Below are 57,671 nucleotides of genomic sequence, written 5' to 3' on the forward strand. Positions count from 1 at the left end.
GGTGCTCTCGACATGAGCCATAACCGGCAGGCCCACCTCGTGCGCAGCCTTGCACGCCGCCGCGGCAACCTCGACCGGCATGCGCAGCACGCCCGGCTCACCTACTTCGGTCGCGTCGAACACGCCGCCCGTCACGAACAGCTTGATGACGTCGGCACCGCGCGCATACAAGTCACGCACTTGTTCGGCCGCCTCATCGGGGGTATCGGCGACCTGCGCGAACAGCCCCGCACCGTGACCGCCCGGCACCGTGACACCCGTTCCCGGCGCCACCAGACGCGGACCCTGATACTTGCCGGCGTCGATAGCGTTGCGCACGGCAATATCGGCAAACAGCGGGTCACCCGCACCGCGCACCGTGGTCACGCCGCTTGCCAACTGCTGCTGGGCGCTGCCCTTAAGAATATGGCGCACGATGGCGCGCCCCACGGGATTATCGAGCTTCTTCATCAGCGCGCCCGCATCGCCGGCCGAGACAGGCTTGCCCGAGCCGCACAGGTGCACATGCATATTGATGAGGCCGGGCATGAGGTACGCGCCGGCCAGGTCGATGACCTCGGCACCTGCAGGCGCCTGCGCCACAGCACTCGGCCCCACCCACGTGATGACACCGCGCTCAACGGCCACGGCCATATCGGGTTGCGGCTCCATATGCTCCGAGCCATCCAGGACGGTCGCATTGATAAACAACGTGGAACGATCGGCAGACGCCATATCGAGCTCCTCCCTCACGAGCAACTTGAACATTTGTCCATTATCACCCAGTGCGGCAGGGTTGCTGCGGACATATCGGTTAACGGAGAAAGGATGAGACACGGAGAACGGAATGCATTGCAGTCCCATCCCAGCGACATCCGGGAAATGTCTAGATCTGTAACAGGTAGACCGGGTTTTAGCAGCCAGATGTTACAGATCGAGATCTTTCGGCACCGCGTCCAACCTTTGTCTCAATCTGTAACAAGTAGACAGGTTTTCGGCCTCTAGATGTTACAGATCGAGATATTTTAGCGGCAGCCAACCTTCTGTCTCGATCTGTAACAGTTGCGAGGCCAAACGGCCCCTTGTTGTTACAGATCGAGACAAACTCGGCAGAAACAACCACATTCGCGTCAGTTGCACCCCTTAGCACCCATACCACTGACGCTTCCATCCCTCAGCCAAATCGGCCCGCTGCGAAATACCCGCCAGCCTCATCTTTTCAGCCAGCTTCCCTGGGTTCTTGAGCTCATCAAACGTAAACCGAAGCACCTTATGCCCGAGCATTGTCAGATGAGATTCCCGCTGACGCTCTGCCACGAATGGGTCAACCGACTCCCGACCCTCGCCGCTCTGCAAGGTGTACTTCCCCTTTCCGTCGAGCTCGCCGATGACACACGTCCCGTCCTCGAGCCGCCAAAAATAGTCGACGCGAAACACCTGGCTCGGATCGAGCGGGTCGCGAAACTCCACCTGCAGCTCCGGAACCGGAAAGCCGTACGCAATAAAGAATGCTCGGAACCGAGACTCACCGCCGTTTTCAGACAGCCCGTCCGCATACGACGCAATCACCTGTGCCCTGCGATACCCTCGCCTGCCCTCGCAATCGGCGCGGAGGCGCTCGCACAAATCCCCACGTGATACGCCTTTCGCCCGCAGTGCAGAATCGGCAATCGCCAACCCGTAGGAGAACGGCGCACGCAGTAGGCAATCCTCCACCGTGCGCCAAAACGACGTCACCCGCACGCCGTCGACTTGCTCAAGCGCACCCGCCGCCTGCGGACGCAACAGCCGGCATCCTGCACTCAACGTCACCGAACAACCCGTCTTAACAAGAAAACGCGACCCAAGCAGATCATTCGGCACCTCCAGACCCCACAAAAGCGCCGCGTCATAGCCCCAAAACGCCCAATCGGGATGAAACTCTGCAAGCCCTTTGATGGTACGCAGCGTTCGCTCCGCCGGCGTCAGTACACCCCAATCATGTTGAAAGCAGAACAAATACGGCTCGGGTTCCGCGATATCGTCGGTTCCAACATGACGCCGCAGCCACATGAGCTCGGCATTGTCATGCGTTGCGAGCAGCGCACCTTGCTCGGTCGCCTCCGTGAGTCGCGCGAGCATCCTATTCCGCGCCAACGTGTTGCGAGTCGTATGCTTGTGCTTGAAAACGGTATTAGACACTTCCATCACCACCACATCGGACAAATGGACCATCGTCACCGTTGCCTCCGCCGACAAACGTTTCGACCTGTAACAGGAAGACCGATTTTTGGACTGTAGATGTTACAGATTGAGACATTCCCCCCAGCCAGGTGCCAAACGTCTCGATCTGTAACAGTAAGACGTTCTCCAGGCCCCCTAAGCGTTACAGATTTAGACAAACCAGCGGTGCCCAAGCGTTCGTCTCGATCTGTAACAGATAGACTGGTTTTTGTCCCCAAACGTTACAGATCGAGACAAAAAGGCAAAAGGCAAGGCAGGCGACAACCACCCATCCCCTACTCCCACTCTTGCTCGTAGATATTGAGCGACTTTACGTACCGCCCCTGGGCGCCCATGATGTCGCGGACCAGACGCAAGAAGAAGCTGATGCACGAGGTGTCAAAGCCGTCCTGCAGATCCTCGGGATGCACCGCACCCGGCCCGTCGACCGCCGTGTCGTTCAGGCGCGCGATGTCATATAAGTAGAGCTGTCCCGCTGTAAGCCAGACATCGTCGACACAGGCGAGGCGCACCGCAATCGCGCCGTCGTTCCAATGCTCCTTTTGCACGATATGCGGGTCGTAGACATCAAAGCGACGATCGGTGCGTGTGTCCTTCAGCGCGACCATGCCGGACGCAGGATCCTTGTCCAAAATGCCAAAGCGAGAGAAGTACTGCGTGCCGCGCACCTGCTTAAGTCGCCCAAGCGAGGCAGGAGAAATTGACGCTGGCGGCTCATCCACATATAGCTCGAGCAGCGTCTTGCCATGGCGATAGGGGCGCTCAAACAGCAGCCAATCGGTAAACGCCATGTTGTAGGCCATGATTTCGTTTTGAGAAGGTTCCTCGCAATAGCTGAGCCACGGATCGACGATAATCTCGAACTGCTCGCGCGCCGGCTCCAGAAACTGAAACTTCCGCAGCATCCAAAAATGGGCCATGTCGGCAATATCGTTGCCGACGGCTTCAGCCAGCTCTGCTCGGTCAAAAACTTGGTCAGTCATGGCATCCTCCTCAAACTGATGGACCTCAATTTGAGCTTACGAGGAGGGTGGGCAGCCACTGTCAGCGCAGGCAAAATAGGCCTTTTGTTGCAAACCAGATGCTGACCAAACACTTGACGAAAAGCTTGACCGAATGAGCGCACCGCAAAGAAACCGCAGGTAGACATAGACAGCCAACACGACCTTTTGAGCCAGATGCCCGCAGCCACCACAGAAACAACAGGTGACCACAGCCAAAGAAGTCGACAAATGAACACCCATACGTCGACAAACGAGCAAATCGCTCGCAAAGAGTGTCCCCAACGACTAGACAAAAATGACCAGTCATTGGGGACGTTCTTAAATGACTACTTTACAGCTTCAGCGCCTCGGCGACTTCGGCTGCGCAGGCCAGGGCATCGGCCATGGCACTCACCACGAGCGAGCTGCCGTTGCGGGCATCACCCGCCACATACACCGGCGCGGCATCCGCGGCGACACCCTCCGTGCGAGCCGCGAGATGCGAGCCCTCAGCAGCCATCACCGGCAGCGGACGACCAGCGGTGGCAACAGGCACGCTCACCGCATCGAACACGCCGTGCTCCGGACCCGTAAAGCCGCAGGCGATGAGCACCAGCTGCGCCGGCACCTCGTGCTCGGAGCCCGCGATGCGCTCGGGCTTTCCCGCCGACCAGTCCAGATCGACCACGCGCAGGCCCGCGGCCGCACCCTTCTTGTCCAGCAGCACCTCGAGCGTATCCACGCCCCAGGCACGCATCTCACCACCCATCGCAGCGATAGCCTCCTGCTGGCCGTAGTCGGTCTTCTTAACGTTGGGCCACTGCGGCCAGGGGTTGCTCGCCGCGCGCTTATCGGGCGCAGCCGGCAAGAACTCAAACTGGCGCACGCTGCGCGCACCCTGGCGCACCGCGGTACCCACGCAGTCGTTGCCGGTATCGCCGCCGCCAATGACCACGACGTCCAGGCCGCGCGCGTTCACCGCGGACTCGCTACCATCGAGCACCGAGACGGTCGAAGCCGTCAGGTAGTCCACCGCGTACACCACGCCCGGAGCGTCAATGTTCGCAGCCGAAAGCCCGCGCGGGGCACGGGCACCAGCAGCCACCACGACAGCGTCAAAGCCATCGAGCTTGGCTGCCACCGCAGGGTCCGTCACATCGGCGCCCAGCTCAAACACAATGCCCAGGTCACGCATGAACGCCACGCGACGCTCGACCACGGACTTCTCGAGCTTCATGTTGGGAATGCCGTACATGAGCAGACCGCCCGGGCGGTCGTCGCGCTCAAACACCGTCACGCGGGCGCCACGACGTGCAAGCTCCCATGCCGCCACCAGACCAGCAGGACCGGAGCCCACCACGGCAACCGCGGGTGCGCCCTCCCCTGCCGGCTCAAAGCGACGCGGACCGCCATTTGCCCACTCATGGTCGCTGATTGCACGCTCGTTGTCATGGATCGTCGTGGGCTGGCCGTCGACCGAACCCAGGTTGCACGCGGCCTCGCACAGCGCCGGGCACACACGGCTCGTAAACTCGGGCATGGGCGATGTGAGCGACAGGCGCTCGGCAGCCTCGTCCCAGCGGCCGCGGTACACCAGCTCATTCCACTCGGGAATCAGGTTGTGCAGCGGGCAGCCGCTCGGGCGTGCCTTGCCAAAGCTCGCGCCCATCTGGCAAAACGCCACGCCGCACATCATGCAGCGGCTCGCCTGGGCGCGACGTGCATCGTCATCGAGCTCCACGTACAGCGGATCAAAATCATGGCTGCGCTCCTCCACAGGGCGCAGCTCGTGGGTCACGCGATCGATATCAAGAAAAGCACCGGGCTTACCCATGGCACTTACGCCTCCTTCTTGGTCGAAGCAACAGAGCTGGTAGCGGCCACGGGCGCAGCACCCGCAGCACCGCCCGCAACATCAAAGCGGGCAACATCAGCAGCGTCGGCGCGACCGGTCACGATGTCAAACGCCAACTCCTCGCCCTGCGCATACGTCTTGCCCACGGCCTCGGCAGCAGCGACAATCGCCAGCACGCGCTCGTACTCGGTCGGAATGACCTTCACAAAGTGCTTGCCCATCGAGTCGAAGCTGTAGAGCAGCTTAATGCCGCGCGGGCTCTGCGTCGCGTCCACGTGCTCCTGGATGAGCGCGCGAATCTGCGCCAGCTCGCCGGCCGTCGGGGCCTTGAGCTCAACGCTCTCGTGGTTCACGCGGGCATCGAGCGTGCCGTACTGGTCAAAGACATAGGCCACGCCGCCCGTCATACCGGCGGCGAAGTTCTGCCCGACCTCACCCAGGATAAGCGCCAGACCGCCCGTCATGTACTCGCAGCCGTGGTTGCCGCAACCCTCGACCACCACGGTGGCACCGGAGTTGCGTACGCCAAAGCGCTGGCCGGCCAGGCCGTTGATGAAGCCACGGCCGCTCGTGGCGCCAAAGAACGCAACGTTGCCCACGATGATGTTTTCGTCGAACTTATAGGTCGCATGCGGGTTGGGGCGCACCGACACCTCGCCGCCCGAAAGGCCCTTGCCAAAGTAGTCGTTGGCGTCGCCGCACACGTTGAGCGTAATGCCGCGCGGCAGGAAGGCGCCAAAGCTCTGACCGGCCGATCCATCGCAATCGATGGTGATGGAGCCGGCGGGCAGGCCCTCGGGATGTGCCTTGGTCACCGCGTTACCCAGGATGGTGCCCACGCAACGGTTGACGTTGGCGATGTCGGCATGGAAGCGAATCGGACGCAGGTGCGCACGGGCATCGGCCGTATAGGGCACGAACAACGTGGAGTCGAGCGTCTTGTCGAGCTCGCTGTCGGCAGCCATCTGCGGCAGGAAGTGGCGACCGTCGGCACCCGGGATATGGGCACCGAACTCGCAGGTCGCGCTCGCCAGCACGGGCGACAGATCGAGCAGGTTGGCCTTGCGGTTGCCCGGGACCTCGATCTGGCGCAAGCACTCGGGGTGGCCGACCATCTCGTCGACGGTGCGGAAGCCCAGGCTCGCCATGACCTCGCGCAGCTGCTCGGCAACAAAGAGCATAAAGTGCTCAACGTGTTCGGGCTTGCCGCGAAAGCCATGACGCAGTCGGCAGTTTTGCGTGGCGATGCCGGCCGGGCAGGTATCCTGCTGACAGTCGCGCTGCATGAGGCAGCCCATGGAGATGAGCGGCATGGTCGCGAAGCCAAACTCCTCGGCACCCAGCAGGCAGGCGACGGCAACATCGGTGCCGTCCATGAGCTTGCCGTCGGCCTCGAGCACCACGCGTGAGCGCAGGCCGTTTTGCAGCAGCGTCTGCTGGGCCTCGGCAAGGCCAAGTTCCAGCGGCAGGCCGGCGTGCCAGATAGAGTCGCGCGCCGCGGCACCCGAGCCGCCATTGTGACCGCTGATCAAGATCTTGTCGGCAGCACCCTTGGCCACACCGGTGGCGATGGTGCCGACGCCGGCCTCGCTGACCAGCTTGACCGACACGCGTGCGCCGGGGTTGGCGTTCTTAAGATCGAAGATCAGCTCTGCCAGATCCTCGATAGAGTAAATGTCGTGGTGAGGCGGAGGCGAGATCAGGCCGATGCCGGGTGTGGACTGACGGACCTCGGCGATCCAGGGGTAGACCTTCTTGCCGGGCAGGTGGCCACCCTCGCCAGGTTTGGCGCCCTGAGCCATCTTGATCTGAATCTCGAAGGCGCTGCAAAGATAGCGGCTCGTCACGCCAAAGCGCGCGCTTGCCACCTGTTTGATGGCGGAGTTCTTGGAGTCGCCGTTGGCTAGCGGGGTCTCGCGACGCGGGTCCTCGCCGCCCTCGCCGGAGTTGGAACGGCCGTGCAGGCGGTTCATGGCGATGGCCATGCACTCGTGTGCCTCTTTGCTGATGGAACCGTACGACATGGCGCCGGTGTTAAAGCGACGGACGATGTTGAGCGCGGGCTCCACCTCGTCGAGCGAAACCGGCGTGCGGCCGCTGGCATTAAAGTCGAGCAAGTCGCGCAGGCGCACGGCACGGCCGGTGCGGTGCAGGCGAGCGCTGTACTCCTTAAAGGTGTCGTAGCTGTCCTCACGGCAGGCGGTCTGCAGCAGGTAGACGGTCTGGGGGTCGATGAGGTGTTCCTCGCCGCCGAGCGGGCGCCACTTGGTCAGACCCAGCGTGGGCAGCTGATCGGGAGCCGGGCTCTTAAGGATAGCAAGCGCAGCGTCGTAGCGCTCATTCTGCTCGCGCTCGACGTCCTCGACGCCCATACCGCCCACACGGCTCACCGTGCCGGCGAAGTACGCGTTGACGAACTCCGGCGTAAAGCCCACGGCCTCGAAGATCTGCGCCGAATGGTAGCTCTGCACCGTGGAGATGCCCATCTTGGACATGATGGAGACGATGCCCGCCGTCGCGGCCTTGTTGTAGTTGGCGATGCCCTGCTCGGCCGTCACGTCCAGGTCGCCGTGTGCCGCCAGATCGCGGATGCACGCATGTGCGTTGTACGGATAGATGCCGCTCGCGGAGTAGCCCACCAGTGCCGCAAAGTCGTGCGGAGACACGGCGTCTCCGCTCTCCACCACGATGTCGGCAAAGGTACGCACGCCGGCGCGGATCAGGTGGTTATGCACGCAGCCCACAGCGAGCAGCGACGGCACGGGCACCTCGCCCGCAGCGGCACGATCGCTCAACACCACGATGTTCACGCCATCGCGGACCGCAGCCTCAACGTCCTCGGCAAGCTGCTTGAGCGCAGCCTGCAGCGCGCCCTCGCCTGCATCGCGGCGGTAGACGGCACGGAAACGGCGGGTCTTAAAGCCCACGCGGTCGATGGCGCAGATGCGGTCAAACTCTTCCTCGCTCAGCAGCGGACGCTCCAAGCGCACCAGCTGGCAGGCTGTACGGGAGTCCTCGAGCAGGTTGCCGTGGTTGCCCAGGTAGAGCGTGGTCGAAGTGACCATATGCTCGCGAAGGGCGTCGATGGGCGGATTCGTGACCTGAGCGAACAGCTGATAGAAGTAGTCAAAGAACGAACGCGTCTTCTTGGACAGGCAGGCCAGCGGTGCGTCGATGCCCATCGAGGCGAGCGGGGCCTTGCCCTGCTGGGCCATGGGACGCACGACCTCGTCGACGTCATCCCAGTGGTAGCCGAGCTTGGCCATGCGCACAGCGGCGGGCACCTCGGCATCCTCGGCGGACGCGGGCGCGGCGGGCTCATCGAGCGCGTCGACGGTCAGCGTCTCCTCGGCAATCCAATCACGGTAGGGCTTTTCCTTGGCATAGCGGGCGCGCAGCTCGTCGTTGTAGATCACGCGGCCGCGGGCAAAATCGACCTCGAGCATCTGGCCCGGTCCCAGGCAACCGCTCGTCAGGATGTTCTCGGGGCGTACCTCGATGGTGCCCACTTCGCTTGCCAGCATAAAGCGACCATCGCGCGTCACGTAGTAGCGGGCGGGGCGCAAGCCGTTGCGGTCGAGGGCGGCGCCCAGCGTGCGACCGTCGGTAAAGGCGATGGCCGCCGGGCCGTCCCAGGGCTCCATGAGCATGGACTGGTAAGCGTCGTAGGCGCGGCGCTCCTCACTCAGGCTATCGTTGTGGTCCCACGGCTCGGGCAGCAACATGGACGCGGCACGCGTGAGCGGGCGACCGTTCATGACCAAGAATTCGAGCACGTTGTCCAGAATCGCGGAGTCGGAACCCTCGCGGTTGATGATGGGCATCACGCGCTCAAGATCGTGCTGCAGCACGGGGCTGTACAGGTTGGGTTCGCGGGCGCGGATCCAGTTGACGTTGCCCTTGAGGGTGTTGATCTCGCCGTTATGGATGATAAAGCGGTTGGGGTGCGCGCGCTCCCAACTGGGCGTGGTGTTGGTGGAGTAGCGCGAGTGGACGAGCGCTACGGCCGTCTTGACGGCGGCGTCGTTGAGGTCGATGAAGAAGCGGCGCATCTGCGTGGCGACCAGCATGCCCTTGTACACGATGGTACGCGAGCTCATGGAGCACACGTAGAAGATCTTGTCGCGCAGGGCAAACTCGGCATCGGCCTTCTTTTCGATGGTGCGGCGGCACACGTACAGGCGACGCTCAAAGGCATCGCCGGCGGGCGTGTCGTCCGGACGGCCCAGGAAGGCCTGCAGGATAGTGGGCATGCAGGCGCGGGCCGTCTCGCCCAGGTCATGCGGGTCGACCGGCACCTCGCGCCAAAAGAGCAGCGGCACGCCGGCCTCGGCGCAGCCCTCCTCAAACACGCGACGGGCATCCTCTACGCCCTTGTCGTCCTGCGGGAAGAACAGCATGGCCACGCCATAGTCGCCCTCTGCCGGCAGAATCTGGCCGCACTTTTGGGCCTCTTTACGGAAAAAGTGATGCGGAACCTGGAACAAGATGCCAGCGCCGTCGCCGGTGTTCTTCTCGAGTCCCGTGCCGCCGCGGTGCTCCAAGTTGACCAGAATGGACAGCGCATCGTCCAGAATCTGGTGATGGCGCTCGCCGTTGATATCGGCAAGCGCGCCGATGCCACATGCATCGTGGTCGAATTCGGGGCGATAAAGGCCCTGCTGCTGAGCGGAATCTGCCTGCATCGCGATCCTCCCCTAGATATTTAGACAGTCAGTTGAATAGGCATACTAGGAGCATCGCCGGCCCGTTGTGTTTCCCGCCCGTTTCGAAACAATCGCGTAACGCACACCGACCATCAACGTCTTGCTATCAAACATGTACGTCAGCCCCCAAACATGTCGAAATTTGACATCTTTGGAGGCTGACGTACACGTTTTAGTGCAGGGACAGCCGGCACATATGCATCTGGCCCCTTTGAATCATTCTGGAAACAAGGGCCATGCGGACTTTTGCATGATGGGGCTCGACACAGCAGGCCTCAAGGGCGGCAACAAGACGCCCAAGTTCGGCCTGTAAGCTCACCGCTTCAAACATCTCAATCTGTAACAGGAAGAGCGGATTTTGGCGCCTAGATGTTACAGATTGAGATTTTCTGCGGAGCGGTTTTGGTTTGTCTCGATCTGTAACACGAAGGGCCGGTTTTGGCGGCCAGCTGTTACAAATCGAGATTTTCCATAGGACCATTTCTTCCTGTCTCGATCTGTAACACCTAGGCCCAATTTCCATCCCTAGTTGTTACAGATCGAGACATTTCGGCAGCCCCCCTTCACCATCCCATTCAAATAGAACAATTTTGTTAGGCTTGGTTAACTTTTAAGCTTAAAACGGGTATCCTTTGCGGCGTCAAGCAAACGGCACGCACACCGTGCCAGATCAAGGAGGCCCCTATGGCGCACCGAGCAGACCGACAGACAATGCAACTTGTCCTTATCCGTCACGGAGAATCCGAGTGGAACAAACTCAACCTGTTCACCGGCTGGACCGATGTCGAGCTCACCGACACGGGCCGCGAAGAAGCCGCAGCAGGCGGTCGCGCCCTCAAAGAAGCCGGTTTCGACTTTGACGTCTGCTACACCTCGCGTCTCAAGCGCGCAATTCACACCCTCGATATCGTGCTCGGCCAAATGGATCGCGAGTGGCTGCCCGTCATCAAATCCTGGAAGCTCAACGAGCGCCACTACGGTGCGTTGCAGGGTCTCAACAAGGCCGATGCCGCCGCGGAGCACGGCGACGAACAGGTGCTCATCTGGCGCCGCTCCTTCGATATCTGCCCGCCGGCACTCGAGCCGGACGACGCGCGCGACCCCCACACCCAGGAGCAATACCGCGACATCGCGCCCGATCAGCTACCCTATACCGAGTGCCTCAAGGACACGATCGCCCGCGCCTGGCCCTATTTCGAAGACGAGATTCGCCCCCAGATGCTCGCCGGCAAGCGCGTACTCATCGCCGCGCACGGCAACTCCCTGCGCTCACTCGTCATGAAGCTCGAGCACCTCATGCCCGAGGAGATCCTCAAGGTCAACATCCCCACCGGCGTGCCGCTCGTCTACACCTTCGACACCGATTTCAACGTCCTCGACAAGCGCTACATCGGCGACCCGGCGACCATCGCCGCCAAGATCGACGCCGTGGCCAATCAGGGCAAAGCACACAAGTAGCCCCAACCCAAAACCGACGCGTGGCGCCGCACGGCCCAGATGCGACGTCACGCCGCCCATACACAGGAGCGCACCATGCTCAACCATCTCAAACAACACTTTGGTTCCCGGCGCACCGGCGGTCACGGAGGCCTAGACATTGCGCGGCATATCGGCCCCGGGCTGCTCGTGACCGTCGGCTTTATCGACCCGGGCAACTGGGCCTCCAATATGGCCGCGGGCTCGCAGTTTGGCTACGCGCTGCTGTGGATCGTCACGCTGTCCACGATTATGCTCATTGTGCTGCAGCACAACGCGGCGCACCTGGGTATCGCCACGGGCGCCTGCCTTGCCGAGGCCACGACACGTTACCTCCCCCGCTTCGTTGGACGCACGGTACTCGCCAGTGCCTATCTCGCGACCGTCGTCACCGCCATGGCCGAAGTCCTGGGTGGCGCGATTGCCCTTCAAATGCTCTTTGGGCTGCCCGTGCGCGCGGGCTGCGTCATCGTGGCGGCAGTATCGATGGCGATGCTCATGACGAGCTCCTACAAGCGCGCCGAACGCTGGATCATCGCCTTCGTGGGTGTGGTGGGACTCTCGTTTTTAGCAGAGCTCGCGCTGGTCAAAGTCGACTGGCCGCAAGCAACCGCAAGCTGGATCACGCCTAGTATGCCCACTGGCTCTGCCGCGATTATCGTGAGTGTCCTGGGTGCGGTCGTTATGCCACACAACCTTTTTCTGCACTCCGAGGTCATCCAATCCATGCACTTCGAAGGCCAAGGCGAGCAAGTTATCGAAGAACGTCTGCACTACGAGCTCTTCGACACGCTCTTTTCGATGGGCGTGGGCTGGGCAATCAACTCGGCCATGGTCATCCTGGCCGCAACGACCTTCTTTGCGCACGGCATGGTCGTAGACGACCTCGCCGTCGCAGCGGCCACGCTCTCCCCCATCTTGGGCCCGGCGAGCTCGACCATCTTTGCCGTGGCGCTGCTGTTCGCGGGACTATCGAGCAGCGTGACAGCGGGCATGGCGGCGGGGACCATCACTGCGGGCATGTTCGACGAGGAATACGATATCCACGACCGACATTCCTCGATCGGGGTGGCGGCCTGTTTCGTCGGCGCAGTGACGGCGTGCCTGGTCGTCCCAAATCCTTTTGAAGGTCTCATCTGGAGTCAGGCACTGCTGTCGCTTCAGCTACCGATTACGGTCTTTGTGCTCATACGGCTCACCAGTTCACCCCGCGTCATGGGCAAATACGCCAATTCGCGTCCACTCAACGCGCTGCTCGTAGGGATCGGTGCCATCGTGACGATTCTCGATGTCGTGTTGTTGACAGGGATGTAATGGGGCGGGGCACCTACTCAGGCAAACGTCTCGATCTGTAACATCTAGACCCGCTTTCGATGTCTAGATGTTACAGATTGAGATCTTCTGCCGGACGGTTTTGGTTTGTCTCGATATGTAACAAGTGGGCCCAATTTCCACCGTTAGATGTTACAGATTGAGACAAAAGGTCGGTCGGACTCACAACAGACAGGATCGGTCAACAGCAACCGTGATCCCTTGGGGGCGGAGGAAAAGGGCCCCGGCCGAGAATTCGACCGAGGCCCTTGGACAGAGCTATGTTCGGCTTTCGCCGTGTGTCTGCGAGCTACTCCTCGACGAGCTCAAACTGATCGGGACCGACGCCGCACACCGGGCACACATAATCCTCGGGCAGCTCGGGCGTATCGACCTCAACCTCGTAACCGCAAACGACGCACACGAACTTATACGTCTTCTTCTCCTCAGCCATGATCTTCTCCTCTCAAACGCGACTGGTGATGTACTTCATTTATCAGTATAGATTCTCAATAATATAATGCAAGTATTTTTAAAACATTTCTAGCCTTGATACGAGGACGCCTTCGGAGGCGTCTTGCCCTTCAGGACCTTATGGTAGTAATCGTAGGTGAGCGGCGTCTCGTCACTCAAGCGCTCGGCATCCTCGACCTCGCCGATAAACAGTAGATGCGTGCCAACATCCACAGTGTCGATCAAATGGCAGCTAAACAGGGCCGCCGCGTGCTCGGGCACATAGGGCATGCCCAGAGCCGTCTCGCGGGTCTCGTATTTGGCAAACTTGTCATAATCGCTGCTGGTGCGGAACCCAAAGTTACCGATGTAGAGCATGTCGGCGGTCTGATCGATCACGGTCAGCGCGAACGCTTTGGCCGATGCGATGACGCCCGAGGTGACATTGTCCTTGTTCACGGCAACCGAAATGCGCGGCGGCATGGACGTCACCTGCACCGCAGTGTTGATGACGCAGCCGGCGCGCAGCCCGTCTGCCGCGGCGCTCACCACGTACAGACCGCTCGGCATGGTAAAGAACGCAGTTTTGTCCATAACAATCACTCCCCTAACCCGGGTTGGAACCTCATGAATGTATGTACCCACAAAAAAGGCGGCACCCATAACGGACGCCGCCTTTGAGACATATGTGTCAGAACAGTAAGAAAGATGAGACGCCCGCAGTTGCGGTGAAATAGGGACTGAATAGCCCCTCAAACAGGCAAAACAGTCCGTATTCCACCGCAACTTATACAGAGTGCCTAGCGGTTGCGTTCCTTGAGGGCGCGGTCGATCTCGCGTTGGACATCACGCTTGGCCATGTCCTCGCGCTTGTCGTAGAGCTTCTTGCCGCGACCCAGACCCAGCAGCAGCTTTACGCGGCCGTCGGTATTAAAGTAGAGCTCCAACGGCACCAACGCATAGCCGCGGTTGCGCAGCTTGCCGTCGAGAAAATCAATCTCCTTGCGATGCAGCAGCAGACGGCGCCGACGGTCGGGATCGCGATTCCACACGCCACCATGGCTATAAGGGTGGATATGCAGGCCGACGAGCCAGCACTCCCCGCCACGAATCAGCGCGAAGGTATCGGTAATCTGGCACGCGCGCTCGCGAATCGACTTGACCTCGGTACCGCTCAGCTCAATGCCGCACTCAAACGTCTCATCGATAAAGTACTCGTGATGTGCCGAGCGATTTTTGGAAATGAGCTTGCGTTCACGCTTACTGGGCATCGCCGGCCTCCTTGGCGCCATCGGAACCCTTGCCCGTAGCTTCGCGCTTAGCCTTGCGCTCGGCGTTGAGCTCGGCGTCGCTCTCGCGCACCAGTTTGATAATCGCCGCGCAGGCCTCCTCGCCCACCAAGTCGCGAGCATGTACCGTCAGGCGCGTCGCCTCCTGCTTGTCGCCGTCACTTGCAGCATCGGTCGCGCACATAATCAGGCAGATGGCAATCTCGGCCGAAGGCGAGGTCGGCACGCCCTGCAGGGCGAGCTCACCCATCACATGGTCGTCACTCTCGTCCGCGGCATCCGGATAGGCGGTGTGGATCTTGTTGAGCAGGCGCGTCGTATGCGCATCATTGGGCGCCAGGCGCAGCGCCAGACGCGCGCAGCCCACGGCAGCCGAAATGTTCTCGGTCTCGGGCTCCAAGAAGTACTGACCCAAGTTGGTGTAGGCGCGTGCGGCGCACTTACCGTCGCTCGCGCGCTCCAGCACCGAGAACGAGAGCGATGCCCACTCCTGTTTGTCCTCGAGTGCACGGAACAGCTCGGCCAGGTCCAGGCGATAGTTGCAGTTCATGGGATCCCAACGCACGGCCTGCATCAGAGCATTCCGAGCACTCACATAATCCTGCTGGCGGATGTAGGCAAACGCCATGTCGGAGTACAGGCGGTCAAAGGGAACCTCGACCTGCACCAGCTCGCGCGGATCCTTCTCCACGCGGCGATAGGCCAGGCGCTCAAACTTGCTGTCGAAGCTAAAGTACTGGCGCTTCTCCTCCGTCTTGCACTCAGCGTCGATATACTCCTCGGCGAGCTCCACCAGACGCTCCAGCAGCGGCGTCGCCGTAGCCAGGTCTCCCTGCGCCAGATAGTTCTCGGCATACGTGATGTCTTCCAAGCTGATAGGCAGGTCCATGACAACTCCTCGGTCCGGGCGGCAGACTCAACGCGCGCCTTAAATATCGGTCAATACACAAAACCCGGGTCTCTTACGAGGCCCGGGCGTTCAATTTTGGTAGCCCGTACCAGATTCGAACTGGTGATCTCCGCCTTGAGAGGGCGGCGTCCTAAACCGCTAGACGAACGGGCCATATGTAGCAAATGCAATGGCTGGGATGGAGGGAGTCGAACCCCCATTGACGGAACCAGAATCCGCTGTCCTGCCATTAGACGACATCCCAATGACTGCATCGCTGCGCTCGGCTGTGCCTTTGCGCAAGAAAGAAATATACGGGAAGTCCGGCCGTGACGCAAGCCCCAATTTTGACTTTTTTGAAATTCAGTCAAATACGGCCGACACGTGAAGGACCTGTGAAGCGCCAGCGACACGTACGGCGCCAAAGCCCGTAAAACATCCCGCATCTACCGCTGGTAGATTACAACAATGCAGCACTCACGGCTGATGGCACAATCGAACCGTCATCATTGCACGGATATCGAGGCGCCATGGACGAAGAGCTTGATTACCTATGGGAGACCCTGGGCCTCGAGATCACTGCTGACCTTTGGCCCGAACGGGACAAAATCCATCCCACTCTGCGCCCCGCCATCACGGTGATGCAGGCAAAATACCGCCGTGCATCCTTTTTGATCATGCGGATGTCATGGCACGCGGGACTCCCCGACCTTAAGCGAATCCAGGCAAGCCTCGTCGAGCTGTCCGGTATGCCGACTGTCATATCCGAGGCGCACCTGGAGCAGCGCCAGCGCGAGCGACTGCAACAGCAGCGGATTCCCTTTATCTGCCCCGGCGTTCAGGCATATCTGCCCTTTATGGACGAGGAGTACTGGAGCGGCAAGCCCAACAAGCACGTAAAGGTCTACGATCCGCACGAATGGGCGCAGCTGGAGGACTGACTGGGGCAAGCCTGCCGGCGGAAAGTGCGTCCCAGATTTCAAGCTCAAACTGGTCCCCACTTTCCCATCGAGCCCTCAACCGGAAACCGTATCCCGTAATCGAAGCTCAAAACGGGTCGCGCTTTCCGCAGCCGCTACAGCAACGCCTCGACCCAAGCCGATTCCCTAAAGCCGGGAATCGCAAAGTCGTCGCCCACCAACAGCGGACGCTTGACCAGCATGCCGTCGGTCGCCAGCAGCTCGTAGCACTCCCGATCCGTCATGCCCGCATCTAGACGCGCCTTCAGGCCCAGCTCTCGATATTTCATGCCCGACGAATTAAAGAAGCGCCGCACCGGCAGTCCCGAACGAGCAATCCAGGTCGCAAGCTCATCAGCCGTGGGATTGTCCAAAACGATATCGCGGTCGATATACTCAACCCCGTATTCGTCCAGCCATGCCTTGGCCTTCTTACAGGTCGAGCACTTGGGATATTCAATAAACAGTACGGTCATGGGAATCCTCCGAATATAGATCGGCCAACGCAGGCACACGCCACACGAGGCGCCTTCGCATGATGGGCCAATTGTAGCCCACGGGTCACACGCTAAACGAACCGTACCCCGAATCCGCGTTTGATGAACGGCAGCAGCTCCATTGCCTCGGGCGTGATATGACCCGCAACGTTCATGCGCTCGTCACCGGGAAGATCGACCCGCGCAATCTCAAGCTCGCCTTCGTAGCGCCCATAGCCGCTATTGCTCACAGCGATCGACCCCGTCTTTCGTGACAGGCCGGCACCGGCATCCATCGGCACGGAATCCGGCTTAAGCGTCGTACGCGACTCCTGAGACCTAAAGATGAGGACGCTCGAGTCGGGCCGGTCATGATGAATCTGTCCGCGCACATAGGCATAACCGGGCTCAAGCTCGCATTGCAAGTCCACGTATCCGGCGGAAACTTGAGCAAACTGCGCCCAGCCCGCATCGGAAAGATCGGGGTCGCCGACCAACACAATGTCGCAATCGGCGCCATGTGCAAGCTCAAGCATGTTGAGGGCAACCTTAGACGCGCGACCGCGCTGCGCCTCAACCGTCGGCAGTCCCTCGAATACCGGCCCGCGAACGTTAGCATCACCCGGCACAAAAGCCATGATTTCGAATCCAAGCGCCGCAAGACGAAGATTCACCCGAGCAATGTCCTCCAGAGCTAAACCGGTATAAGGCTTGGGGTAAAAATTGTGGCAGGCGGCAAAACGAGTCACATCGGCACCGGCCTCACGCCACGATGCGATTTCATCAGAACTCACCGTCGATGCATTGACCACAATGCGAAATACACCGGACAGCTCCGCGACCCGCTGGGCGCTAAAGCCATAGTCCAAACGAAGGTATTCCAACCCCAGATCGCGCAGGTCCTCGATACGCTCAAGCCCGAGCAAATCGCACGTGCGCGGTCCCACATCGGCAATGAGCGCAATGCCGTGGGCGGAAAGCAGCGACAGTACATGACGGACCTTATCGGCATACGCCGCTCCCCCATCCTCGGGAATATGCAGCGAGGTGAACGCATAGCGTGCACCCGCCGCGGCGCCACGCTCAATCGTCCGCTCAATATCCTGCAGAGGGCTGGAAAGATAAATCGAAATACCCGTTTTCACGCTTCAACGCTCCTTTAAAAAAGGCCGGCGGAGCAGTTAGCCCCGCCGGCACAACCATAGCATCAAGAAATCTGCCGCGCGCCGCGAGCTCTGAGCAACACGGCTCGCGATATCAAACTACTCGCCAAAGAACTCGTTGATCTTCTGCTCGTCGACGCCAAAGAACCACGTCAGGACAAAGCCGGCGGCATAGGCAAGCAGCATAGCGGCAACGTAGCCGAGCTGCTGGCCAGGAACGACGATCAGCAGGCCAAACAGACCGGAAACGCCCTGAGAAACCGTGCCGATGTGAAGCAGCGCCGCGAGCGCGCCACCAAATCCGGCACCCAGGCAGGCCGTCACAAACGGACGAACGAGCGGCAGCGTAACAGCATACATCAGAGGCTCGCCCACACCCAGGATTCCAACGGGAATGGACTCTGCGACGTACTTCTTGAGCTTGGCGTTCTTGGTCTTAAAGTACAGCGCCAAACCGGCACCGACCTGGCCGCCGCCAGCCATCATAAGGATGGGAAGCAGGTAATTGATACCCTTGGTAGCGCCGTCGGGATCGTTGAGCATAGCGTGGATCGGCGTGAGCGCCTGATGCAGGCCGACGGACACCAGCGGCAAGAAGCCTGCCGACAGGATATAGCCGCCCAGGACGCCCAGCTTCTCGAAGATAAAGGTCAAAACGCTAAAGATGGCAGTCGTCAGCCATGCGCCAACCGGCTGGATGACGAGCATCAGAGCAAAGGCACCGATGATGAGCACCAGCAGCGGGGACAGGAACGTGTCGAGTGCGTTGGGCATAACCTTGCGAATCTGACGCTCCATCCAGGCAAAAAATGCACCAGCGATAAGAGCCGCGATCATGCCGCCCGCTGCGGGGTTGTACTGCGCATTGGTGAGCGGCAGCAAAATGGCAGTGGCAGGATCAGCCGCGCCAGGCGCAAGCAGGGGCATGGCACTGTTGGCGATACACATCATGCCGGCGATGCCGCCCAGCGCAGCGGATCCACCAAACTCACGTGCCGCGTTATAGCCCACCAAGATGGGCAGATAGGCAAACAGGGCCCAGCCCATGGAACGAATGCCCTGGTACCACCACTCGCCCGCAAGCGCGCCTGCCGTCGAGACGTTAATGACGTTGCAGATACCGTTGATGAGGCCAGCCGCAATGATGCCGGGAAGCAGGGCGACGAAGACATTGGAAATCTTCTTGAGGAAGGCCTGAACCGGCTTGGACTCGTACTTTGCCTTCTGCGCGGCCTTGTTTGTGGCCGCAGCGTCAACCACGCTCTCGTCAGCAACGCCTTTCGCAAGGCCGGTGAGCTTGGAGAACTCCTCGAGCACCTTATTCACCTTGCCCGGACCCAGCACGATCTGCATCGTGTCGTCCTCGACCAAGCCCATCACGCCGTCGAGTGCCTTAATACCCTCCGTGTCGACGTTGCCCGTGTCTTTGACGGTCACGCGCAGGCGCGTCATGCACGCCGCGTTTGCCAACACGTTGTCTTTGCCGCCCAAAAGGTCCAGCAGCTTTTGAGCCAGCTCTTTGTTCGTCATAACTCCTCCTTGTATTGGGTATCTCGTCTGGATGTCATATCAGCTCACGCCGCGCACCTATTGGGCATCGGCATTGCTCTTCTCATGGCCACTCACCGCAGCACGGACATGGCCTCTCGCTCGCTCAAGAGCTACCGCAGCCTGCTCGGCATCACAGCCCAGCAGTACCGAGACAATAGCGGTTTTTACGTGGCCGCCGGCATCTGCAAGCGCCTGAATAGCGCGCTCGCGCGTGCAGCCGGTCGCCTCCATCACGATGTTCTGGCCGCGCACCACCAACTTCTCGTTCGTCTGCTGCACATCGACCATCAGGTTTTGGTATACCTTGCCGATCTTGACCATGGCACCGGTCGAAATCATGTTGAGAATGAGCTTTTGAACCGTTCCCGCCTTGAGCCTCGTTGAGCCGGTCAGCACCTCGGGACCGGGCACGGGTTCAATGGCAAGATCTGCGCTCTCCCCGATCTTCGACCCTTGGTTGCAGGCAATTGCAATGGTCTTGCACCCAGTTGCCTTGGCGTACACAAGGCCGCCCACCACATAGGGAGTACGACCGCTTGCCGCCAGGCCAACGACAAGATCCCTGTCCGAGAGTCCACGCTCCCGCAGGTCGCTCGCGCCAAGCTCCTCGCTGTCTTCGGCACCTTCGACAGCCTTGATAAACGCCGTCTCGCCTCCGGCAATGAGCCCGACAATCAGATCGGGTGACACGCCAAACGTGGGCGGACACTCCGAAGCGTCGAGTACACCCAGACGACCGCTGGTGCCTGCGCCCATGTAAAAGACGCGCCCGCCGCGCTCGAGTGCCTCAGCAGCCCAGTCGATTGCTGTGGCAACCTGGGGCAACACCTTCGTGACCGACTGGACGGCACGAAGATCCTCATCGTTCATCGTCGTGACGATTTGCAGCGATGTCATCGTATCGAGGTCCATTGAACTTTGATTACGCTGTTCGGTCGTGAATTTTGTTAAATCGAGCATTTCATTCACCTCATCTTTCCTGTTTCTCGATGTAGTTTTGCTTAATGACATGCGTCGCCCGTTCGTAGTCGCTGGCAACGTAAGCAGCGTACAGGGCATCGACAACCATAAGCTGGGCCATACGCGAAGCCATGGCACCGCTGCGGACCAAGGGTTCACTCGCAGCGACGCCGAGCACGGCATCGGCCACGGTGGCAAGCTTGGATGATCCATCTACTTTGGTAACGGCCACAACGGGACAGTTGTGACGTTGAGCCTCGGCGGTGCAGTCCAGCACCTCTTGCGTCAAGCCCGAGTAGCTAAAGGCGATTGCCATATCGCCCTCATGCATGTTCTTGGCACACAAGAGCTGATCATGCCAGTCGTCGTACAGATGGCACTCCTTGTCGACACGCATGAGCTTTTGCGCCAGATCGTGCGCGACCAAACGAGAGGCACCGATACCGAACAGATTGACCGCGCGTGCCCGCTTAAGATAGGCCGCACATCGCTCCAAGACGGTGTAATCGAGCGTTCGCGCCGTCGCTTCGATCGTGCACACGTTGCTTTTCATCACCTTCCCCACGATACGTTCGACGCTGTCATCCATGGAGATGTCCTCGAGGGCTACGTCTTTCTTGTCACCTAAGAGCGCCAGCTCGGCAATCAGTTCGCGCTGGAACTCCTTGTAGCCCGCAAAACCCAAACGCTTGCAAAAGCGCAAAATGCTCGAGGGCGAGGAGAACGTGGCATCGGCAAGACCGCGGACGGACAGCCCGACCACCTCGTGCGGATGAGCGCTCACATATGCGATGACATTGCGTTCCGCCGGGCTCGCGCTGAGCTCACGCTCGCGAAGCCGCAAAAGCAATCCGTTTGCCATCTCAAACACCTCCGTTGAGAAGAATTAAAGACCAACGAACGATTCGTACCGGATACAAACAGCTTTTACGGTACATTGTGCCGCATCGTGGCGCACAAAGGACGAGCGTTCTACCGCTCGCCCCTCAAATCCGACCGCTCGGAAATACGCGCGACACAAAATAATTCAACAAGGTCGCATGATCAGAAACGGGTTTGTTACCGGCTAGCGCCTCGCATGGGCGCCGATGGGGCGCGTCTCGTGGTGCACCCATGCGGAGACCAGCAATACCAACAGCATCGCGGTGACATAGCCCGCAGCATCGAATCCTAAATCGATAACGTCGAAATGCCTGCCGGGAACAAAGATCTTATGTACCTGATCGCCAACGGAGCAGACGGCGCAAAAGAGCAACACGGGCACGCAACGGGAGCAAACGCTCCACGGACGCCTGGAAAAGCAAACCACGGCCACCGAGGCGAACAATCCGACGAAGAAAAACTCTACGGTATGGGCAACGCGACGGACGTTCGTGCCCACCCACATGCGAATGGAAGCAAGTCGGCCAGACCGGACATTCGAGGCAGCCGAATCGATGCCCCCGGTCATCCCGTTCTCGGTCTGAGCTTCACCCGTGGCATCGGCAGCCTGAACGCCCGTAGCCTGACCCTCCACCACGCGCGCGGTGGACTCGCTCAGCAACGACGTCTCCACCGCATTTTGCTCCGTCAGCACCCAGATGCCCGCCAGCGTTGCAGCGAACAGAATGATCGCGGTCCATCCGATTATTTGTTTTACGCGCGCCAAGGGCCTACCTCCTTTTTTGAATATCAGCGAGTGTAGCCCCAAATGACATCGTCACCGTATCAAAATTTGAATCGCAACAGGAAGCGACAAAGCGACGCAAACCCCTACCCCGCCTCGCGCATCCAGCGATCGAACGTCCCCACGCACACGCCCAGGCACTTTGCTGCCTGGCTGCGGGTAATATCGCCCGCCTCATAGCTATCGCGCACCAGCTCAAACTGAGGAGGGCACGGCTTGCGAGGTCGACCGAAACGGACCCCTCGCGCCCGCGCCGCTGCAATTCCCTCCGCTTGGCGCCGATGGATATTCTCGCGCTCCACCTGCGCCACGTAGCTCAGCAGTTGCAGCACAATATCGGCAATCAGGGTATTAGTCACATCCGGCGTGCCGCTTGCCCTGGCGCGCGTGTCAAGCAATGGCATGTCCAACACCACAATGGCAACCCCGAGCTCCTTGGTAATGCGACGCCATTCCTCAAGAATCTCGGAGTAATTACGACCAAGTCGGTCGATAGAAAGCACCACCAGCACGTCCCCGTCTCCCAGGACGTGCAGCAGCTCGCGATAGCGCGGTCGATCGAAGTCCTTGCCGCTCGCATGGTCGGCATAAATATTCGCCGAGCCCACGCCATAGGCGCCCAGCGCATCCAGCTGCCGATTAAGATTCTGATCGCGCGAACTCACCCGCGCATAACCATACACCGTCGCCATCTCATCCCCGCTTTCTTGTAAACCTGCCAAAAAGGGACAGGTTTATTTTGGTAGGTTTTACCTCTCGAATAGCAGGTAAGCGGGCGGCCGAGCAGACGGCAAGGTAGCCATGATCCAAATGCGGAGGGCGGCCCCGAAAGACCGCCCTCCGCTCTCCCGCCATGAGTCGAGATTTGGCTAATGGATAAGCTTAAAGTCCAAGTGCCCACGCGTGGTTTTGACGCGCGAGACCTCGATAATCACGCGCTGACCCAGTTCATAGCGAGTCCCCGTGTCGGCACCTGCGAGCGTGAGCGCATCCTCGTCGAACTCGAACCACTCGTTGCCCAGGCTCTTGATCGAAACCAAGCCTTCGACCTGCGTCAGGTCCAAGCGCACAAAGAGGCCCATGCTGCTAACCCACGAGACGGTTCCGGCATAGCGCTCGCCCAGACGGTCCTCATAGTACTGGGCAATCTTGATCTTTTGCGTCGCATGGCTAGCGGCATCTGCCGCGCGCTCGGCATCGCTGCATGCGCGGCAGATCTGCGGCAGAATGCGCGGCAGCGACTCGCGCCCCTTGCCGATCAGCCGCGGCGTACGGACCAGGGCGTCCTTGCCGCCGAGCTGCTCATAGGCCAACTGCAGTTTGAGCACGCGGTGCACCACCAGATCGGGGTAGCGACGGATGGGACTCGTAAAGTGACAGTAGCACGGCGCGGCGAGCGCAAAGTGGCCCTCGTTGCGCGGCTTGTACAGTGCGCGCTGCATACTGCGCAGAAGCAGCGTGTTGACGAGCGGTGCGTTGGCCGTACCGGCGGCAGCATCAACTGCAGCCTGTAGCTCATCGGGACTCCCCAGGGCGATACCGGCAGCACGGCGATCGTCGATGATGCCTAGCTGCGCCAGCGCAACTGCGGCACCGTGCAGGCTATCGGGGCTCGGATCCTCATGCACGCGATAGCAGGCCTCGATATCACGGTCTGCCAGCCACTCTGCAACGCACTCGTTGGCGAGTAGCATGGCTTCCTCGATAAGCGACGTGGCACACGAACGCTCGCGCGCCACAATCTGCACGGGTACTCCGTCCTCATCCAATAGAGCGCGAATCTCGGCCGTGTCAAAATCGACTGAGCCGCGGGCACGACGAATACGACGGCGAAGTTCGGCGAGTTCGTTGGCGGCGACAAGGAAATCGCCGAGGTCGACGTTATAGCCGCGAGCAGTTTCCTCGCACGCAAGACCGCGCTCAAGCGCCTCCTCGCGCGAGGCCTCAGCAGCCGCAACATCCTCAGCGGCGCCTTCCAGCACCGAATACTCAACCGCGCCGGCACGCACCAGCAGCGCCTCGGCGCCGTCATAGTCCATACGCACACGCGAGCGAATCACGCTGGGGTAAGGATCGTAATGCCGCACGCGACCCTGCGCATCGAGCTCAATGTCAACGGTAAACGCAAGACGGTCCTCGTCAGGGCGAAGCGAGCATAGGTCACAGGACAGGCGTTCGGGCAGCATGGGAAGCACGCGATCGGCCAGATACACCGATGTCGTACGATGGCGAGCCTCAAGATCGATATGCCCGTCCCAAGCCACATAGTGAGAAACGTCAGCGATATGCACACCCAGCTTGTAGCCACCCTCGGGCGTGCGCTCAAGCGAAATGGCATCGTCAAAGTCGCGCGCGTCGACCGGGTCGATCGTGATGACAAAGCGGTCGCGCAGATCGCGGCGGAGCGGGTCCTTAAGCGCCGCGGACACATCGAGCGAAAGCCCCTCGGCCTCGTCCAGCGCGGCCTCGGGATAGCTATCGGTATAGCCGTAACGCGCCATCACGTATTGAACGCCCAAATCGGGCGCGTCATCTCCGCCAATGCGGCGTTCGATCGTCACGGTGCCCGATTCCAGGCGCGTCGGGTAGGTCAAAATGCGCGCGACAACGGCATCACCCGGGTGGACGCCCAGACGATCCGCCGAGGTATCCTCGGGCAGAATGAAGAAGTCGGCCTTCAGGCGCGAATCGAGCGGCTCGATCACACCGAGCGGACCAGCGGTCTGGTACGTACCCACCACGCTTATGGCTGCGCGCTCAACCACGCCTTCGATCACGGCGCGCCGCTCACCGTGCGGGCTGTTCTTAATGCTCACGGCAACGGTATCGCCATCCATGATCTCGCGCTTACCGCGGCCCATAACCTTGTAGTCGCCGCTCTCGGTTATGACATAGGCGCCATGCTCATGGAGCTGCACGCGCCCGGTCAGGCTCGGACGGCGTTCGCTGCGCACCGGCCCACGCTTATTGCGAGCACCGCGCTTATGCTTGTTATTGCGCCCCATGGCGCCTCCTTGCTATCGATGACGAACTCCAAAGAGTCTACCCAAATGATTCGCTTTCCTGCCGTCCCCTAGAGATCAAAAAACGGGCCGCCCCATAAGAGACGACCCGTTGGAAGGGATGAATTCCAGACATGCCTACACGCGCAGGTAGCGGCGCATGGCTATGGCAGAACCAAAGAGACCGATAATCACGCCGACCAGAATCAGCGCAGCATAGGTCACCAGGTAGTACTGCATCGGCAGGGCAAACGACATCCAGCCGATGCTCTCCTGCAAACGCGGAATCATCAGATTGCGCAGCAGCTCCAGAACGCCGATGGAAAGCAGCGAGCCCAAAATGGCCTGCAGTACGCCCTCGGTGATAAACGGACCACGAATGAAGCCGTTGCTGGCGCCGACCAGACGCATAATCGCAATCTCACGACGACGCGCCGTGATGGACAGGCGAATCGTGTTGTTGATGAAGATGAATGCGATAAAGGTCAGAAGGCCAACGAGCACCACGGCGGCGATGCGAATGTAGTTGGTCACCTGGAACAGGCGGCTCACTTCCTCCTGGCCATACAGTACGCTCGCGTTGACGTCGCCGTCGTCCGCGATCTTTTGGAAGTCGGCATTCTTCTTGAGCTTCTTGGCCGTGCTCTCGACCTGAGACGGATCGTCCATCTCAATCGCAAACGAAGCCGGCAGCGGGTTCTGGCCATCGAGCGCGCTCATGGTGGCGTCGGCGTTGCCCGACATCTTGCTCGTATACTCGGCCAGCGCGTCGTCCTTGTCCTTATAGGTCACGGACTTGACGTTATTCCATGTCTTAAGCTCGGCCTCAAAAGCCTGAACATCAGCCTGATCGGCGTCATCGCTAATGAACGCGTTGATGACAACCTGATCCTCGACGGTGCCGATCACGGAGTTCAGCATCGCGGAGCCCATGATGAACAGGCCGATGATAAACAGCGAAAGGAAGATCGTGATGACGGCGCCGAGCGAGGTAGTCCAGTTACGGAAGAAGTGGCTGATTGCCTCTTTGAAGGAGTAGCCCACGTTAGTTGGTGCCATAGTTGCCGTAACCTCCCCTCTCCTGGTCGCGGATAACGTGGCCGCCCTCGAGGGCGATCACGCGACGGTGCATGCTATCGACCATCTCGCGGTCGTGCGTGGCGACGATCACGGTGGTGCCGGTGCGGTTAATACGCTCGAGCAGCTTCATGATGCCCAGCGAGATCGCCGGGTCGAGGTTACCCGTGGGCTCGTCGCAGATCAGCAGCGGCGGACGGTTGACCATAGCGCGGGCGACGGCAACGCGCTGCTGCTCGCCACCGGAAAGCTGGTCGGGCAGCGAGTCCATCTGATCGGCCAGACCGACCAGACGCAGCACCTCGGGCACCTGGCTGCGAATGACGCCCTTGGGCTTGCCGATGCACTGCAGGGCAAACGCCACGTTTTCGTAGGCGGTCTTTTGCGGCAGAAGCTTAAAGTCCTGGAACACAGCGCCAATCTGGCGGCGCAGGAACGGAACCTTGCGGTTCTTGATCTTCATGAGGTCCTGACCGGCAACCAGGATGCGACCGCTCGTCGGCTTGACGTCGCGGTTGAGCGTCGACAGCAGCGTGGTCTTACCCGAGCCGGAGTGACCGACCAGGAAGACGAACTCGCCCGGATAGATCTCGATGTTGATGTCGTCGAGTGCAGGCTTGTTGGGCTGTGCCGGATAGATCTTGGTGACATGCTCCATAAGGATGACGGGCTCGACACCGGCCTGCTTGGCCATCTTCTTGCGGCTGGCCTGCGGATCGATGGGCGCAAACACCGACGTAAAATCGGGGTTGTTGAGCGCGTTATCGAGGCTTGCGACCTCGGCGGCCTGATCGCTCTCGACCACCGGGGCAGCAGGCTGCGTGGGATCGGGAATAGCGGCAAAGAGACCGGACTGCGCAGGCTGAGGAACCGGCGTCGCAGGGGCCATGGGGTCGGGAATGCCGGCCATGGTAGGCTGCGGCGTGGCGGCGCCAGCCTGAGGCTGCTCCACGCGAGCGGTCACGGCCTGAACGGGCTCAAAACCCGCCGTGCCGGAAAGCGCGACATCGCTGGTGGGATTGTAGGCAAAGGGATCGGATGCCGGCTGTGCCTGATCTGCCGGCTGAGCGGGGGCCTGAGCAACAGGCTGGCCCTCTGAATCCGGAGTGGCGAAACGGCTGCCCTGGACGCCTGTCTGCGTCTTGGGGGCATCATCGCCCGCACCGGAGGTACGGAAGTGGTTACCCACTGGTGCTCCTTATCGTCGTGCGTTTAAACTACATGAGCGCTTTGTATTTTAGCAGCATTAGCTTTGCTGCACATAAGAAGCATGGCGGGGTTTGGGTCTCACCGGCCGGGCGCAGGGTTACCTCCCAAATCGTCCTCGCGCATGGCCGGCATTTGTCCTGCTCCTGCGGAGCTGCGGACAAACGCCGGCCTGCGCTGCGGAAAGATTTGGGAGGTAACCCTGCGCCCGGCCTGCGGCTACTATGGGGCCGACGCACCAACTTGAGATGCTGCGCATACAAAGTTGGAAGGGTCTGAATTGCACTTTGTTGGGATGGGCCCGTTTCCCCATGGGAACTTTGCTTGGCAGGACTCTAATTTAAATTCAGCATAAACAGGGGCGCCCTCTTTGAGGACGCCCCTGTTCTGGCTTGTTTGCGGTTGTCGAAGCGATGCTTTGCCTCGTCTTGCCCTAGGCCAAGAACTCCTTGGTGGTCGCCACGATGTTGGCGGCGTCCAGGCCGTACTTGTGCAGGAGCTCGGCACCCGGGCCAGACTCGCCGAAGGTGTCGTTGACGCCGATCTTCTTGAGCGGCGTCGGGCACTGCTCGCACAGGACGTCGGCAACGGCGCTGCCCAGGCCACCGATCACGGAGTGCTCCTCGACGGTCACGACGTGGCCGGTCTTGGTGGCGCTCTTGACGATCAGATCGGCATCGATGGGCTTGATGGTGTGCATGTTGATGACCTCGGCGTCGATGCCCTCGGCAACGAGCTGCTCGGCGGCCTCGAGAGCCTCGCCGACCATCAGGCCGCAGGCGATGATGGTCACATCGGCGCCCTCGCGCATGACAATGCCCTTACCCAACTCGAACTTGTAGGTCTCGGGGTCGTTGATAACCGGCGAGGCCAAACGGGCGAAGCGCATGTACACCGGACCGTCGCACTCGTAGGCGGCGCGCGTCACGGCGCGGGCCTCCACGTCGTCGGCGGGAACAATTACGGTCATGCCGGGGATGACGCGCATGAGGGCGATATCCTCGCAGCACTGGTGCGTGGCGCCGTCCTCGCCCACCGAGATGCCGGCGTGCGTGGCACCGATCTTAACGTTGAGGTGCGGGTAGCCGATGGAGTTGCGGACCTGCTCAAAGGCGCGACCGGCAGCGAACATGGCAAAGGTACTCGCGAAGGCAACACGACCAGTGGTCGCGATACCGGCGGCGACGCCCATCAGGTTGCTCTCGGCGATACCCACGTCGAAGAAGCGGTCGGGGCAAGCGGCCTTAAACTTACCGGTCTGCGTGGCGGCGGCCAGGTCGGCGTCGAGGACCACAAAGTCATCGTGCTCGTTGGCGAGCTCGACGAGGGCCTCGCCGTAGCTTACACGCGTGGCGATTTTCTTGACGTCTGCCATCCTAGAGCTCCTCTCCGGCGGCCGTGAGCTCTGCCATGGCCTGCTCAAACTGTTCATCGTTGGGGGCCTTGCCGTGCCAACCAACCTGGTTCTCCATAAAGGACACGCCCTTGCCCTTTGTGGTCTCGGCGATAATGGCGGTCGGCTGCCCCTTGGTGGCGCGAGCCTCGGCAAAGGCGGCGCGGATCTGGTCGAAGTCGTTGCCGTCGGCGAGCTCAACCACGTGGAACTTGAACGCGCGGAACTTGTCGGCGAGCGGCATGGGGTCGTTGACCTCCTCGACGGGACCGTCAATCTGAAGGCCGTTGTGGTCGACGATCACGCAGAGGTTATCGAGATGCTGGTTGCCGGCAAACATGGCGGCCTCCCAGACCTGGCCCTCCTCGCTCTCGCCATCACCCAGCAGGGCGTACGTGCGATAAGTATCGCCCCAGTGCTTGGCGGCAACGGCCATGCCCACGGCGGCGGAAATGCCCTGGCCGAGCGAGCCGGTGGACATGTCGACGCCCGGGGTGTCGTTCATGTTGGGGTGACCCTGCAGGTGGCTGCCGATGTGGCGCAGCGTCTCAAGATCCTCCTTGGGGAAGAACCCGCGCTCGGCGAGCACGGCGTACAGGCCCGGAGCGCAATGGCCCTTGGAGAGCACAAAACGGTCGCGATCGGCCTTGCGGGGATCGGACGGGTCGACGTTCATTTCCTCAAAGTACAGATAGGTCATGATGTCGGCAGCACCGAGCGAACCGCCCGGATGGCCGGACTTGGCAGCGTGCACGCCGGTGACGATGCCCTTCCTTACCTCGTTGGCAACCTTTTTGAGCTCTTCGTCGCTCATTGTGCCTTCCTTTCATCCTCTTTAGACAAGATGCGCACGGCACCGAAGGTAATCCCAACACAGCCGCAATGCACGTACGTCATTCATTATGCTGGAAACTGATGGCTTTACCAGAGTTTTTATCATTATTTGAACAATTTAGCAGGCAGAACCGCTGATGAAACGGTTTATCAATGTGAACGTCTTTTGGATGGAACGCGGTCGCCCCTACGCGCTAATGTCCTTGAATCCCTCGCCGAAGGCTTCCGTAACGTCAGCGACCGTCACAATGGCGTGAGGATCGCGCTCGCGCACGATCGTCTTAAGGGTATTGAGCTCTCGACGGCTCACGATGACCATGATCACCGGCTTCTCGGCACCCGAATACATGCCAGTCGCCTTAAACTTGGTACAACCACGACCCAGGCCATACATAATATCGGCAGCGATATCAGGGAACTTGTCCGAGATGATGAGTACCATACGACGCTTGTTGCCGCCATCGACCACGGCATCGATCACGTAGCCGCTAATGACCATCGAAAGGCCTGCATATAGTGCATTTTCGATTGAAAAGACCGGAGCCGACAGCGCACATACGGCAACATCGATCGCCATGACGGTCGAGCCCACGGGCAGCGAGGTATTACGCGAGATGATTTGGCCAATCGTGTCCGAGCCGCCGGTGTTGGCGCCGGCGCGCAGCACCATGCCATAACCGATGCCCGTGATGATGCCGCCCCACATAGCGGGCAGCATCAGATCGGCATGTGCCAGCGGCGCCACAAACGGAGCGAACAGGTCGGTGAAAAAGCCCAGCAGCACAAAGCCTGTCGCCGTCTGCACCACGTAGAACATGCCGCCCTCGCGCATAACGACCAGCAGCAGCAAGGCGTTCATCACGATCGTCTGAATACCAACGGGAAGCGATAGACCGCGCGATGCGCCGACCGCCTGGATAATGGTGGCAAGGCCCGTAACGCCACCGGCAGCAAGGCCGTTAGGAATCAAAAACAGGTCGGTCGCAATAGCGGCCAGAGCGCACCCCAACATAATCTGGGGCAGGTCGTGAAAGAAGTTCATCGAAAGAATGCGCTTAATGTCCAGACGATATGCCATGCTGCCTCCCTCAAAAAAGCGCACCCCATCGGATGCGCTTTGAACTTCTTCTTGTATTCGATTCTACCGATTCGCCGGACAAAAACCACCCCTGCGCAGGGTTTATTCCGAATACAAACCCGTCCAACCGTTGGGCTTAGCATCGGCTTGAAGCCGCCCGATGTTTTAGATCTCCGAGCCTTCTACATCGGCGTTGCCGGTAGTCCAACGGTGATAGCCAATCACAAACGGATCCAAATCGCCATCGTCAAGAACGGCCTCGACGTTGCTGGTCTCCACACCCGAGCGCAGATCCTTGACCATCTGGTACGGGTAGAGCACGTAGCTGCGAATCTGGTTGCCAAAACCGATCGTGGTTTTGGGTCCGCGAATCTCATCGAGCGCCTCGGCGCGCTTCTCGAGCTCAATCTCGTACAGGCGAGCCTTGAGGATCTGCATGCACGCGGCCTTGTTCTGGATCTGGCTGCGCTCGTTTTGGCAGGTAACCACAATGCCACTGGGAAAATGCGTCACGCGCACGGCGGAGTCGGTGGTGTTAACGCCCTGACCGCCCGGGCCGCTCGCGTGGTACACGTCCACGCGGATGTCATCGGGACTGATCTCGATGTCGATATCATCGGGTAGCACGGGGATGACCTCGACGCCAGCGAACGTGGTCTGGCGGCGCTTCTTGTCGTCGGTGGGGCTAATTCGTACCAGGCGGTGCACACCGGCCTCGGCGCGCAGCATGCCAAATGCGTCCTTGCCCTCGACGGTAAAGGTCGCGCGGTCGATGCCGATGACCTCAGCAGCGGGGCAGTCGTTAATCGTGACCTTCCAGCCGCGACGCTGGCAGTACTTCATGTACATCTTAAAGAGCATGAAGGTCCAGTCCTGGGCCTCCAGACCACCCTGTCCGGGCTTGATGGTCACAATGGCATCGCCGTGATCGAACTCACCGGTAAACCAGCTCGAAAGCTCAAGCTCATCGATGGCACGGGCCAGGCGCTCAGCCGTGGCTGTAGCCTCCTCGCGAAGGGCGGCGGCATCGGGGTCATCCCCCATCTCCTCGGCAAGCTCCAGCGCGGCGCGGGCATCGGAAAGCTCGCCGCGCGCGTTGTCCACGGCGGCGATATCTTCCTTGGTGCGCGCGATTTCCTCCATGGTGGCACGGGCGGCGTCGGCATCATCCCAAAAGCCGGGGGCCACGCTTTTGGCCTCGAGCTCGGTCACGCGCGTGCGCTTTTCGTCCAAGTGGAGATACGACTCGACCTCGCCGAGCCGGTCCGCAAACGCGTCCAGCTCGGCGGGCGTTACCTCTAAAGCCTCAGCCATTAACGATTCCTGCCGTGGCAGTACTTAAACTTCTTGCCGCTACCGCAGGGGCACGGGTCGTTGCGGCCCACGTTGACGTACGGATCGTCGCTCTCGGACTTGCGATAGGTGGTCACCTTGCCACCGTTGTTGACGGCAGCCGGACCACCCTGGACAGCCGTGCGGGCCTGCACCTGCGCCTGCTTGCGCAGCACCGAGTCGCCGTTGTCGCCATCGACCTCGGCAGGACCGGAGAAGCGCGCACCCTCGAGCGTGGGCTCTTCCTTGTGCTCCACGGCACGCGGGGCAGCCTTGATCTCGATGCGCAGAACCGTGCGCAGGTAATCCTCGTACATGGTGTCGACGAGGATCTGGAACGCGCCGTAGGCCTCAGTCTTGTACTCGACCAGCGGGTCGCGCTGGCCAAAGCCGCGCAGGCCAATGCCGGTCTTGAGGTAGTCCATCTCCTGCAGGTAGTTCATCCAGCGGGTATCGATGACGCGCAGCATGACCTGGGTGTTGAGCTCGCGCATCAGGTCCTCGCCCAAGCGCTCGGCCTTCATGTTGTAGCACTTCTCTACGTAAGCCAGGACATCGGCAGCCAGGGCCTCATAATCCTCGTCGGGGAACTTGGGCGTATCGATGTGGCCGGTGAGCTCCACAACCCACTTGCGCAGGCCCTCCAGGTCGCGCTCGCCATCGTGACTGTCCTTGGTGCAGAACTCCTGCACGCAGCGGTAGACGGTATCGTGCATGACCTCGGTGATGTGGTCGGTCAGATCCTTGCCGTCCAGAATCTTATTGCGCTCGGCGTAGATGACCTGGCGCTGCTTGTTCATGACGTCGTCGTACTCAAGGACGCTCTTACGCATGGAGAAGTTGATGCTCTCGACCTTGTGCTGGGCGCTCTCGACGGCCTTGGAGATGATCTTGTGCTGGATGGGCATGTCGTCGCCCATGTCGGCCGTGACCATCATCTTGGAGACGCGGTCCATCTTGTCGCCGCCGAACAGGCGCATGAGGTCGTCCTCGAGCGACAGGTAGAACTGGGTCTCGCCCGGATCGCCCTGACGGCCGGAACGGCCACGCAGCTGGTTGTCGATGCGGCGGGACTCATGGCGCTCGGTGCCGATAACGGTCAGGCCGCCGGCGGCAAGCACGCGCTCGCGCTCGGCCTTGCAGGTCTCCTTGGCTTCGGCGTTAAACTGCTCGAGCTGCTCGGGCGTCACGTCCTCCATGGTCAGGCCCTCGTACTCCAGGCGCTCGCGCACCAGCTCGTCGGGGTTGCCGCCCAGCAGGATGTCGGTACCACGACCGGCCATGTTGGTGGCGATGGTCACAGCGCCGTAGCGTCCGGCCTGGGCAACGATATGAGCCTCGCGCTCGTGATGTTTAGCGTTGAGGACCTCGTGCGCGATACCGCGCTTGGTAAGGGCGGCGGACAGCTTCTCGGAGCTCTCGATGGAGACGGTGCCCACCAGGACCGGCTGGCCCTTGGCGTGACGCTGCTCGACATCGTCGGCGACGGCATTGTACTTGGCCTGGATGGTGCGGTACACCAGGTCCTCGTGGTCCACGCGCTGCACAGGCTTGTTGGAGGGGATGACCTCGACGGGCAGCTTGTAGATCTCGCGGAACTCGGCATCCTCGGTAAGTGCCGTACCGGTCATGCCGGAGAGCTTGTCATACAGACGGAAGTAGTTCTGCAGGGTGATGGTGGCCAGCGTCTGGTTCTCCTCGCGTACGAGCACGCCCTCTTTGGCCTCGATGGCCTGGTGCAGGCCCTCGGAGTAACGGCGGCCTTCCATAATGCGGCCGGTGAACTCGTCGACGATCTTGACCTCGCCGTTGGTGACCACGTACTGCTTGTCGCGGTGGAACATGTACTGGGCCTTCAGCGCCTGCTGCAGGTGGTTGACCAGCTGGCCGGAGAGATCGGCATAGATGTCATCGATACCCAGGCGGCGCTCGATCTTCTTAAGGCCGCGCTCGGTGGCGGCAATGGTGTGCTTGGCCTCGTCCATGACATAGTCGCCCGTGGGCTCGACGTCCTCGGTGGCGGTGAGCATGTCGTGCGACACGTCCTCGCCGCGCTCAAGGCCACGCACGGCACGCGCGAAGTCCTTGTAGGTACTGGCGGACTTGGTGCCAGCGCCCGAGATGATCAGCGGGGTGCGGGCCTCATCGATCAGGATGGAGTCAACCTCGTCGACGATGGCGTAGTTGTGGCCGCGCTGCACGCGCTGCTCGGGACGGGTAACCATGTTGTCGCGCAGGTAATCAAAGCCGAACTCGGAGTTGGTGCCGTAGGTGACGTCGGCCTGGTAGGCCGGGCGCTTGAGCTCGAGTGGCATGTTGTTCTGGAGCAGACCGACGGTCATGCCCAGGTACTTATAGATGCGGCCCATCCACTCGGAGTCGCGCTTGGCAAGGTAATCATTGACAGTAACGACGTGCACGCCCTTGCCGGCAATAGCGTTGAGATAGCCAGCCAACGTGGAGACGAGGGTCTTACCTTCGCCGGTCTTCATCTCGGCGATGTGGCCCTCGTGCAGTGCCATGGCGCCAATGAGCTGCACGTCAAAGTGGCGCATACCCATGGTGCGCTTGGAAGCCTCACGCACGGTGGCAAAGGCCTCGGGGAGCATGTCGTCAAGCGACTCGCCGTTGGCGTAACGCTCGCGGAACTTATCGGTCTGGCCGCGGAGTTCCTCCTCGGTCATCTTCTCAAACTGGGGCTCAAGACCGTTGATCTGGTCGACGATCTTGTAGTAGCGCTTAAGGTCCTTATCGGATCCAAAGGACAGCAGCTTTGACATGAATCCCATGTGGTTTTCCTTTTTGGCCATCGCCCACGCCGTGCAGCTGCGGGCGAGTTAAACACAGATGATTGTACTTTAGCCAAACAAGGCGCGGCCTATGCGGTCGACCTCGACCGCCACGTAATAACTATGACCAACCTGCCACAATGGGACAGGTTTATTTTGGCAAGTTTTATCTGAGCAAACGCCGCCTCTCTGCCATGTGGTGCCACGAGGACAGGTTAGCTTGCACCAATAAAAAGAAAAGGGCCGCGCACCCAAATGGATGCACGGCCCTCATGCCATGAATGCGAGTGATTCCGCGGCGAGCTATTTACTCAGCAGCCTCGGTGGTCTCGGCCTCGGCAGCGGCCTCCTCGACGGGAGCCTCTGCGGGAGCCTCGGCGGCCTGCTTGGCAGCCTCCTCGGCAAACTTAGCGGCACGCTTAGCCTTCTCGGCAGCCTTAGCCTCAGCGGCGGCCTTGCGAGCGGCCTCGGCCTCAGCAGCCTTGGCGGCCTTGGCAGCCTTGGCCTCCTCAGCCTTCTTGAGCTGGGCGGCAGCGGCGCCACCGAACTTGTCGGCGAAGCGCTGGACGCGTCCACCGGTGTCGACGAACTTCTGCTGGCCGGTGTAGAACGGGTGGCACTCGTTGCAAAGCTCAACCTTCATCTCGGACACGGTAGCGTGCGTCTTGAAGGTGTTGCCGCAGGAGCACGTCACCGTGCACTCGACATACTGGGGATGGATACCCTGCTTCATGGTAGGACTCCTTATTGGTCAGGCGCTGGTTACCGATCAGCGCATAAGGCGTCTTGGTTTCCGACCAAGACAACAAACTCGGCTATGGTACCACGGCGCCGCGTGTCCCACAAAAGGTTCACGGTCTTTTCGGAACGACACGAATCTGACCCATCGAAACACATCTCCACCGTTCCTTCAACTGGGAAAATGCCGTCCCCGGGGCCTGAGAAGGGCCCCGGGGACGTTCGACTGACTGCGGGAACGGCCTTTCCGCTCAATGTGTTCGGCTGAGATCGGAAATCAACCAAACTGAACTAGGTTCAGTTGACATGGTTAAAAACGAGGGGCGACGCTTTTGCGTCACCCCTCGTCCCGGCCGGTTGCTTTAGTTGTACACACGGTAGTTACACTTGAACTGGGTTATGTGTCCATAGTTGGAGCGGTACCAACCCGACGTATAGCTGATTGCCTCTGCGCCTAGATAGTCGTAGCCCTTGTTGTAGCGAAGCTGACGGTAGATCGTGTCGTACTCTGCTACGTAAAACGTGTCTCCAGAGAAGGCTTTGTACCGGTCCTTAACCGTCGAAGCCATGTACGCGGGTTCGACATCGCCTTTCTCCCCGTTGAGCGCATAGACGGGTGCCGCGATTCCGCATAAAGCCGTTGCCACGAGGATGGCGTAGACAGCCATGCGCGACGGATTGGACTTCAGCTGTTCAAATAGTTTCATGTCATTCACCTCGCTCGTATGTATCGAGGTATTCCTGCTTGAGCGTCTGCGAGGACGACTTGATCTTTTCCACGAGCGTGCCGGCCTCGATGAAGTAGAACGAGTTGGTGAGGTCTGCCAGGTCGTCGAGCAGATGGCTTGAAATGAGCACGCTTCGTCCCCGCGCCACCTCGCTGCGCATCGCGTCGCAGGAGGTTTTCCGCTTTCCCGGATCGAGGGCGTTCAGCGGTTCATCGAGGATGAGGTACGGGCAATCGGTCGCTATCGCCATGGCAAGCTTTACCTGCTGCTTCATTCCTGTCGAGAGTTTACGGGTCGGCTTGTCGAGATATGGGGAGATTCCGAGGGAGTCGCAGAGCGAGTCGATGTCGGCGGCCGATTTCCACGCCTCCCTAACGAAAGCAAGGTGCTCGATGGCCGATAGCGTGGGATAGAGATCCGCGCTGCCCGAAGAGCTCAGGTAGACGAGTTCTGCAAATTCGGCTGATCGACGTTGGCAGATTCCGTCTGCCGCCAGGCTTCCCGAGCGGATGCGGGTGGGAAATTGGCCCGACAGCGCTTCAAGAAGGGTGGTTTTCCCCGAGCCGTTGGGAGCAACGAGGCCCGCCGCCGTTCCCGGGCTCAGGAAAAGCGACCCGATTGAAAGTATCGTCGTGCTCCCGTATCCCACGCTCGCGTCCAGAAGCTCGAGCCCATGGTGCTTTTTCGCGGGTCCAGGCTGTTTGGGGGAACGTGCCGCAACGGCGCCGACCGTAAAAAAGACCGCGACGTATGCCAGGGCCACGGCAAGCATCGATGCGCTGCCTGAACCGGAGCCAATGAATTCTGTCGGGAAGCATCCTACGTAACCCGTTGCCTCGATAGGCGAGAACACGGCCAGCGGCAGGAGATTGAGCGCGGCGTTATGCTCCAGCGCCGAATCGGACAGTAACGGGAATGCCGGGGCCGCGACAAGCAGCGCGGAGGTAAGGGGGCCCGCGAGGACGCGCCTCGTTGCGGTCGATAGGACGGCGGAGCAAACGGATATCAAGGTTCCGCCCGCAAGAAGCGCGATAAGCAGGGCCGTGAAGACGTTTCCCGCGGTCGTGGTGGTAAGCGCGCCGTCATGGAAGAAGGCGATCGGGTACCCAATTTGCCCGAAGCCGTTTAGGGCCAAGGCGTAAATGCCCCCGGGTGCGAGGCCGGCGAGGAGCATCGCGGTCCCCGCGGCGATTATCGAAAACACGATCTGGATAAGGCGCCGGAATTTGGGCGCGGGCGCCTTTGCCGCCAGGGTCGCAGGCCTTGTGGCCCCGAGCACGAGTATCGACGAGAGAAGGAAGGGAATGAAGGGAAGGAAAGACGGCGCCGTGGCAATGGCGTAAGGCAGGAAGGAAAGGAATGGCAGGTCGTTTGCGGAGGCCGGGATATCCGTGATGCCGGAGCTGCTCAGGGCACGGCAATACGCGAGCGCCGCGTCATTGGTCTCTCGGTCTCCCACGATGGACCCGGATTGGAAGCCTTCGCCCATGAGCGCGTAGTAGCTCTCGGCAGAATCGAGAAAGGCGGCGTCGGTTTGAGCGGCAAGGGCGGCGTTCGCGTATCTTGCAAGCTCCGCGTCAGCTTGCTGCTCTGGCGATAGGTCTGTGCCGCTGGCCTGGGGCGCGCGCATATTGAATGCGTCGACAAAGCCCTGCATGCCCTGCTTCATAAAGAAGGGCCCGTAGATGGGTGAATTGAACGCAATGGGGACGGAAAAGGCTGCAGCGAGAACGAGCGTACAAATCCATGCGGCCTTGTCTCTTAGGATCAGTTTGAGAAGAAGTCGACAGTACATTCAGAAGCACCTACGTTCCTCAAAGAATCGTTAGATTAAAAGTAACAGACCGGATGAAGATACGTGCGACGGGGGCGAGGCGAATGGCTGAGCGGTATCGATACGCGGGTTCAACGGTATCACATTGGCCACATAGATTTTTAACTTGCATTTCTACCCGCCCTTTTCGTAGAGTCGCCGATACGTGCTTAGCGCACCCTCGGCGCGTCCGGCAGGCTTTGCGAAATGGGATCCAGGAGACTTCGGCGCAGCATCATCTTGCGGAATGCTTCTAATGAGCCTCCCATCCTTCAAAAACAGAATCTCATCGCACAGCCTATCGACCGAATCCAAGATGTGGGATGACATGATGATGCACGTACCAGAATCGGCCAGCTTCCTGAGAATCTCGGAATGCAAGTCCACCCTGCTGGGGTCGAGCGCGTTCATGGGCTCATCTAATAGAAGGTACCGCGCGCCCGTCGCATACGCAATCGCCAGGGTAAGCTGCTGCTTCATGCCCTGGCTCAGAGTGCGGATCCTCATCTTCGCGAACTCGCCTATCTGCGTTTGTTCCACTATCTCTTCGATATCGCGAGCATGCGGCCACATATCGCAAACCATCTTGAGGTGATCTTCCGCACGCAATCCGGGATACAGCAGCGTCCCCTCACCAGGTGCATAGAAGATCATAGAACGGACCTCTCTCGCACCCGTACCCTGCACCTCATCCAGAACGATGCTCCCGTCCACGCGAGGACCCGGCAAACCTGCCATCGCACGCAGCAACGTCGTCTTTCCATGCCCGTTCGGAGCGACGAGACCGTAGACCGTACCCGGGGCAAACTCAGCGTTCACCGAATCTACGAGCACCTTCTTTCCATAAGAGATCGTCAGCGTTTGAAGGTCAATCATCGAGATCATCCCCTTTCGATCTTTGGAACACTCAGGCGCACCATCAACGGAGATACGGCGCCCAAGACCACCAGCAGAGCGCCCGATGCGCCGACGACCTCTCCAAAAGGCATCGCGTTCGTCCCTCGCCCAAGGAACCCAATCGTCCCCACCTGGGAAGCGGGATCAAACGAGGCGAATGGAGCCAGCAGCGCGACGCCCATGCCCACGCTTTCAACATGAGCGCTCAACGAACCCAACACCAAGAGAACCGCGCAAACCATTCCGGTGACAACGGGGTTGCGGCTAATCGCTGCTGTCAACGCAGCGACGACGGAAATCACGCCGTATGCCATGACCAGCAACGGAATACTGCACAACACCGCCTCCCCCACCGTGGACGTTGTCGAAGCTCCCGCCCGAATGAGAGCGACGGGATACTCCGATCCACCCGCACCGTTCTTAATCACGGACACAACGACAGCGGGAACCATCGACACCAAAAGCAGCACCAAGCCAAGCAGGAGAGCCAGCGCAACAGCCGTCAGAAAACGCACATGCGCTGTTGCGGGGATCTGGAGAACCAGAAGGGAACGACACTGCAGGTGGGTGCACGCGAGCGATGTGACAACCACGGGCAACAGCAAAAATAAGGAGGGAAGCGCTGCCTGGAGATACGAAAGGAGGATTAATGGGGGCATCTTCGTACTTAACTCGTAAACCTTGGGGTCCGGCAAGCTCGCGATCGACTCAAGCAGAAGGGCGCGCGCCTCCGCACGAGAAGGAGTCTCCGGCTCGATTCCGATCGATTGCAGGAGAGTCGCATCTGCCGCGCCCAGCTCACCTCGAGCGCGCTCGTACGTCGCAAGGCTTCGAAACCCCTCCGCAGGCATAGGCGCGTACACGAAACCCGAAAGAGCATCCCGCATGTCTTCCAGGGCCGCTTTGCCCTCGACGTCCATATTCGCAGCGTTCTGCTCTAGATACCGATCTATTGAACGGAGCTCCCCATCCCTATACCGAACAGCGGAAACGTTATCAGCGTCAGGAAACATCTCGACCAGAGCCGGGGCCAGCATCGTCATCGACATTGCAATCGCGCATACGGCGAGGGTAGGAGAACGCAGGAGCAGTTTCCCCATCGTTCTTACGTATGCAACGGCGGAGGCACAAGCGCTCGAACGAGTTGCCGTTCTCGATGCAGTGAAGGAACCTCTCTCAAGACAAATCGGGGATATCGGGCACGCGCAGCCGCTCTTTCCAGCAACGCAAAGCAGGCTAATTGCCAGCACCTCGATCCCGATTGCGCATACGAGGGCAATCGCGCCACGCTCGAAGCAAAGTCCAGGCAGATTCACTATCTGCGTTGTCGGGTACGGGCTATAGGCGCCGACGGTCAACTCAGTGTTCGCATACGTAAGGGGATTCAACAGGGCGAACTCACGTAAAGCGATGGATCTTCCGTAATACCCGGGAACCATCGTCACCCCCATCAGGGCACATACGAACACGATTCCAAGCGTAGGGTTATTGGCAATCTTCACGGCAAGGTGAACGACAAGCGAGATGAACGCTGCCACCAAGAATTGCAAGATGGCCGTCTGCGCGAACACCAGCCAAGCCGGTTTGATAACCGGAGTCGCATATTGAATGTAGCCTATCGGATAGAACGGCGAGCCCGGGCCATTCTTCACAAGCGCGGCGATTATCCCTGGAAGATTGATGGCGAGGACGGCAAGCATTGCAAAAACACTCGCCCATACGCTCGATGCAACAAGTCTACCCAGCTCGCCCATCGGTGCCTGGATGATGAGCTTTTCACGTTTGTTAAGACGCGCGGCAAGGAACGAGACGGCAACGGCCGTTGCGACCCATAGCAAGTACTCCTTCGATCCGTCATAATAGGTGTACTCTCCATCCGATATCTGCAGAAGCGGAAGTAGGGGAGAGAGCGGTGCCAAGATAAGACGTCCCGCGGCAAGAGGGTACAGAAGCGCGGGCATGCTTGATGAAGAGGCATAGACACCGTCCTCCCCCGCATTCACAAGCGCATCCGCATAGGATGCTGACAATTCCTGCTCAACACGGGTTATTCCCGACTCGAGGTATTCGACCCGTCCGTCGATGCCAGCCGCGCTCCTGAAGACGGGCAGAGCACAAAGAACCATCAACGCAACAACGACAACACAGAGCGACCTGGAGGAGAGAAGCGACCTAAAGATCGCCTTCGAGATTTTGAGCATATTCATCGCCAACCTTAACCTCATCCAGTCGGAACAGAGTGGCCGAACAAAATGCTCGGCCCTTATTACTTGCCGGCAAAGTCAATTTAACATAAACTGTTAAAAAGTAACCTGAGTTTTTTAAATTCTTCGGAGGTTATTATGAGTTCCGACAATCGCACTCCCCGGCTTCATTCCTTCCGCATCGCATGTGCGATAGCCTCTGCGACCCTTTGCGCCACCGCCATCGCACAAGTGGCGTTCTCCTTAAAGCCAGCAATCGAAGTGCTCGACAACCCTGTAATTGCAGACTCCCCCGCGTATCCAGCCCTTGCGATCTCGACATTGGTCCCTGCCGTCATCGGTATCGCTACGACCATCCTCAGCGCCGTTCTCGTGTGGACGATCAAGAGCGGAGACCCCTTCAAGAAAGGGTCTGCGACATGCTTGAAGGTGCTCGGCATTCTCTTCGTTGTTCAAGCTGCCACCAGCCTCTACGCCGGCTCACTCAAAACCTCCGTTTCGATGTTTGGCGGCGAGGGGGCCGTCGGCGCCCAAGAGATCGCTTCATCATTCGATTGGACCTCTCTGGTTCTCGGCATCGTCCTGTTCATGCTTTCCCAGCTCTTCTTGTACGCCCGAGAGCTGTACCTCGACTCCGACGAGATTGCGTAAGGAAACGCCATGCCCGTAATTGTTCGCCTCGACAAGATCATGGCCGAGCGAAAGATTTCCTCGAACGAACTTGCCGAAAGGATTGGAACCACGCCCGTGAACCTGTCCCGTATTAAAAAAGGGCATATTCGCGGCATTCGCTTCAACACACTCGAGCAGCTATGCCTCGCCCTTCGTTGCCAACCCGGAGACCTTCTCGAAGTCATGAGCGAAGAGGATGCCCGAAAGGAGTTCGGACTCGATTGGTCCGCCGAGGATTAGAGGGCGGTCGTACTCGCCCTGCACACGGGGATGCGAATCGGCGAGGTCTGCGGCCTTCGGTGGTGCGATGTGGATTTCGAGACGGGCCTGATCTCGATCAGACACTCGGTGGCGCACGCGAAGGGAATGGGTTCGTTCATCAAGGACACCAAGACCCATGACGCCAGGGGTATCCCCATCGACCCGGTCGGCCTACTCCCCTTCCTGAAGGAGACCCACGAGATCGACTGCGGAAAGCTGCGCTTGCGCGGCCTTACCGGGGCGGTCGAGATCGGGGACTGCTACATCCTGTCGGAGCCGGGCGCGACCTTCGCGACGACAAGCTATATCCGCAGGGCGTTCAAGACGTTCTCGGAGACCAACGGCCTCATGGGCACCAACGACGAGCTGATCACGTTCCACGGCCTTCGCCACACGTTCGCAACGCAGTGGATCCGCCAAGGCGGCGATATCAAGGCGCTCCAATCGATCCTCGGCCACAAGGACGCCATGGCGACGCTCAACGTCTACGCCGACATCGAGCCCATCTCCAAAATCCATAACATGCTGCGCGCCACGCCGTGCCTTTGGCGCGGGCACCTCGGGCCGAGGGTCGATCCGGGTCCCATGTTCCAACAGAGGATCCAGGAGTCCATCGAGACGCTCCAGGCGTTCGGCTACGGCATCACCGAGCCGGACGACCGAAATATCGCCATACGCGACGTGAAGACGAACAGTTGGCTCTAGCTCACCGAGTACGCGGCAGTGCTGGGCCCATCCCAACTGAGGTCACGGTGGTCCGATAGGGGCGCCGCCCGCGGCATGCGCCGCGGAGCGGTATCCCCTACCGAAGGGCGGGGATGCCCTCCGCTTCCAGTTCGGAATCAGCCGTCGGAGGCGTTCGGCTGACTGCGGGAACGGCCTGTCCGCTCAATGTGTTCGGCTGAGATCGGAAATCAACCCAACACGAGCCGGACACGCGCCAGACGGCTCTTCCCCGTACGGCCTTCCCCCTTACGCTCATGTTGCAGGCATGTAACGCCGCAGCGAGCGCGCCTTTTTTGCGCCAGACAGGTACAATGATGAACACTGTACCGTAGCGGAGCGCCCCGCGCGCGCCGCAATCACGCGAAAGGGTTTCCCATGGCCGAGATCTCGTCCTCCCGTATCGTCATCACCGTCCTTGGCAAGAACCGCCCCGGCATCGTCGCCGGCGTCACCCGTGTTCTGGGCGAGGCCAACGTCGACATCCGCGACATTACGCAGTCCATTATCGAGGACATCTTCACCATGACCATGCTGGCCGACACCGCCGAGTCCAAGCTCGACTTCGCCGAACTCCAGAAGGCGCTTGCCGAGGCCGGCGAGCTTTCGGGCGTCAATGTGTCCATCCAGCGCGAGGATGTCTTTAACTTTATGTACCGCCTGTAGCGAACAGGTCGTGCGGGAACAGGCTGGCGCATCTGCACCCAAGCACGCCGCCCCCACACGACCCCGAGAGGAGCGCGCATGGCTTACGACGCCAAGAAAATCTACTACCGCTTCGATGACCATCTGAGCCGCCTGGTCTTGGATTATGAGGCGAGCCGCCAGATTTCGCCCGAAAGCGAAAACCTCTACCACGGCCTACCGACTGATCCGTATGACGAGGGTCTGTTCGTCGAGCACAACGTCAAGCGCGGCCTGCGCAACGCCGACGGCTCGGGTGTGGTCGCGGGTCTTACCCGCATCTCGGACGTGCACGGCTACAACAAGGTCGACGGCAAAGTCGTGCCCGACCAGGGCAAGCTTACGCTGCGCGGCTATAGCATCGAGGACCTGGTCAACAATGCCCAGGCCGAGAATCGCTACGGCTACGAAGAAGTCGCCTATCTGCTCATTACGGGCTCTCTGCCCACCAAGGAAGAGCTCGACGGCTTTTGCGAGCGCCTGGGCGCCTTTAGACATCTGAGCGACGAGTACGTTAAAGAGTTCCCTATGACCACGGTATCGTCGAGCATCATGAACGTGCTCCAGCGCGCCGTACTGCTGCTCTACGCCTTCGATGCCGAACCAGACGTGATCACGCCCGAGCACGAAATCGACGTCGCCATTTCCATGCTCGCACGTCTCCCGCGCATCGCCGCCTTCGCACACATGGCCTCGGTCGCCAAGCTTCGCGGCTCCGAGGTTCACGTGCCGCACCCTACGCCCGGTCTCTCCACCGCCGAGACCATCCTACAGGTCCTGCGCGGCGGCATGGCGTTCACCCGCGATGAGGCGATGCTGCTCGACGTTATGCTCATGCTGCATGCCGAGCACGGCGGCGGCAACAACTCCACCTTCGCTTGCCGCGTGCTGTCGTCTTCGGCCACCGACCCGTATTCCGCCTACGCCGCGGCTATCGGCTCGCTCAAGGGCCCGCGCCACGGTGGTGCCAATGCCAAGGTCGTGTCTATGCACGAGGACATCCGCGCGCATGTCTCCAACTGGGAAGACGAGGACGAGGTCGCGGCCTACCTGGGCAAGATCCTTGACAAGCAGGCCTTCGACGGCACGGGCCTCATCTACGGCATGGGCCACGCCGTCTATACGCTCAGCGACCCGCGCGCCGAGGTCTGCCGCCGTTACGCGCGCACGCTTGCCGCCAAGAAGGACCTGGGCGAGGAGTTCGCGCTCATCGAGCGCATCGAGCGCCTGGCACCGCAGGTGATGCGCGACCACGGCATGACCAAGCCCATCTGCGCCAACATCGACCTATACACGGGCTTTATCTACAAGATGCTCGGCGTGCCCGAGACGCTTTTTACGCCGCTGTTCGCCGTCGCCCGCATGGCCGGCTGGTCGGCGCACCGCATGGAAGAGCTCTTCTGCGCGCACCGCATCATCCGTCCCGCGTATCGCCCGGTTATCGAGCCGCTGGAGTACAAGCCGCTCGCCGATCGCTAGGACGCGGACCGTTATAGAACCCGAGCGTGGCCAGGGCATCACCGCCCTCGGCCACGCTTTTTATGCCAGTAGAAAGGATCGCAACGAATGATTGTGTTTTCCGATATGGACGGAACGCTGCTGACGAGCGATAAGCAGATGAGCGACGCCACTTGGGCAATGCTCGACGAGCTCGCACGTCGTGGCATCGAGTTTGTTCCCTGCACGGGGCGTCCGCTGTCGGGCATCTTTGAGCCCATTCTCGCCCATCCCGCCGTGCACTACGCGGTCTGTGCCAACGGCGCCAGCGTCTGGCAGCTCGACGACGGTACGCCCGCCGATGCCTCACGTGCTACGCGCATTTTGAGCCGACCGCTCGACCGCGCCATCGCCCACCGCGTCCATAGCATTGCCGCCGACCATGACGTCACCTTCGATATCTTCGCGGACGGGCAGTGCTTCCTCCCCCGCTCGCTTTACGGGCGCCTGGATGAGTTCTGCGGCGGTGACCCCCACATCGCGGCTTCGCTCAAGCGCACACGAACACCGATCGACATGGATATCGACAGCAAGATCGACGAGGTCGAGACGCTCGAACGCATCGCCATGTACTGGCACGACCCGGCCGATCGCGACGCCATCGTGGCGGCGCTCGACACGCTCGGAGGCATTGAGATCACGCGTTCTTACGCCATGAATATCGAGGTCATGGGTAAGGGCGCCACCAAGGGAACAGCCCTCACGTGGCTATGCGAATACCTGGGCGAGCGTCTCGCCGACGCCTGGGCGTTCGGCGACAACATCAACGACATCCCCATGCTGCAGGCAGCGGGCCACGGCATGGCCATGATCAACGCCGAGCCCGAAGACCGCGAGGCCGCCGACGCCATCACCGAATACGACAACGACCACGACGGCGTCGCCCGCACCATCATGGCCGCCCTCGCCTAGTCATTGGCCAGTCACTGGGGATGTTCTTAAATGACTAGTCGTTGGGGACGCTCTTCGCGAAAAAGCTGCAAGGACTGTCCCCCACTGCCGGCAGAAAAGGAACGTCCCCAACTGCCGGATTAGGCGAGGCTCTCCAGAACACGGCGGAGTTCTTGCTGGACGGCGTGGTCGCGGTTACGACCCACCACGCGATCGGCCACCGCCTTGAGCGCGGGGCGCGCGTTTTCCATCGCGCAACCCGTGCCGACAAAGCGAATGATCTCGTAGTCGTTCATAGAGTCGCCAAACGCCATAACCTCATCGCGCCCAATGCCGTAATGCTCCGCGAGCTGTGCGATGCCCGAAGCCTTCGACACACCGGGCTGCATGGCATCGATCCACGCGTTGCCTGAAGGCGCAAAGGTAAAGAGCTGACCGAGTTCGCGCTGTAGCACGTACGCACTGTCCATAACGACACCGTCGTCGCAAAAGATACTCGCTTTGATGATATTTACGCTGGGATCGGGCAGCTCCCAAATGCGCTCGGCATTGGGGAGGTCCTTATCGACCTCGCGCACGAACTTGCTCTCGTCATCGAGCAAAAAGGACTTGGTTCGGTCAAAGAGCGCAAGATGCAGATTGGGAAACGTCGCGACGGCCTGGGCGAGCTTTCGAATCGCCAGGTGCGAATACACCTCGCGGTCTACCATTTTGCCGTCGGCGTAGACCTGGGCACCGTTAGCCGCGACAAAGTCCATCTTGTCGCGAACGGGCGCAAAGAACTCGCACAGGCGATCGTAGCGGCGGCCTGATGATGCGGCAAAATGTACACCATGCTCGCGTAGTGCCAGGATCAATTCGTAGGTCTCAGGCGGCACCTGGCCATTTTCGTCAAGCAGTGTGCCGTCCATATCGGATGCAATCAGTTTAAACATAGAAAAGCTCCCTTCGGGCTTGATGGAATCGGACGTGTATCCGATTCCAACGTACCCAAAGGGAGCTCAAATAAGACGCCGCAGTCGTAAACGTTACATAGACCTGGCAAATAGCTCACACATGCCAGGGGTCCTACGGTCGCGGCGTCAGGCAGCCCGCCAAAGAGTGTCCCCGATGACTAGTCGTTTAAGAACGTCCCCGATGACTAGTCGTTTAAGAACGTCCCCGATGACTAGTCGGCGTAGGTGAAAGTGGTGACGTCGAACATGCCCTCGGGGCGGATGCGGAGCGTCGGGATCACCGGCAGGGGCAGGAAGATGATGCCCATGATGGGGTCGAGCGGCGGCTCGATGCCCATGGCGCGCGCCTTGACCATAAAGTCGTCGTGCTGCGCGGCGACATCCTCGGCCGTGCCCTCGCTCATCAGGCCACCGAGCGCCAGCGGAATACGCGCCACGACCTCACCGTTGCGCACCAGCACGTGGCCGCCCTGGCCAACAGCCTCGACGGCAGCCATCATATCGGCCGCGTTGTCGCCCACCACGCACACGTTGTGCGAGTCGTGGCCGATCGTCGAGGCGATGGCACCGCCCGTAATGGTAAAGCCACGCACCCAGCCGCGACCAATGTGCTTGCCAACAAGACCCAGGCCCGCAGGGCCATCACCGTCGGCCCCCTCGGCCTGCAGTGACACGCCGCGGCCGTGGCGCTCGATCAGCATAATGCGGCGCAGGCCCTCGGCATTCTCGGGACGAGCCATGCCCGTGATGGCCTTGCCCGGCACCACGTCGATCACGGCCTCGCCCGGCTTAAAGGCATAGTCGAACACGTCGAGCGATAGCTTCGGCAGCTTAACGGAAGCACGCAGCTCATCGGCAAGGGCCGCAACCTCGGCCATCTCGGGTGCAATTTCGCCCACAAAGGTGCCATCCTGCGCCACCAGGGCACCGGCGGCATAAACACGATGCGGAGCCGTGGCAAACGTAAGGTCATCGAGCACCAGCAGGTCGGCGCGCTTGCCCGGGGCGATCGCGCCACGGAGCTCGTGTGGGTCGCGGCAGCCGTGGTCCAGGCCAAATGCCTCAGCCGTAGAAAGGGACGCCATGGAGATGGCGACCACCGGGTCGATGCCGGCCTCGATAGCCACGCGACAGGCATTGTCGATCATACCGGTCGAAAGCGCGTCGGAAGGAGCACGGTCGTCGGTCGCAAAGCAGCAGCGACGGGCGCGGGCGGGGTTCTCCAGCAGCATCGGCGACAAGTTGGCCAGGTCGTGGCTGCACGTGCCCTCGCGCAGCATCACATACATGCCGCGGGACAGCTTATCGAGCGCCTCCTCGGGAATCGTCGACTCGTGGTCGGCGATAATACCCGCTGCGGCATAGGCGTTGAGGTCTTTGCCGGCAACAAGTGGCGCATGGCCGTCGACCTGCTTGGACGGCGTCTGGTTGGCAGCGTCGATGCGAGCGCAGGTCTCAGGATCGGCCATAAAGACACCCGGCAGGTTCATCATTTCGCCCAGACCAAAGACATCGCCCGGATACTCGGCAAAAAACGCCTGCATGTCAGCGGCGGTAATCACAGCGCCCGCTTGCTCATCGGGCAGCGCGGGCACGCACGAGGGCATCATGTACTTGATAGAAATGGGCGCGCGACGGCCGTCCTCGATCATAAAGCGCAGGCCGTCCAGGCCGGAAACGTTGGCGATCTCGTGGCTGTCGGCGATGGCAGTGGTGGTGCCGCGCGTCGCCGCCATGCGCGCATACTCGGCGGGACGGATGTTCGAGGACTCGATATGCAGATGTCCGTCGATAAAGCCGGGGGCGATATAGCGACCCTGGCAGTCAATGACCTCAGCCGCCTCGTAGGTGCCGGCGGCATCGTCGCGACCGTCGTAGAGCACGCCGACGATTACGCCGTCCTTGACGGCAACGCTACCGGGCGCCACACGCTGGCCATATACGTCGACAATCTGCGCATTGGTAAACAGCGTGTCGACGGGCACGCGGCCCTCGGCAGCATCGATCACAGACCTCATGACCTCAACGGACATACATACTCCTTTAACTGTAGAAATAACTGCGGAGCGGACGAGCCTTCACCGCAGCAAGCCAATAGCCATTGTATGCCCAAAAGAAGGGTCGTAAATACGCCTCCCTCCGCTTAATGATCCCTTGGGGACGGAGAAACATCTCCCATTTTTACCCGACGCACAGGCTCAAAACGGAACATTATCCACGCTCACACCGGGCAAAATTTATGTCCGCACGGCGAGATATACTCTGATGTCAAAGGCATTTGGACAAGCCAAAGAGAAAGGAAACACCTTGTTCTATCTCAAGGATTGCAGCGGACAGCCGAGGGCGCCGCAGAGGAATATCGAAGGTATCATGCGCGGCGTACGCATCGCCTTTAGACTTATTCCCTTCGTACAATCCGTCGAACTTGTAGGACCTGAAGATATCGAGGGTGACTGCCCTATTCAGCTTCAGGTCAATATCGATCCGCGGTTTGGCAAGCCCTTCGCTCCGATCTTCGACGAGCCCTGGCAACCCTCGAGAGATGTACGCTTTAAGCCGTTTAGTCAATACCTGCTTACCGAACTTGGTCGCGATGTTGACTGCTTTGCTGGCGACAGCGCCCGCGCACGCGAGATCGGGCGCGATACTAAGCTTGTCTACGAGCGAGAGCCCGACTACTTTCTGTCTGACACAATCGAACCGCTGTTCAAATCGGCCGAAAATGACGCGCGAGAAGCCGCGAGGTGCCTGGAGGACGACTTTCGCGCCATGGCCCCCAACATCTGCCACTATGCCGGTGAGGCGGTGCTGTCGAGTCTCGAAATCGCCTACCACGCCATGGGCGGTCTGGATGTATTCGCGCCCGACATCTCTAATTACTTGGAGAATGCGTCGGAGGCACGAGCGATACGTTGTGCCGACTTATGGCTAAGGCACGCCGCGGGCGAGCTCGATTATTGCATGCGATGCGTTCATAACGGCGCGCCGCTCAGCGGTCTTGACGCGCTGTGCGCGGTAGTCTACGCGAATGAGTTTGCTGATGAGTTGGACATGGCCGGTAGACCGGCATTTTGGATTCCAGTTCGCAATCCCGAGGTTATTGAGCTCATGAGGACACTCGAGATGCCACGGCAATGCCGGTAACACGAGAAGGACGGACCACTCTAGGTAGCATGAGATAGGGGCGTTATGTTTTATTACAAGGATTATTCCTCTTCAACGGTGTCGCCGAAGAGAGCCATAGATGAAATTGCAGATGCCTTGCAATGGCCTCTCAGCAATAGCCTCTGTGTGAAATCTGCCGAACTCGTTGAACCCGAGAAGCTCAGCGGCGAAGGACCGATTGAACTGCAGCTTAATATCGACTGGCGGCTTGGCACTCCTCTTGTGTCTGAATTCGTCATGCCGTGGAAAGTGGCTGACGAGGAGCGCTGCAGGCGGTTTGCCGACGAGATCGTTCCGCGGCTGGGACGTGATGTCGAATGTTATACGGACCGCAACGACCGTGCGAGCACGCCAGGTCGTAACACGAAGCTCGTCTACGAGCGTAGCGAGCACGACGAGAGCGAAATGAAGAAGTCCCTCGAGATTTCTGAAGAGCTCGCGCGGGAGACAGCAGGGTATCTGGCAGATAGTTACCGCTCTAACGCAACGGAAATCTGTCTGAACGCCGCCAGCATAGCGCAGGGATATCTCGACCTTGCCTCCAACGCCATGGGAGAAACGGACGATTACGTCCCATGGAATAATAGCGTCTGGGTATCTCTTGATGAAGCTCAGCTTTGTCGTGCAATCAACGGAAGCCCCCGACTCGACCGCGCTGCACACACATTGGACCACCACAAGCATGCCTATGAGCTTAGCTTATATGGTGAACAAGTGGTGTTCGGTCACGATGCGCTTCGCGCAGTGACCTACGTAAACGAGATCGCGGATGCGCTGCATGCGGCTGGCAGGCCGGCATATTGGATTCCAGTTCATAATCCCGAGGTTTACGACCTCATGAAGACGCTCGGATTGATTCCGGAGAAGCCGAAATTTGAAAAAGGCGACCGCGTGCGCTTTTGGGATGTTCGGGACACCTCGATACACGGGCGTTATGTCAACTTTCCCGAAAGGTTTGGCGTCGTCGAGGACGCCACCCCTCAGCCTGGTGGAAACCCCAGCAAGGGGCGTTTTTGGACGTACGACGTTCGCGAGGGCGATGTGCTCCACAAAGGGCTGACAGATTGGGATATCGAGTGGCCCTATCGTTGCTAGACGACGGTTCCCGCCCAAGGGATCCCAAGCGTCGGCACCAGCTTGGTGCATAGTAACCTGGCCCCATTGCACTATATTGATGTCTATAGTTTTTAATCTAAGGAGCTATTGATGCAACTAAACCTAGACATGAACTCGACCGAAATGAGAGCGTGGGCGAAAACCAAAAAAGCCAGCTATACTTGGTCGACGCTTTATGACGATCAAGTTTGGAAAAGTCCGGGACAGTCCGGCGACACGGAGCAAGAGCACTGCGTCACATGGCTTGAAGCACAAGATGGGGCCCGGACAGCAAAAAGTGTTTACAATCATCTGAATTGTGCTGCTCTTGCACTGTGGATTGCGGAAGCCGCGGGCGTCAATGGCAGCGCCGTCGAAGAGGCGTATCACGCGGCAGAGCTATCATTCAGCGACAAGGGGTCTGCTAGTTCGGCGGCGGCTGCCGTCAGGCGCGTTATCCCCTGGACCATGGTTGTCGAAGCTTCTCAATCTAACCAGTAGCACCTCGATATGACAGAGCCAGTAACGGCACCGCAAAATTGGTGCAGACTAGCCTGACTCCATTGCACCAAACTATTGACGACCAAGGCACCAAAAAAGTTGCGGTGGAATAGTTCCCGTTTAAAGGCCTAGGCCGCGTTTTTAGGAACTATTTCACCGCAACTTAAAAGGCCGCAGTCGGGAATCCTGGCTGCGGCCTTGTTGCACTTGTAAGGTCAACTCACTCGTTAAATCAGCTTGAAGCCCTTGCGCTTGCCTACGGAGAGGGTGTCGCCCAGCTTGAGGGCGCTCGGGTCGATGTTGTAGCTCTTGGGAGCCACGGCCTCGCCGTTGATCTTGACGCCGCCGCCGTCGATGTCGCGACGGGCCTGGCCGGCGCTCGCCGAAAGGCCCAGGTCCTTAAGCAGGCCGGCGAGGTAGATCTGGCCCTCGTCGTTGACGGTCAGCTCGACATGCTTCTCGGGGAAGTCGGCAAGCTGGCCCTCCTTGAACACGCGGTCGAACTCGGCCTGAGCCTCGTCACCGGCACCGGCGCCGTGATAGGTGTCGCACAGGTCGCGGCCCAGCGCGCGCTTGAGCTCATAGGGATCGGCGGAACCGTCGGCCAGGGCAGCGTCGATCTTGTCGACCTCGGCCGGGGCGAGCGAGCTAGCCAGACGATAGTACTTGCCGATCATCTCGTCGGGGATAGACATGGTCTTGCCGAACATATCCTTGGGAGCATCGGTCAGGCCGATGTAGTTGCCGTAGGACTTGGACATCTTGCGCACGCCATCGGTGCCCTCGAGCAGCGGCATGGTAAGCGCGATCTGCGGCTCCATGCCCATCTTCTCCATGAGCTCGCGGCCGGCGAGCAGGTTGAAGAGCTGGTCGGTGCCGCCCATCTCCACGTCGGCCTTGATCTGAACGGAGTCGAAGGCCTGCATCACGGGGTACAGGAACTCGTGCAGGGCGATCGGCGTCTGGGACTGGTAGCGCTTGGTAAAGTCATCGCGCTCGAGGATGCGGGCGACGGTGAACTTGGAGCACACCTGCAGCAGGCCGGCCAGATCCATCGACAGGATCCAGTCGCCGTTGTGCACGATGGTGGTCTTCTCGGGATCCAGGATCTTCATGGCCTGGCTCACGTAGGTCTCGGCGTTGGCCTCGATCTGCTCCTGCGAAAGCTGCGGGCGGGTGGAGTTCTTGCCCGAGGGGTCGCCGATCAGCGCAGTGCCGTTGCCGATGATAAGGGTGACGTTGTGGCCCAGGTCCTGGAACTGACGCATCTTGCGCAGGGGCACGGCATGGCCCAGGTGCAGGTCGGGGCTGGTGGGATCGACGCCGAGCTTGATGTTGAGTGGCTCGCCCTTCTCAAGCTTCTTGCGAAGGTCGGCCTCGGGGACGATCTGCGCTGCACCCGAGGTGATGATACGCATTTGCTCGTCAACAGACAGCATTGGGCATCCTCCTTTTGCTATAGCACCCTCACCGGATACGGCGGTGCTGGAAGTTCATAAACCCACTAATAATAACCAAAACAGCGCGACGCGGCACCTACGACAGGAAAATCCTCGTCCTGCCGCACGCGTCGATAACGACCGGCAAACGCGTGCCGTCACGTTCGACCAAAAAGCGCGCCTGCTGACGGCGCGAGCAGTCACGGCAACGGACCTGCCCCGTTGCATCCGTGGCGCAGGCGCCCTCGGCAGTCAGCAAGCAGTGCTCGCACACCATGAGCTCGGGACGGTCGGCATCGACAGGCCCCAAGACACCGGGGCAAGCGGCAAGCTCGGCAACACGCTCCGCATCATTGCCGAGCAACTCGGCCGACAAGCACACCCGCCCCGCACCGAGTCCGCGCAGCCAGGTAAGCGTGGCCCGATTGGCACAGAACACCGGCGCCGCCACGTCAAACGTTGTGCCCAGCTCGCGGGCCATCGCCACTTGTCCCAGATTGCGGCAGACGACGCGCCCGGCACGCTGCATAAGCGCCCGAGTCCGCTCGGCGTCGCCCGCGCGGCACACTTCGTCGAGCACCACCGTTGTATCGGACAGATCTCGCTCATCGCGCGGACCCACATCCATCAGCTCCCAGGCAAAGACCATACGAGCAAAATCCTCGCGCTTTACCGGCCCCGCCGACCCCGCCAACTCCGTCGACGCGCCGCCATCCACCGCAGCGTCCTCAAAGGGCAGCACCTCAACGGCACGCGCAACGGGCGCAATCGCATCCGCCTCGGCCCGCATGCGCTCCAACACCGCCGTCGTCTGATCCAACACGCCGGCGCTGCGAATCAGATAGACCTCGCAGCCCGCGTCCACCTTACGTTTGCAATGCACGACGATGCGCTCTCCCGCAGCGGCATCCACGGGGCAAGGCACCTGTGGCCAGCGCTTGGGCACATCGGGACGCGCGTCGGCACCCGGGTAAAATCGGATTTCGAGCGTATCGCCCGCCGCCACGGCGGCATCAAGCTCAACCGTCACCTCTTCGTGACCCACCGCCACCAAGTGGCCCACGCGCACGCCCTGGTTGATCGCGCGCTCAAAGCTCATGAGCTCGACACCCGAACAACCCCGCAGGTAAGCATCGGTAAACCCACGGTTAAACGACCTTCCCAGCTCGCGTTCAAGCTCTTCCACGGCACCGGAGTCCCACGCGCCGTCGCACAGCATATCGAGTGCCCGACGCCACACCCTCACCACGTTGAATACGTAATCGGGATTCTTCATGCGTCCCTCGATCTTGAGCGATGCCACGCCGGCGGCAACAAGCTCGGGCAGGTGCGCGATACCCAGATAGTCACGCGGACAAAGCAGGCGGTCTCCCTCGACGGCAACAACACTCTGCCCCGCCTCGTCCACTAGGTCGTACGCCAGACGGCACGGCTGCGTGCAGTCGCCGCGCATCGCCGATCGTCCACGCCGCAGGGCCGAGAACTCGCACGCCCCCGAATAGCCGATGCAAATCGCACCGTGGCAGAATACCTCGATGGGCACGCCCGTGGCACAGAGCGCCGCAATCTCGTCGACCGTCAGCTCGCGTGCCGTCGTCACGCGCTCGACCCCCAGCTCATCGGCGGCAAGCCGCACGGCACCCTCGCTATGAGCGCCCGCCTGCGTGGACAGGTGAATCTCGACCCCGGGAATCGCCGCGCGCAGCGCGCAGGCCAACCCGGCATCGGCGACAATCAGAGCATCGGCGCCCAGCTCCAGTGCATGAGCTCCCAACGCCACCGCGTCGGACAACTCATCGTCAAACACGAACACGTTGAGCGTTACGTACACACGCACGCCATGGGCATGCGCCACGGCGCAGCCGCGCGCAAACTCGTTATCCGTAAAGCCATGGGCGCTCACACGGGCGTTAAAGCCGCCCAACCCCGCATAGATGGCATCGGCGCCCGCGGCGATGGCCGCAAGCATCTGGTCGAGCCCGCCCGCCGGCGCCAGCAGCTCGGGCAGCGCCGCACCGGCAGCATCCAATCCAGTCTCGTATTGTCCGCTCGGCCCCATCGTCCGAATCGCCATCGACAAACTCCTTACCAAGGTATGCATTCACTCTGAAAAATGCCGTCTTCCAGCATACACGAGGCCTCGCGCGCCCCGTTTGGTTTATCGTGTAATAACTTATGTCCATCCTGCCCCGACGGCACATCCACCGTCCGGCACGACATACCTGGAGGTCAATATATGGGTCCTCGCCAACGACAGGGACGCAGCCGTTCAAAGACGCATGCTCTGCCCATAATCCTGCTCTCGTTTTTGGGCTTTCTGCTGATTGCGGGCGTGGCATTTGGCATCGGCATGGTCGGCAACGTCAACCGCTGGCTGTCCGATCTGCCCGACTACACCGACGCCAACGCGTATCTGGTGAGCGAGCCCACCGAGATCGTCGACTGCAACGGCAACAAGATCGCGAGCTTCTACACGCAAAACCGCAAGTCTATCACCAAGGACGAGGTCTCCCCCTACGTGCTGCAGGGCACCGTTGACGTCGAGGACGAGCGCTTCTACGAGCACGGCGGTATCGACCTGTGGGGTATCGCGCGTGCTGCGGTGGCAACCCTCGGTGGCGGGCACGAAGGCGCCTCGACTATCACCCAGCAGCTTGTGCGCAACACCATCCTGCAGGAGGAGCAGTTCGACTCGACCATTGAGCGTAAGGTGCGCGAGGCCTACATCGCCATCAAGATGGAGGACATGTACTCCAAAGACGAGATCCTCATGATGTACCTCAACACCATCTACTACGGCCATGGAGCATATGGCATCGAGGCCGCCGCCGAGACCTATCTGTCCAAGACCGCCGCCGACCTCAGCCTGAGCGAGGCCGCGCTGCTCATCGGCCTTCCCAACTCGCCCTCGCAGTACGACCCCACGGTTAATCCCGACCTGGCGCTGTCCCGCCGCAACAAGGTTCTGGACAACATGCTGCGTCTGGGCCACATCACGCAGGAAGAGCACGATGCCGCACAGGCTGAGCCCATCACGCTTAACGTGACCGAGATTTCGGGCAGTGGCGTCGATGTGTACTCTCAACCCTACTTTGTCTCCTACGTAAAGCAGCTGCTTGAGCAGGAGTTCTCCACCGACGTGCTCTTTAAGGGCGGTCTGACCGTCAAGACCACCATCGACCCCACCATGCAGCAGGTTGCCGAGGAGGCTGTGCGCTCGCAGCTCGACACGCTTTCTCTCGACGGCCTGGACATGGGCATGGTCGTCGTTGACCCCAAGACTGGCTACATCAAGTGCATGGTGGGCGGCTACGACTATAACGCCGACGAGAATCACGTGAACCACGCTACGGCAAAGCGCCCCGTGGGCTCCACGTTTAAGGCCTTTACGCTGGCAACCGCCATCCAAAACGGTATGAACCCCAACGTTACCCTCAACTGCAACTCGCCTCTTACAGCCAAGGGCACCACGACCAAGGTGCAAAACTATGCCAACCAGAGCTATGGCAACATCACGCTTAAGCAGGCAACGGCATACTCATCCAACACCGGCTACATTCAGGTGGCAGAAGCCATCGGCAACAACAAGATCATGTCGCTCGTCAAAAAGCTCGGCATCGATCCCGCCAAGGACAATATCGAGGACGTTCCCGTCATGACGCTCGGCACCGGGTCCATCTCGCCGCTCGAGATGGCATCGGCCTACGCCACTTTTGCCAACGGCGGCCATTATCGCCAGCCGATCGCCATCACCGAGATCGACTCGCGCACCGGCTCGGTGCTGTACCAGCACACCGACAATCCCACGCAGGTGCTCACTGAAGGCGAGGCTGCCGCGGTTACCGACGTTCTATCCGGCGTCATGCAGGGCAGCGGCACGGGTGCCGCCGGCGCGCTGAGCGTCAACCAGCCCTATGCCGGCAAGACGGGCACCACTGACAACACCACCAACCTGTGGTTCTGCGGCTACACGCCGCAACTGGCATGCGCCCTGTGGACCGGTTATTCCGCAGGCGAGATTCCCATCCAAAAGTACGGTACGGACCTGCTGGGCGACAGCACCAACCTGCCCGTCTTTAAGAAGTTCATGAACACGGTTTTGGCCGGAACCGAGCGCGAGGAGTTCCCGACCGGAACGGCCCCCACGTACAAGAACAATAACGTCTGGAAGTTCTACGGCACAAACAACAAAAAAGAAGACGAAGAGGAAAAAGACGAGGAAAAGGAAGAGGAAAAGGAAAAGGAAGAGACCACCACGACGACAACCACGACCACTGAAACCCCGGGCGGCAACACCACCGGCGATAGCGGTACGACAGGTGGCGACGGTGGCACAGGTGGCGACGGTGGCACGGGCGGCGACGGCGGCACGCCGACGCCTACCCCCGATCCTACGCCCACGCCTGACCCCTCTACGGGCCAGTAAGCGCACAGGACGACTGACACCAAGGCGCCCGAGCAGCACGTACGCTGCTCGGGCGTTTCTTTATTTCGGCAGATGCCATAAGATGCCACGACGGCCCCGGCTGCAAGACCGATAGGGCAACAGGCGACGGCATGCAAAAAGGGCGCTGACCTTCGTCAACGCCCTCGGCAATTACCTATAGCAACAATCGACGCAGCAGCGGCGCCGTGCATCCCCTACTTATGAGAGTTACTCAGCTTGTTGATGAGCGCCTCAAGACGCTCGCCGTCCTCGGCCGTCTGCGCAATGACCAAAATCGTGTCGTTGCCGGCAAGCGAGCCGAGCACGTCGG

At 60.4% G+C, this 57,671-nt stretch carries 47 protein-coding genes and 2 tRNA genes (2 of these 49 running past the window's edge); 13 read left to right on the top strand and 36 right to left on the bottom strand.

Annotated elements, in window-relative coordinates; genetic code table 11:
- The 5 genes from DW892_RS00445 to gltB form a co-directional block, all read right to left on the bottom strand.
- On the bottom strand, positions 1–714 hold the 5' portion of the coding sequence (locus DW892_RS00445) for an amidohydrolase family protein (protein WP_233502677.1). 657 nt of this gene lie to the left of the window's left edge; 714 of the gene's 1,371 nt are visible here — the first part of the coding sequence; the start codon lies at positions 712–714; its stop codon lies off the left edge, out of view.
- A gap of 408 nt (positions 715–1,122) precedes the next feature.
- Entirely contained in the window at positions 1,123–2,199 is a 1,077-nt protein-coding gene (locus DW892_RS00450) for a hypothetical protein (protein ID WP_147349824.1), read from the bottom strand.
- Between the two features lie 278 nt (positions 2,200–2,477).
- The gene (locus tag DW892_RS00455; RefSeq protein ID WP_117764953.1) at positions 2,478–3,185 is read right to left on the bottom strand and encodes a hypothetical protein; all 708 of its coding nucleotides are present in this window, start codon (positions 3,183–3,185) and stop codon (positions 2,478–2,480) included.
- Positions 3,186–3,537: 352 nt separating this feature from the next.
- Positions 3,538–5,019 (bottom strand): glutamate synthase subunit beta, encoded by a 1,482-nt coding sequence (locus tag DW892_RS00460; protein WP_117764955.1) that lies wholly within the window; start codon positions 5,017–5,019, stop codon positions 3,538–3,540.
- A 5-nt stretch (positions 5,020–5,024) separates the two neighbouring features.
- Complete coding sequence (gene gltB / locus DW892_RS00465) at positions 5,025–9,725, bottom strand: glutamate synthase large subunit (protein ID WP_117764957.1); 4,701 nt, start codon at positions 9,723–9,725, stop codon at positions 5,025–5,027.
- Between the two features lie 732 nt (positions 9,726–10,457).
- Between gltB and gpmA the strand changes: the two genes are divergently transcribed.
- Both gpmA and DW892_RS00475 read left to right on the top strand, forming a co-directional pair.
- Positions 10,458–11,204: a 2,3-diphosphoglycerate-dependent phosphoglycerate mutase gene (gpmA, locus tag DW892_RS00470; RefSeq protein ID WP_187364961.1), complete on the top strand. Its 747-nt coding sequence runs from the start codon at positions 10,458–10,460 to the stop codon at positions 11,202–11,204.
- A 75-nt stretch (positions 11,205–11,279) separates the two neighbouring features.
- A complete protein-coding gene (locus tag DW892_RS00475; RefSeq protein ID WP_117764961.1) occupies positions 11,280–12,536 on the top strand; it encodes an Nramp family divalent metal transporter in 1,257 nt (418 codons plus the stop codon).
- A gap of 307 nt (positions 12,537–12,843) precedes the next feature.
- On the opposite strand, the gene DW892_RS00480 is transcribed toward DW892_RS00475, so the two are convergent.
- The 6 genes from DW892_RS00480 to DW892_RS00505 form a co-directional block, all read right to left on the bottom strand.
- Positions 12,844–12,987 carry a rubredoxin-like domain-containing protein gene (locus DW892_RS00480; RefSeq protein WP_055251878.1) on the bottom strand — a complete coding sequence of 48 codons (144 nt, stop codon included), beginning with the start codon at positions 12,985–12,987 and terminating at the stop codon, positions 12,844–12,846.
- Positions 12,988–13,076: 89 nt separating this feature from the next.
- Positions 13,077–13,580 (bottom strand): flavin reductase family protein, encoded by a 504-nt coding sequence (locus DW892_RS00485; protein ID WP_055251877.1) that lies wholly within the window; start codon positions 13,578–13,580, stop codon positions 13,077–13,079.
- A 206-nt stretch (positions 13,581–13,786) separates the two neighbouring features.
- On the bottom strand, positions 13,787–14,257 hold the full coding sequence (smpB, locus tag DW892_RS00490; protein ID WP_006235325.1) for an SsrA-binding protein SmpB: 471 nt from the start codon (positions 14,255–14,257) through the stop codon (positions 13,787–13,789).
- On the bottom strand, positions 14,247–15,164 hold the full coding sequence (locus DW892_RS00495; RefSeq protein ID WP_117764963.1) for a hypothetical protein: 918 nt from the start codon (positions 15,162–15,164) through the stop codon (positions 14,247–14,249). The genes smpB and DW892_RS00495 overlap by 11 nt, the downstream gene beginning before the upstream one ends.
- A gap of 97 nt (positions 15,165–15,261) precedes the next feature.
- Positions 15,262–15,338: transfer RNA gene (locus DW892_RS00500), tRNA-Glu, on the bottom strand.
- 17 nt (positions 15,339–15,355) lie between these two features.
- Positions 15,356–15,429 (bottom strand) — tRNA-Gln (locus DW892_RS00505).
- Positions 15,430–15,694: 265 nt separating this feature from the next.
- Between DW892_RS00505 and DW892_RS00510 the strand changes: the two genes are divergently transcribed.
- Positions 15,695–16,105 carry a hypothetical protein gene (locus DW892_RS00510; protein WP_117564211.1) on the top strand — a complete coding sequence of 137 codons (411 nt, stop codon included), beginning with the start codon at positions 15,695–15,697 and terminating at the stop codon, positions 16,103–16,105.
- A 134-nt stretch (positions 16,106–16,239) separates the two neighbouring features.
- Here the strand turns inward: DW892_RS00510 and DW892_RS00515 are convergent, their stop codons facing one another.
- The 20 genes from DW892_RS00515 to DW892_RS00610 all read right to left on the bottom strand — a co-directional run bounded on the left by DW892_RS00515 (position 16,240) and on the right by DW892_RS00610 (position 41,033).
- The gene (locus tag DW892_RS00515; protein ID WP_117764965.1) at positions 16,240–16,599 is read right to left on the bottom strand and encodes an arsenate reductase family protein; all 360 of its coding nucleotides are present in this window, start codon (positions 16,597–16,599) and stop codon (positions 16,240–16,242) included.
- Between the two features lie 92 nt (positions 16,600–16,691).
- Positions 16,692–17,744: a MupG family TIM beta-alpha barrel fold protein gene (locus DW892_RS00520; RefSeq protein ID WP_117764967.1), complete on the bottom strand. Its 1,053-nt coding sequence runs from the start codon at positions 17,742–17,744 to the stop codon at positions 16,692–16,694.
- Positions 17,745–17,861: 117 nt separating this feature from the next.
- Positions 17,862–19,292 (bottom strand): PTS transporter subunit EIIC, encoded by a 1,431-nt coding sequence (locus DW892_RS00525; RefSeq protein WP_035137407.1) that lies wholly within the window; start codon positions 19,290–19,292, stop codon positions 17,862–17,864.
- Positions 19,293–19,349: 57 nt separating this feature from the next.
- Positions 19,350–20,273, bottom strand: a complete 924-nt coding sequence (murQ, locus tag DW892_RS00530) for an N-acetylmuramic acid 6-phosphate etherase (RefSeq protein WP_117655744.1) — start codon at positions 20,271–20,273, stop codon at positions 19,350–19,352.
- A gap of 10 nt (positions 20,274–20,283) precedes the next feature.
- Positions 20,284–21,135, bottom strand: a complete 852-nt coding sequence (locus DW892_RS00535; protein ID WP_117764969.1) for a MurR/RpiR family transcriptional regulator — start codon at positions 21,133–21,135, stop codon at positions 20,284–20,286.
- Between the two features lie 204 nt (positions 21,136–21,339).
- Complete coding sequence (locus tag DW892_RS00540; RefSeq protein ID WP_158566981.1) at positions 21,340–21,921, bottom strand: VanZ family protein; 582 nt, start codon at positions 21,919–21,921, stop codon at positions 21,340–21,342.
- 104 nt (positions 21,922–22,025) lie between these two features.
- Complete coding sequence (locus DW892_RS00545; RefSeq protein WP_089572227.1) at positions 22,026–22,631, bottom strand: recombinase family protein; 606 nt, start codon at positions 22,629–22,631, stop codon at positions 22,026–22,028.
- Between the two features lie 177 nt (positions 22,632–22,808).
- Positions 22,809–24,944 (bottom strand): ribonuclease R family protein, encoded by a 2,136-nt coding sequence (locus DW892_RS00550; RefSeq protein WP_117764971.1) that lies wholly within the window; start codon positions 24,942–24,944, stop codon positions 22,809–22,811.
- A 135-nt stretch (positions 24,945–25,079) separates the two neighbouring features.
- On the bottom strand, positions 25,080–26,000 hold the full coding sequence (gene ftsX / locus DW892_RS00555) for a permease-like cell division protein FtsX (protein WP_035137414.1): 921 nt from the start codon (positions 25,998–26,000) through the stop codon (positions 25,080–25,082).
- Positions 25,987–27,207, bottom strand: a complete 1,221-nt coding sequence (gene ftsE, locus DW892_RS00560; protein WP_117583023.1) for a cell division ATP-binding protein FtsE — start codon at positions 27,205–27,207, stop codon at positions 25,987–25,989. Before ftsE ends, ftsX begins: the two co-directional genes overlap by 14 nt.
- A 450-nt stretch (positions 27,208–27,657) precedes the next feature.
- Positions 27,658–28,599, bottom strand: a complete 942-nt coding sequence (locus DW892_RS00565; RefSeq protein ID WP_117764973.1) for a transketolase family protein — start codon at positions 28,597–28,599, stop codon at positions 27,658–27,660.
- 1 nt (position 28,600) lies between these two features.
- Positions 28,601–29,431 carry a transketolase gene (locus DW892_RS00570; protein ID WP_117764975.1) on the bottom strand — a complete coding sequence of 277 codons (831 nt, stop codon included), beginning with the start codon at positions 29,429–29,431 and terminating at the stop codon, positions 28,601–28,603.
- Positions 29,432–29,638: 207 nt separating this feature from the next.
- Positions 29,639–30,529, bottom strand: a complete 891-nt coding sequence (locus DW892_RS00575) for a YitT family protein (protein ID WP_117564199.1) — start codon at positions 30,527–30,529, stop codon at positions 29,639–29,641.
- A gap of 165 nt (positions 30,530–30,694) precedes the next feature.
- Positions 30,695–31,843, bottom strand: a complete 1,149-nt coding sequence (gene prfB, locus DW892_RS00580; RefSeq protein WP_117764977.1) for a peptide chain release factor 2 — start codon at positions 31,841–31,843, stop codon at positions 30,695–30,697.
- Positions 31,843–34,650, bottom strand: coding sequence for a preprotein translocase subunit SecA (gene secA / locus DW892_RS00585; RefSeq protein ID WP_117764979.1), 2,808 nt, complete (start codon positions 34,648–34,650; stop codon positions 31,843–31,845). Before secA ends, prfB begins: the two co-directional genes overlap by 1 nt.
- Before the next feature lie 307 nt (positions 34,651–34,957).
- The gene (gene rpmE / locus DW892_RS00590; RefSeq protein WP_006235303.1) at positions 34,958–35,383 is read right to left on the bottom strand and encodes a 50S ribosomal protein L31; all 426 of its coding nucleotides are present in this window, start codon (positions 35,381–35,383) and stop codon (positions 34,958–34,960) included.
- A gap of 367 nt (positions 35,384–35,750) precedes the next feature.
- Positions 35,751–36,095, bottom strand: coding sequence for a hypothetical protein (locus DW892_RS00595; protein ID WP_117764981.1), 345 nt, complete (start codon positions 36,093–36,095; stop codon positions 35,751–35,753).
- Position 36,096: 1 nt separating this feature from the next.
- Entirely contained in the window at positions 36,097–37,785 is a 1,689-nt protein-coding gene (locus DW892_RS00600; protein ID WP_187364954.1) for an ATP-binding cassette domain-containing protein, read from the bottom strand.
- A 279-nt stretch (positions 37,786–38,064) separates the two neighbouring features.
- Positions 38,065–38,814 (bottom strand): ATP-binding cassette domain-containing protein, encoded by a 750-nt coding sequence (locus tag DW892_RS00605; RefSeq protein ID WP_035137424.1) that lies wholly within the window; start codon positions 38,812–38,814, stop codon positions 38,065–38,067.
- Positions 38,811–41,033, bottom strand: coding sequence for a hypothetical protein (locus DW892_RS00610; RefSeq protein WP_117764985.1), 2,223 nt, complete (start codon positions 41,031–41,033; stop codon positions 38,811–38,813). Before DW892_RS00610 ends, DW892_RS00605 begins: the two co-directional genes overlap by 4 nt.
- A 135-nt stretch (positions 41,034–41,168) precedes the next feature.
- On the opposite strand from DW892_RS00610, the gene DW892_RS00615 reads away from it, so the two are divergent.
- The 6 genes from DW892_RS00615 (at position 41,169) to DW892_RS00640 (ending at position 45,779) form a co-directional block, all read left to right on the top strand.
- Positions 41,169–41,681 (top strand): DUF2975 domain-containing protein, encoded by a 513-nt coding sequence (locus tag DW892_RS00615; RefSeq protein WP_006235293.1) that lies wholly within the window; start codon positions 41,169–41,171, stop codon positions 41,679–41,681.
- 9 nt (positions 41,682–41,690) lie between these two features.
- Complete coding sequence (locus DW892_RS00620; protein WP_006235292.1) at positions 41,691–41,942, top strand: helix-turn-helix transcriptional regulator; 252 nt, start codon at positions 41,691–41,693, stop codon at positions 41,940–41,942.
- A gap of 18 nt (positions 41,943–41,960) precedes the next feature.
- Positions 41,961–42,668 (top strand): site-specific integrase, encoded by a 708-nt coding sequence (locus DW892_RS00625; RefSeq protein ID WP_255415160.1) that lies wholly within the window; start codon positions 41,961–41,963, stop codon positions 42,666–42,668.
- A 396-nt stretch (positions 42,669–43,064) separates the two neighbouring features.
- The gene (locus DW892_RS00630) at positions 43,065–43,352 is read left to right on the top strand and encodes an ACT domain-containing protein (protein ID WP_006235289.1); all 288 of its coding nucleotides are present in this window, start codon (positions 43,065–43,067) and stop codon (positions 43,350–43,352) included.
- Between the two features lie 78 nt (positions 43,353–43,430).
- Complete coding sequence (locus DW892_RS00635) at positions 43,431–44,849, top strand: citrate synthase (protein ID WP_117764988.1); 1,419 nt, start codon at positions 43,431–43,433, stop codon at positions 44,847–44,849.
- 87 nt (positions 44,850–44,936) lie between these two features.
- A complete protein-coding gene (locus tag DW892_RS00640) occupies positions 44,937–45,779 on the top strand; it encodes a Cof-type HAD-IIB family hydrolase (protein ID WP_117764990.1) in 843 nt (280 codons plus the stop codon).
- 119 nt (positions 45,780–45,898) lie between these two features.
- On the opposite strand, the gene DW892_RS00645 is transcribed toward DW892_RS00640, so the two are convergent.
- Together DW892_RS00645 and DW892_RS00650 are read right to left on the bottom strand one after the other, a co-directional pair.
- Positions 45,899–46,693, bottom strand: coding sequence for a Cof-type HAD-IIB family hydrolase (locus tag DW892_RS00645; protein ID WP_117764992.1), 795 nt, complete (start codon positions 46,691–46,693; stop codon positions 45,899–45,901).
- A gap of 233 nt (positions 46,694–46,926) precedes the next feature.
- Positions 46,927–48,747 (bottom strand): adenine deaminase, encoded by a 1,821-nt coding sequence (locus DW892_RS00650; RefSeq protein WP_117764994.1) that lies wholly within the window; start codon positions 48,745–48,747, stop codon positions 46,927–46,929.
- Positions 48,748–49,021: 274 nt separating this feature from the next.
- On the opposite strand from DW892_RS00650, the gene DW892_RS00655 reads away from it, so the two are divergent.
- From DW892_RS00655 to DW892_RS00665, 3 genes are all read left to right on the top strand, one after another.
- Complete coding sequence (locus tag DW892_RS00655) at positions 49,022–49,858, top strand: hypothetical protein (RefSeq protein ID WP_117764996.1); 837 nt, start codon at positions 49,022–49,024, stop codon at positions 49,856–49,858.
- 45 nt (positions 49,859–49,903) lie between these two features.
- Positions 49,904–50,974: a hypothetical protein gene (locus DW892_RS00660; RefSeq protein ID WP_117764998.1), complete on the top strand. Its 1,071-nt coding sequence runs from the start codon at positions 49,904–49,906 to the stop codon at positions 50,972–50,974.
- A gap of 111 nt (positions 50,975–51,085) precedes the next feature.
- Positions 51,086–51,475: a hypothetical protein gene (locus DW892_RS00665; RefSeq protein ID WP_117765000.1), complete on the top strand. Its 390-nt coding sequence runs from the start codon at positions 51,086–51,088 to the stop codon at positions 51,473–51,475.
- Positions 51,476–51,702: 227 nt separating this feature from the next.
- Here the strand turns inward: DW892_RS00665 and tyrS are convergent, their stop codons facing one another.
- Positions 51,703–52,914, bottom strand: coding sequence for a tyrosine--tRNA ligase (gene tyrS, locus DW892_RS00670; protein ID WP_117765002.1), 1,212 nt, complete (start codon positions 52,912–52,914; stop codon positions 51,703–51,705).
- 97 nt (positions 52,915–53,011) lie between these two features.
- Entirely contained in the window at positions 53,012–54,988 is a 1,977-nt protein-coding gene (locus tag DW892_RS00675; RefSeq protein WP_158566983.1) for a U32 family peptidase, read from the bottom strand.
- A 162-nt stretch (positions 54,989–55,150) separates the two neighbouring features.
- Between DW892_RS00675 and DW892_RS00680 the strand changes: the two genes are divergently transcribed.
- A complete protein-coding gene (locus tag DW892_RS00680; protein ID WP_117765006.1) occupies positions 55,151–57,340 on the top strand; it encodes a transglycosylase domain-containing protein in 2,190 nt (729 codons plus the stop codon).
- Positions 57,341–57,555: 215 nt separating this feature from the next.
- Here the strand turns inward: DW892_RS00680 and DW892_RS00685 are convergent, their stop codons facing one another.
- Positions 57,556–57,671: the end of an arginine repressor gene (locus tag DW892_RS00685; RefSeq protein WP_022094272.1), read on the bottom strand. 322 nt of this gene lie beyond the right edge of the window; only the last 116 of its 438 coding nucleotides appear in the window; the start codon falls outside the window, past its right edge; its stop codon occupies positions 57,556–57,558.

It is taken from the genome of Collinsella sp. AM40-7AC (assembly GCF_003468125.1).
In the GTDB taxonomy this organism is placed as follows: domain Bacteria; phylum Actinomycetota; class Coriobacteriia; order Coriobacteriales; family Coriobacteriaceae; genus Collinsella; species Collinsella aerofaciens_O.

Excerpts from the sequence above, each read along its gene's own strand:
- DW892_RS00455 (WP_117764953.1), bottom strand. The coding sequence starts at position 3,185 with ATGACTGACCAAGTTTTTGACCGAGCAGAGCTGGCTGAAGCCGTCGGC.
- DW892_RS00460 (WP_117764955.1), bottom strand. The coding sequence starts at position 5,019 with ATGGGTAAGCCCGGTGCTTTTCTTGATATCGATCGCGTGACCCACGAG.
- gltB (WP_117764957.1), bottom strand. The coding sequence starts at position 9,725 with ATGCAGGCAGATTCCGCTCAGCAGCAGGGCCTTTATCGCCCCGAATTC.
- gpmA (WP_187364961.1), top strand. The coding sequence starts at position 10,458 with ATGCAACTTGTCCTTATCCGTCACGGAGAATCCGAGTGGAACAAACTC.
- DW892_RS00475 (WP_117764961.1), top strand. The coding sequence starts at position 11,280 with ATGCTCAACCATCTCAAACAACACTTTGGTTCCCGGCGCACCGGCGGT.
- DW892_RS00480 (WP_055251878.1), bottom strand. The coding sequence starts at position 12,987 with ATGGCTGAGGAGAAGAAGACGTATAAGTTCGTGTGCGTCGTTTGCGGT.
- DW892_RS00485 (WP_055251877.1), bottom strand. The coding sequence starts at position 13,580 with ATGGACAAAACTGCGTTCTTTACCATGCCGAGCGGTCTGTACGTGGTG.
- smpB (WP_006235325.1), bottom strand. The coding sequence starts at position 14,257 with ATGCCCAGTAAGCGTGAACGCAAGCTCATTTCCAAAAATCGCTCGGCA.
- DW892_RS00495 (WP_117764963.1), bottom strand. The coding sequence starts at position 15,164 with ATGGACCTGCCTATCAGCTTGGAAGACATCACGTATGCCGAGAACTAT.
- DW892_RS00510 (WP_117564211.1), top strand. The coding sequence starts at position 15,695 with ATGGACGAAGAGCTTGATTACCTATGGGAGACCCTGGGCCTCGAGATC.
- DW892_RS00515 (WP_117764965.1), bottom strand. The coding sequence starts at position 16,599 with ATGACCGTACTGTTTATTGAATATCCCAAGTGCTCGACCTGTAAGAAG.
- DW892_RS00525 (WP_035137407.1), bottom strand. The coding sequence starts at position 19,292 with ATGACGAACAAAGAGCTGGCTCAAAAGCTGCTGGACCTTTTGGGCGGC.
- murQ (WP_117655744.1), bottom strand. The coding sequence starts at position 20,273 with ATGCTCGATTTAACAAAATTCACGACCGAACAGCGTAATCAAAGTTCA.
- DW892_RS00535 (WP_117764969.1), bottom strand. The coding sequence starts at position 21,135 with ATGGCAAACGGATTGCTTTTGCGGCTTCGCGAGCGTGAGCTCAGCGCG.
- DW892_RS00545 (WP_089572227.1), bottom strand. The coding sequence starts at position 22,631 with ATGGCGACGGTGTATGGTTATGCGCGGGTGAGTTCGCGCGATCAGAAT.
- DW892_RS00550 (WP_117764971.1), bottom strand. The coding sequence starts at position 24,944 with ATGGGGCGCAATAACAAGCATAAGCGCGGTGCTCGCAATAAGCGTGGG.
- ftsX (WP_035137414.1), bottom strand. The coding sequence starts at position 26,000 with ATGGCACCAACTAACGTGGGCTACTCCTTCAAAGAGGCAATCAGCCAC.
- DW892_RS00565 (WP_117764973.1), bottom strand. The coding sequence starts at position 28,599 with ATGGCAGACGTCAAGAAAATCGCCACGCGTGTAAGCTACGGCGAGGCC.
- DW892_RS00570 (WP_117764975.1), bottom strand. The coding sequence starts at position 29,431 with ATGAGCGACGAAGAGCTCAAAAAGGTTGCCAACGAGGTAAGGAAGGGC.
- DW892_RS00575 (WP_117564199.1), bottom strand. The coding sequence starts at position 30,529 with ATGGCATATCGTCTGGACATTAAGCGCATTCTTTCGATGAACTTCTTT.
- prfB (WP_117764977.1), bottom strand. The coding sequence starts at position 31,843 with ATGGCTGAGGCTTTAGAGGTAACGCCCGCCGAGCTGGACGCGTTTGCG.
- secA (WP_117764979.1), bottom strand. The coding sequence starts at position 34,650 with ATGGGATTCATGTCAAAGCTGCTGTCCTTTGGATCCGATAAGGACCTT.
- rpmE (WP_006235303.1), bottom strand. The coding sequence starts at position 35,383 with ATGAAGCAGGGTATCCATCCCCAGTATGTCGAGTGCACGGTGACGTGC.
- DW892_RS00595 (WP_117764981.1), bottom strand. The coding sequence starts at position 36,095 with ATGAAACTATTTGAACAGCTGAAGTCCAATCCGTCGCGCATGGCTGTC.
- DW892_RS00600 (WP_187364954.1), bottom strand. The coding sequence starts at position 37,785 with ATGAAGCAGGGCATGCAGGGCTTTGTCGACGCATTCAATATGCGCGCG.
- DW892_RS00605 (WP_035137424.1), bottom strand. The coding sequence starts at position 38,814 with ATGATCTCGATGATTGACCTTCAAACGCTGACGATCTCTTATGGAAAG.
- DW892_RS00610 (WP_117764985.1), bottom strand. The coding sequence starts at position 41,033 with ATGAATATGCTCAAAATCTCGAAGGCGATCTTTAGGTCGCTTCTCTCC.
- DW892_RS00615 (WP_006235293.1), top strand. The coding sequence starts at position 41,169 with ATGAGTTCCGACAATCGCACTCCCCGGCTTCATTCCTTCCGCATCGCA.
- DW892_RS00620 (WP_006235292.1), top strand. The coding sequence starts at position 41,691 with ATGCCCGTAATTGTTCGCCTCGACAAGATCATGGCCGAGCGAAAGATT.
- DW892_RS00630 (WP_006235289.1), top strand. The coding sequence starts at position 43,065 with ATGGCCGAGATCTCGTCCTCCCGTATCGTCATCACCGTCCTTGGCAAG.
- DW892_RS00635 (WP_117764988.1), top strand. The coding sequence starts at position 43,431 with ATGGCTTACGACGCCAAGAAAATCTACTACCGCTTCGATGACCATCTG.
- DW892_RS00640 (WP_117764990.1), top strand. The coding sequence starts at position 44,937 with ATGATTGTGTTTTCCGATATGGACGGAACGCTGCTGACGAGCGATAAG.
- DW892_RS00645 (WP_117764992.1), bottom strand. The coding sequence starts at position 46,693 with ATGTTTAAACTGATTGCATCCGATATGGACGGCACACTGCTTGACGAA.
- DW892_RS00650 (WP_117764994.1), bottom strand. The coding sequence starts at position 48,747 with ATGTCCGTTGAGGTCATGAGGTCTGTGATCGATGCTGCCGAGGGCCGC.
- DW892_RS00660 (WP_117764998.1), top strand. The coding sequence starts at position 49,904 with ATGTTTTATTACAAGGATTATTCCTCTTCAACGGTGTCGCCGAAGAGA.
- DW892_RS00665 (WP_117765000.1), top strand. The coding sequence starts at position 51,086 with ATGCAACTAAACCTAGACATGAACTCGACCGAAATGAGAGCGTGGGCG.
- tyrS (WP_117765002.1), bottom strand. The coding sequence starts at position 52,914 with ATGCTGTCTGTTGACGAGCAAATGCGTATCATCACCTCGGGTGCAGCG.
- DW892_RS00675 (WP_158566983.1), bottom strand. The coding sequence starts at position 54,988 with ATGGCGATTCGGACGATGGGGCCGAGCGGACAATACGAGACTGGATTG.
- DW892_RS00680 (WP_117765006.1), top strand. The coding sequence starts at position 55,151 with ATGGGTCCTCGCCAACGACAGGGACGCAGCCGTTCAAAGACGCATGCT.